The organism is Neobacillus citreus, assembly GCF_018343545.2.
GTDB lineage: Bacteria > Bacillota > Bacilli > Bacillales > Cytobacillaceae > Neobacillus > Neobacillus citreus.
On record NZ_JAGYPE020000024.1, the window covers coordinates 14,996 to 72,666 of the forward strand.

General features: G+C 42.5%; 57 protein-coding genes, 1 other RNA gene, 1 pseudogene and 2 other annotated features (1 of these 61 cut by a window edge). Of the genes and pseudogenes, 53 read left to right on the forward strand and 6 right to left on the reverse strand.

Translation table 11 applies throughout. The features are described from left to right. The 15 genes from mreB to pheA all read left to right on the forward strand — a co-directional run. The coding region (gene mreB / locus KHB02_RS14330; protein ID WP_241113863.1) for a rod shape-determining protein MreB at positions 1 to 586 on the forward strand (586 nt) is incomplete at its 5' end. 148 nt (positions 587 to 734) lie between these two features. Continuing rightward, positions 735 to 1,616, forward strand: coding sequence for a rod shape-determining protein MreC (gene mreC / locus KHB02_RS14335; RefSeq protein WP_213144710.1), 882 nt, complete (start codon positions 735 to 737; stop codon positions 1,614 to 1,616). After that, on the forward strand, positions 1,613 to 2,131 hold the full coding sequence (gene mreD, locus KHB02_RS14340) for a rod shape-determining protein MreD (protein WP_213144711.1): 519 nt from the start codon (positions 1,613 to 1,615) through the stop codon (positions 2,129 to 2,131). Before mreC ends, mreD begins: the two co-directional genes overlap by 4 nt. Before the next feature lie 198 nt (positions 2,132 to 2,329). Beyond that, a complete protein-coding gene (gene minC, locus KHB02_RS14345) occupies positions 2,330 to 3,010 on the forward strand; it encodes a septum site-determining protein MinC (protein ID WP_213144712.1) in 681 nt (226 codons plus the stop codon). A gap of 1 nt (position 3,011) precedes the next feature. Then, complete coding sequence (gene minD, locus KHB02_RS14350; RefSeq protein ID WP_213120020.1) at positions 3,012 to 3,815, forward strand: septum site-determining protein MinD; 804 nt, start codon at positions 3,012 to 3,014, stop codon at positions 3,813 to 3,815. Positions 3,816 to 3,924: 109 nt separating this feature from the next. Beyond that, the gene (locus tag KHB02_RS14355) at positions 3,925 to 4,710 is read left to right on the forward strand and encodes a M23 family metallopeptidase (RefSeq protein ID WP_241113864.1); all 786 of its coding nucleotides are present in this window, start codon (positions 3,925 to 3,927) and stop codon (positions 4,708 to 4,710) included. Beyond that, a complete protein-coding gene (locus KHB02_RS14360; protein ID WP_213144714.1) occupies positions 4,703 to 5,572 on the forward strand; it encodes a M50 family metallopeptidase in 870 nt (289 codons plus the stop codon). Before KHB02_RS14355 ends, KHB02_RS14360 begins: the two co-directional genes overlap by 8 nt. Positions 5,573 to 5,693: 121 nt before the next feature. Continuing rightward, a complete protein-coding gene (locus KHB02_RS14365; protein ID WP_213144715.1) occupies positions 5,694 to 7,139 on the forward strand; it encodes an Rne/Rng family ribonuclease in 1,446 nt (481 codons plus the stop codon). A 35-nt stretch (positions 7,140 to 7,174) separates the two neighbouring features. After that, positions 7,175 to 7,256: a sequence feature (ribosomal protein L21 leader region), on the forward strand. A gap of 13 nt (positions 7,257 to 7,269) precedes the next feature. Continuing rightward, positions 7,270 to 7,578: a 50S ribosomal protein L21 gene (rplU, locus tag KHB02_RS14370; protein ID WP_213120024.1), complete on the forward strand. Its 309-nt coding sequence runs from the start codon at positions 7,270 to 7,272 to the stop codon at positions 7,576 to 7,578. A 15-nt stretch (positions 7,579 to 7,593) separates the two neighbouring features. After that, entirely contained in the window at positions 7,594 to 7,926 is a 333-nt protein-coding gene (locus KHB02_RS14375; RefSeq protein WP_213144716.1) for a ribosomal-processing cysteine protease Prp, read from the forward strand. Positions 7,927 to 7,938: 12 nt separating this feature from the next. Then, positions 7,939 to 8,229, forward strand: a complete 291-nt coding sequence (gene rpmA / locus KHB02_RS14380) for a 50S ribosomal protein L27 (RefSeq protein ID WP_213144717.1) — start codon at positions 7,939 to 7,941, stop codon at positions 8,227 to 8,229. A 191-nt stretch (positions 8,230 to 8,420) separates the two neighbouring features. Further along, positions 8,421 to 8,948: a sporulation initiation phosphotransferase B gene (locus tag KHB02_RS14385; protein ID WP_213144718.1), complete on the forward strand. Its 528-nt coding sequence runs from the start codon at positions 8,421 to 8,423 to the stop codon at positions 8,946 to 8,948. Between the two features lie 69 nt (positions 8,949 to 9,017). Continuing rightward, positions 9,018 to 10,310, forward strand: coding sequence for a GTPase ObgE (gene obgE, locus KHB02_RS14390; protein ID WP_213144719.1), 1,293 nt, complete (start codon positions 9,018 to 9,020; stop codon positions 10,308 to 10,310). Positions 10,311 to 10,333: 23 nt separating this feature from the next. Then, positions 10,334 to 10,789: an ACT domain-containing protein gene (locus tag KHB02_RS14395; protein ID WP_378584168.1), complete on the forward strand. Its 456-nt coding sequence runs from the start codon at positions 10,334 to 10,336 to the stop codon at positions 10,787 to 10,789. 59 nt (positions 10,790 to 10,848) lie between these two features. After that, on the forward strand, positions 10,849 to 11,703 hold the full coding sequence (gene pheA, locus KHB02_RS14400; RefSeq protein WP_213144721.1) for a prephenate dehydratase: 855 nt from the start codon (positions 10,849 to 10,851) through the stop codon (positions 11,701 to 11,703). Between the two features lie 42 nt (positions 11,704 to 11,745). Here pheA and KHB02_RS14405 read toward each other — a convergent pair whose 3' ends face one another. Together KHB02_RS14405 and KHB02_RS14410 are read right to left on the reverse strand one after the other, a co-directional pair. Next, positions 11,746 to 12,285, reverse strand: a complete 540-nt coding sequence (locus tag KHB02_RS14405) for a transcription repressor NadR (RefSeq protein WP_213144722.1) — start codon at positions 12,283 to 12,285, stop codon at positions 11,746 to 11,748. 53 nt (positions 12,286 to 12,338) lie between these two features. Then, entirely contained in the window at positions 12,339 to 13,487 is a 1,149-nt protein-coding gene (locus tag KHB02_RS14410) for an IscS subfamily cysteine desulfurase (RefSeq protein ID WP_213144723.1), read from the reverse strand. A gap of 101 nt (positions 13,488 to 13,588) precedes the next feature. Here KHB02_RS14410 and nadB point away from each other — a divergent pair, with 101 nt between their 5' ends. The 13 genes and pseudogenes from nadB (at position 13,589) to yajC (ending at position 26,074) form a co-directional block, all read left to right on the forward strand. After that, positions 13,589 to 15,157 (forward strand): L-aspartate oxidase, encoded by a 1,569-nt coding sequence (gene nadB / locus KHB02_RS14415; protein ID WP_213144724.1) that lies wholly within the window; start codon positions 13,589 to 13,591, stop codon positions 15,155 to 15,157. Beyond that, on the forward strand, positions 15,126 to 15,974 hold the full coding sequence (gene nadC, locus KHB02_RS14420; protein ID WP_213144725.1) for a carboxylating nicotinate-nucleotide diphosphorylase: 849 nt from the start codon (positions 15,126 to 15,128) through the stop codon (positions 15,972 to 15,974). Before nadB ends, nadC begins: the two co-directional genes overlap by 32 nt. Position 15,975: 1 nt before the next feature. Beyond that, the gene (nadA, locus tag KHB02_RS14425) at positions 15,976 to 17,079 is read left to right on the forward strand and encodes a quinolinate synthase NadA (protein ID WP_213144726.1); all 1,104 of its coding nucleotides are present in this window, start codon (positions 15,976 to 15,978) and stop codon (positions 17,077 to 17,079) included. A gap of 152 nt (positions 17,080 to 17,231) precedes the next feature. Beyond that, a pseudogene (gene safA, locus KHB02_RS30040) lies at positions 17,232 to 17,379 on the forward strand (SafA/ExsA family spore coat assembly protein); the annotation flags it as partial. A 1,509-nt stretch (positions 17,380 to 18,888) separates the two neighbouring features. After that, positions 18,889 to 19,875 (forward strand): phosphotransferase, encoded by a 987-nt coding sequence (locus KHB02_RS14435; protein ID WP_213144729.1) that lies wholly within the window; start codon positions 18,889 to 18,891, stop codon positions 19,873 to 19,875. Positions 19,876 to 19,974: 99 nt separating this feature from the next. Beyond that, the gene (locus KHB02_RS14440; protein ID WP_213144730.1) at positions 19,975 to 20,661 is read left to right on the forward strand and encodes a YhcN/YlaJ family sporulation lipoprotein; all 687 of its coding nucleotides are present in this window, start codon (positions 19,975 to 19,977) and stop codon (positions 20,659 to 20,661) included. Between the two features lie 126 nt (positions 20,662 to 20,787). Further along, the gene (locus tag KHB02_RS14445) at positions 20,788 to 21,318 is read left to right on the forward strand and encodes an intercompartmental signaling factor BofC (protein WP_213144731.1); all 531 of its coding nucleotides are present in this window, start codon (positions 20,788 to 20,790) and stop codon (positions 21,316 to 21,318) included. Positions 21,319 to 21,625: 307 nt separating this feature from the next. Further along, positions 21,626 to 22,237 (forward strand): Holliday junction branch migration protein RuvA, encoded by a 612-nt coding sequence (ruvA, locus tag KHB02_RS14450; RefSeq protein WP_213144732.1) that lies wholly within the window; start codon positions 21,626 to 21,628, stop codon positions 22,235 to 22,237. 10 nt (positions 22,238 to 22,247) lie between these two features. Beyond that, a complete protein-coding gene (ruvB, locus tag KHB02_RS14455; protein ID WP_213144733.1) occupies positions 22,248 to 23,249 on the forward strand; it encodes a Holliday junction branch migration DNA helicase RuvB in 1,002 nt (333 codons plus the stop codon). Continuing rightward, entirely contained in the window at positions 23,249 to 23,452 is a 204-nt protein-coding gene (locus tag KHB02_RS14460) for a DUF2905 domain-containing protein (protein ID WP_213145286.1), read from the forward strand. Before ruvB ends, KHB02_RS14460 begins: the two co-directional genes overlap by 1 nt. Before the next feature lie 18 nt (positions 23,453 to 23,470). Beyond that, on the forward strand, positions 23,471 to 24,499 hold the full coding sequence (gene queA, locus KHB02_RS14465; RefSeq protein ID WP_213144734.1) for a tRNA preQ1(34) S-adenosylmethionine ribosyltransferase-isomerase QueA: 1,029 nt from the start codon (positions 23,471 to 23,473) through the stop codon (positions 24,497 to 24,499). A gap of 127 nt (positions 24,500 to 24,626) precedes the next feature. Next, the gene (gene tgt, locus KHB02_RS14470; protein ID WP_213144735.1) at positions 24,627 to 25,766 is read left to right on the forward strand and encodes a tRNA guanosine(34) transglycosylase Tgt; all 1,140 of its coding nucleotides are present in this window, start codon (positions 24,627 to 24,629) and stop codon (positions 25,764 to 25,766) included. Between the two features lie 29 nt (positions 25,767 to 25,795). Further along, positions 25,796 to 26,074 carry a preprotein translocase subunit YajC gene (gene yajC, locus KHB02_RS14475; protein WP_213144736.1) on the forward strand — a complete coding sequence of 93 codons (279 nt, stop codon included), beginning with the start codon at positions 25,796 to 25,798 and terminating at the stop codon, positions 26,072 to 26,074. 47 nt (positions 26,075 to 26,121) lie between these two features. On the opposite strand, the gene KHB02_RS14480 is transcribed toward yajC, so the two are convergent. Further along, on the reverse strand, positions 26,122 to 26,562 hold the full coding sequence (locus tag KHB02_RS14480; protein WP_338088292.1) for a TIGR04086 family membrane protein: 441 nt from the start codon (positions 26,560 to 26,562) through the stop codon (positions 26,122 to 26,124). Positions 26,563 to 26,744: 182 nt separating this feature from the next. Between KHB02_RS14480 and KHB02_RS14485 the strand changes: the two genes are divergently transcribed. Further along, a complete protein-coding gene (locus tag KHB02_RS14485) occupies positions 26,745 to 27,407 on the forward strand; it encodes a DUF421 domain-containing protein (RefSeq protein ID WP_213144737.1) in 663 nt (220 codons plus the stop codon). A gap of 96 nt (positions 27,408 to 27,503) precedes the next feature. Here the strand turns inward: KHB02_RS14485 and spoVB are convergent, their stop codons facing one another. After that, positions 27,504 to 29,057: a stage V sporulation protein B gene (gene spoVB / locus KHB02_RS14490; protein WP_213144738.1), complete on the reverse strand. Its 1,554-nt coding sequence runs from the start codon at positions 29,055 to 29,057 to the stop codon at positions 27,504 to 27,506. A 128-nt stretch (positions 29,058 to 29,185) separates the two neighbouring features. On the opposite strand from spoVB, the gene KHB02_RS14495 reads away from it, so the two are divergent. From KHB02_RS14495 to dtd, 6 genes are all read left to right on the forward strand, one after another. Beyond that, positions 29,186 to 29,470: a post-transcriptional regulator gene (locus KHB02_RS14495; protein WP_338088291.1), complete on the forward strand. Its 285-nt coding sequence runs from the start codon at positions 29,186 to 29,188 to the stop codon at positions 29,468 to 29,470. A gap of 130 nt (positions 29,471 to 29,600) precedes the next feature. After that, the gene (gene secDF / locus KHB02_RS14500; protein WP_213144740.1) at positions 29,601 to 31,862 is read left to right on the forward strand and encodes a protein translocase subunit SecDF; all 2,262 of its coding nucleotides are present in this window, start codon (positions 29,601 to 29,603) and stop codon (positions 31,860 to 31,862) included. Positions 31,863 to 31,975: 113 nt separating this feature from the next. Further along, complete coding sequence (gene recJ, locus KHB02_RS14505) at positions 31,976 to 34,339, forward strand: single-stranded-DNA-specific exonuclease RecJ (RefSeq protein ID WP_213144741.1); 2,364 nt, start codon at positions 31,976 to 31,978, stop codon at positions 34,337 to 34,339. Continuing rightward, positions 34,330 to 34,842, forward strand: a complete 513-nt coding sequence (locus KHB02_RS14510) for an adenine phosphoribosyltransferase (protein WP_213120050.1) — start codon at positions 34,330 to 34,332, stop codon at positions 34,840 to 34,842. Before recJ ends, KHB02_RS14510 begins: the two co-directional genes overlap by 10 nt. Before the next feature lie 257 nt (positions 34,843 to 35,099). Beyond that, positions 35,100 to 37,295, forward strand: a complete 2,196-nt coding sequence (locus tag KHB02_RS14515) for a RelA/SpoT family protein (protein ID WP_213144742.1) — start codon at positions 35,100 to 35,102, stop codon at positions 37,293 to 37,295. Between the two features lie 13 nt (positions 37,296 to 37,308). After that, positions 37,309 to 37,749, forward strand: coding sequence for a D-aminoacyl-tRNA deacylase (dtd, locus tag KHB02_RS14520; protein WP_213120052.1), 441 nt, complete (start codon positions 37,309 to 37,311; stop codon positions 37,747 to 37,749). Positions 37,750 to 37,792: 43 nt separating this feature from the next. Here the strand turns inward: dtd and KHB02_RS14525 are convergent, their stop codons facing one another. After that, a complete protein-coding gene (locus tag KHB02_RS14525; protein WP_213144743.1) occupies positions 37,793 to 39,580 on the reverse strand; it encodes an N-acetylmuramoyl-L-alanine amidase family protein in 1,788 nt (595 codons plus the stop codon). Positions 39,581 to 39,744: 164 nt separating this feature from the next. Here KHB02_RS14525 and KHB02_RS14530 point away from each other — a divergent pair, with 164 nt between their 5' ends. From KHB02_RS14530 to trhO, 16 genes are all read left to right on the forward strand, one after another. After that, positions 39,745 to 39,921, forward strand: a complete 177-nt coding sequence (locus KHB02_RS14530; protein WP_213120054.1) for a hypothetical protein — start codon at positions 39,745 to 39,747, stop codon at positions 39,919 to 39,921. Between the two features lie 63 nt (positions 39,922 to 39,984). Beyond that, positions 39,985 to 40,224, forward strand: a binding site (T-box leader). An 81-nt stretch (positions 40,225 to 40,305) separates the two neighbouring features. Then, positions 40,306 to 41,577, forward strand: coding sequence for a histidine--tRNA ligase (hisS, locus tag KHB02_RS14535; RefSeq protein ID WP_213144744.1), 1,272 nt, complete (start codon positions 40,306 to 40,308; stop codon positions 41,575 to 41,577). Positions 41,578 to 41,592: 15 nt separating this feature from the next. Next, entirely contained in the window at positions 41,593 to 43,362 is a 1,770-nt protein-coding gene (aspS, locus tag KHB02_RS14540) for an aspartate--tRNA ligase (RefSeq protein ID WP_213144745.1), read from the forward strand. Positions 43,363 to 43,429: 67 nt separating this feature from the next. After that, positions 43,430 to 43,626: non-coding RNA, 6S RNA (ssrS, locus tag KHB02_RS14545), on the forward strand. A 222-nt stretch (positions 43,627 to 43,848) separates the two neighbouring features. After that, complete coding sequence (gene larC, locus KHB02_RS14550; protein WP_213144746.1) at positions 43,849 to 45,024, forward strand: nickel pincer cofactor biosynthesis protein LarC; 1,176 nt, start codon at positions 43,849 to 43,851, stop codon at positions 45,022 to 45,024. 2 nt (positions 45,025 to 45,026) lie between these two features. After that, entirely contained in the window at positions 45,027 to 45,653 is a 627-nt protein-coding gene (locus KHB02_RS14555) for a nucleotidyltransferase family protein (protein ID WP_213144747.1), read from the forward strand. An 87-nt stretch (positions 45,654 to 45,740) separates the two neighbouring features. Further along, a complete protein-coding gene (locus KHB02_RS14560) occupies positions 45,741 to 46,508 on the forward strand; it encodes a tRNA threonylcarbamoyladenosine dehydratase (RefSeq protein WP_213144748.1) in 768 nt (255 codons plus the stop codon). A 103-nt stretch (positions 46,509 to 46,611) separates the two neighbouring features. Then, on the forward strand, positions 46,612 to 48,156 hold the full coding sequence (locus KHB02_RS14565) for a spore germination protein (protein ID WP_241113865.1): 1,545 nt from the start codon (positions 46,612 to 46,614) through the stop codon (positions 48,154 to 48,156). A gap of 7 nt (positions 48,157 to 48,163) precedes the next feature. After that, on the forward strand, positions 48,164 to 49,273 hold the full coding sequence (locus KHB02_RS14570; protein ID WP_213144749.1) for a GerAB/ArcD/ProY family transporter: 1,110 nt from the start codon (positions 48,164 to 48,166) through the stop codon (positions 49,271 to 49,273). Continuing rightward, positions 49,248 to 50,495, forward strand: coding sequence for a Ger(x)C family spore germination protein (locus KHB02_RS14575; RefSeq protein ID WP_213144750.1), 1,248 nt, complete (start codon positions 49,248 to 49,250; stop codon positions 50,493 to 50,495). The genes KHB02_RS14570 and KHB02_RS14575 overlap by 26 nt, the downstream gene beginning before the upstream one ends. A 1-nt stretch (position 50,496) precedes the next feature. Then, complete coding sequence (locus KHB02_RS14580; protein WP_241113866.1) at positions 50,497 to 50,652, forward strand: hypothetical protein; 156 nt, start codon at positions 50,497 to 50,499, stop codon at positions 50,650 to 50,652. Between the two features lie 148 nt (positions 50,653 to 50,800). Next, on the forward strand, positions 50,801 to 51,727 hold the full coding sequence (locus tag KHB02_RS14585) for an ABC transporter ATP-binding protein (protein ID WP_213144751.1): 927 nt from the start codon (positions 50,801 to 50,803) through the stop codon (positions 51,725 to 51,727). Next, positions 51,720 to 52,670, forward strand: coding sequence for an ABC transporter permease subunit (locus KHB02_RS14590; protein ID WP_213144752.1), 951 nt, complete (start codon positions 51,720 to 51,722; stop codon positions 52,668 to 52,670). The genes KHB02_RS14585 and KHB02_RS14590 overlap by 8 nt, the downstream gene beginning before the upstream one ends. Before the next feature lie 115 nt (positions 52,671 to 52,785). Further along, on the forward strand, positions 52,786 to 53,118 hold the full coding sequence (locus KHB02_RS14595; RefSeq protein WP_213144753.1) for a HesB/YadR/YfhF family protein: 333 nt from the start codon (positions 52,786 to 52,788) through the stop codon (positions 53,116 to 53,118). 104 nt (positions 53,119 to 53,222) lie between these two features. Next, entirely contained in the window at positions 53,223 to 54,062 is an 840-nt protein-coding gene (locus tag KHB02_RS14600) for a 2OG-Fe(II) oxygenase (RefSeq protein ID WP_213144754.1), read from the forward strand. A 21-nt stretch (positions 54,063 to 54,083) separates the two neighbouring features. Next, positions 54,084 to 55,058 (forward strand): oxygen-dependent tRNA uridine(34) hydroxylase TrhO, encoded by a 975-nt coding sequence (gene trhO, locus KHB02_RS14605; protein WP_213144755.1) that lies wholly within the window; start codon positions 54,084 to 54,086, stop codon positions 55,056 to 55,058. A gap of 57 nt (positions 55,059 to 55,115) precedes the next feature. On the opposite strand, the gene KHB02_RS14610 is transcribed toward trhO, so the two are convergent. Then, positions 55,116 to 56,387: a replication-associated recombination protein A gene (locus KHB02_RS14610; RefSeq protein WP_213144756.1), complete on the reverse strand. Its 1,272-nt coding sequence runs from the start codon at positions 56,385 to 56,387 to the stop codon at positions 55,116 to 55,118. Between the two features lie 155 nt (positions 56,388 to 56,542). On the opposite strand from KHB02_RS14610, the gene cymR reads away from it, so the two are divergent. Further along, a complete protein-coding gene (gene cymR, locus KHB02_RS14615; RefSeq protein WP_213144757.1) occupies positions 56,543 to 56,962 on the forward strand; it encodes a cysteine metabolism transcriptional regulator CymR in 420 nt (139 codons plus the stop codon). A 45-nt stretch (positions 56,963 to 57,007) separates the two neighbouring features. Next, on the forward strand, positions 57,008 to 57,671 hold the 5' portion of the coding sequence (locus KHB02_RS14620) for a cysteine desulfurase family protein (protein WP_213144758.1). 479 nt of this gene lie beyond the right edge of the window; only the first 664 of its 1,143 coding nucleotides appear in the window; the start codon lies at positions 57,008 to 57,010; its stop codon lies off the right edge, out of view.

Genomic DNA, 57,671 nt, shown 5'->3' on the forward strand with positions numbered 1-57,671 from the left:
TCCAGTCTGGGAACCGACGGGAAGCATGGTTGTTGACATCGGCGGCGGAACAACGGAAGTAGCGATTATCTCTTTAGGGGGAATTGTTACTTGCCAATCAATCCGTGTTGCTGGTGATGAGATGGATGAGGCGATTATTTCCTATATTAGAAAAACATATAATTTGATGATTGGTGACCGTACTGCGGAAACAATCAAAATGGAAATCGGTTCAGCAGGCACGCCAGAAGGTATCGATAACATGGAGATTCGCGGCCGTGACCTTCTGACTGGTCTGCCAAAAACAATTGAAATTTCCGCCAAGGAAATTGCCTCCGCTTTAAGTGATACTGTTTATGCCATTGTTGAAGCAGTGAAGAATACGCTTGAAAAAACACCACCGGAATTGGCTGCCGATATTATGGACCGGGGAATCGTCCTCACCGGCGGTGGAGCGTTGCTGCGCAATATTGACCGTGTCATTAGCGAAGAAACAAAAATGCCTGTCCTGATTGCAGAAAACCCTCTCGATTGCGTGGCAATCGGCACAGGAAAGGCTTTAGACCATATCCATTTGTTCAAAAACAAAGCTAAAGATTCAAGATAGATAGAAAAGCGGAAGCGCCTTGATCAGGGGCGACGGGCATAAGACGAGTCGGCGAGAAGGCTGTTTTTTAGCCTTCTTGACGGATTGGCTTATGACCCCGAGCCCCTAGGCGCTGGAGCTGGACAATGAAAAATAGAGGTGTAATATCATGCCACAGTTCTTTTTGAATAAGCGTTTGATCATTTTGCTCGTCAGCATCATTGTTCTCGTGGCATTGATTGGGTTTTCTTTAAGGGAGAGGAGTAAACTTACCTGGCCGGAGCAGTTCGTCAAGGACTCAACCGGCTGGGTTCAATCCCTGGTTTCAAGGCCTGCCCAGTATGTTGCAGGCTTTTTTGAGAATCTTCAGGATTTGCAAGATACATATGATGAGAATAAGGAATTAAAATCACGCGTTGAGAAAATTGCCAGCCTTGAAGCAGAAGTTCAAGAACTGAAAAAAGACAACAAAGAATTACGTGACGTTCTCGATGAAAAAAAGACCCTGAGAGATTTGGAACCAATGCCGGCAACAGTTATTGGCAGAAATCCTGATCGTTGGCATGAAATGATTATTATCAATAAAGGCAAGTTAGATGGAATTAAAAAAAATATGGCTGTTGTAACAGCAACAGGATTGATTGGAAAGGTGAAAAACGTCACCCAATTTAGCTCAACAGTGCAGCTATTGAGTGCGATGGACCCGAAAAACCGGATCTCCGCTGTGATTCAGGGGGAAACCGAGGTTTACGGATTCGTTCAGGGCTTTGATGATAAACAAAAAATGCTTCTCGTTAAAGCTATTCCATCAGGAGCTAAGGTGGAAAAAGGGCAGACGGTCATCACCTCAGGAATGGGCGGTGTCTTTCCTAAGGGGCTGATGATTGGCAAGGTAGAAGAGGTGAAACCGGATCAATATGGCTTAAATCAAACTGCACTAGTGAAGCCGGGAGCGGACTTTTACGATATTGAAAATGTCATGGTCATTAAAAGGTTAATGACGAGCCCTGAGGAAAGTGCGATGAAATCCGGGAAGGAGGAAGACTTGTGAGAAAATTCTTTCTCCCTCTTTTGTTTTTGCTCCTTTTTATTTTTGAAAGTCTGTTTGTTCAATTTTTGCCCGCTGATTCCTTTGGAAACCGTATACTAGTTCCGCGGTTCCTGTTTGCCACTCTGCTTTTTTTGACGATATATGTTGGGAAAAACCAGGGGATTATTTATGCGGCCATCTTTGGACTTCTATTTGATATCGTATATGTCGAAATTATCGGCATTTATTTTTTCTTGTTTCCATTTATCTGCTACCTAGCAGCAAAGGTTATGCAGGTGATCCAGTCCAATATCGTTGTCGCTTTCTTCGTTTCCCTTTTGGGAGTTGCGCTGTTAGAAGTGGGCGTGTATGAAATTAATTATTTAATCCATGTGACAAATCTTGATTTTATGAGCTTTGTCAATTTGCGTTTCTATCCTACTCTTATATTAAATGGAATTTTTCTCGTGTTAGCAGCCTATCCTTTAAAACGCTGCTTTGAAAAACATGCCGAGGCACTGCGGGAGGATTTATGAATCGGGTAAAAGTCTTGGTATGGCCGCTCCCTCATTCACAGATTGTTCCTGATGACAAAGTTTGGGGAATGTTTTTTTAAAAAAAGGAAAATGGAAAGTTCGTGTCGAACTCTTTAAAGATGGATGTTTATGATTTGGATTTGGGAAATAATGGCTAAAATCCGAAATTGTTTTTGTATTTTGAGGTGAAAATTCTCCATGAAAAATCGGCAAAATGTTACAATAAAAGGAACAAAGGACGGGCTTGTTCTTCATCTTGATGATACCTGTTCCTATGAGGAATTAAAGCAAGAACTCGACCAAAAGCTCTCCGCCAACTCCAGAACGCAGGAGGAACGCCACTTAATTTCTGTGAAAGTGGATATTGGCAATCGCTATTTAACGGACGATCAAAAGGAAGAACTAAAAGAATTAATCCGCCAAAAGAAAAACTTAATGGTGGATGATATTGAATCGAATGTGATTACGAAGGAAGAAGCCAATCGACTAAAGGAAGAAAACGAGGTCGTAACGGTTTCAAGAATCGTCCGTTCCGGGCAGGTATTAAGAGTATCAGGGGATTTACTGTTAATTGGAGATGTGAATCCAGGTGGAACCGTGATTGCAGGCGGGAATATTTTTATAATGGGTGTCCTCAAAGGAATTGCACATGCAGGGTGTTTTGGCAATGAACAGGCAGTTATTGCCGCTTCGAGCATGAAGCCATCGCAGCTAAGAATCGGCGAATATATAAATAGATCCCCAGATTCGAATCCTGCCAATGAGCACAGAGAAATGGAATGTGCTTACATAAATGAGAACCATTATATTATTATCGATAGATTACAAGCTTTAAATCATTTAAGGCCTAATTTAACGAGATTAGAAGGGGGACATTAAAGTGGGAGAAGCAATCGTAATTACATCTGGTAAGGGCGGCGTCGGCAAAACAACAACCTCTGCTAATATCGGCACTTCGCTGGCTCTTCAGGGAAAGAAAGTATGCTTAATAGATACGGACATCGGCCTTCGAAACTTAGATGTCGTAATGGGGTTAGAAAATAGAATTATCTATGATTTAGTCGATGTGGTTGAAAAAAGATGCAAAACCCATCAGGCACTCGTTAAGGATAAGCGATTTGACGGACTTTTGTACTTGCTTCCGGCAGCACAGACTGTCGATAAGTCAGCTGTTACACCCGAGCAGATGCAAGAGTTAATTACTGAGTTAAAGCAGGACTATGACTACATAATCATCGATTGTCCGGCCGGAATCGAGCAGGGCTATAAGAATGCCGTGGCCGGTGCGGATAAAGCCATTGTAGTTACAACGCCGGAGGTTTCTGCTGTCCGCGATGCCGACAGGATCATCGGCCTTTTAGAAAAAGAAAAAGACATGGAGCCGCCAAGGCTAATCGTCAACCGGATTCGCAATCATATGATGAAGACCGGTGATATGCTTGATATTGATGAAATTACCCAACATTTATCGATCGAACTGATTGGCATTGTCGCTGACGATGAAGAGGTTATCAAAGCATCGAATCATGGTGAGCCGATTGCACTAAACCCAAACAGCAAGGCATCGATTGCCTACCGAAATATCGCCAGAAGAATTCTCGGAGAGTCCATCCCACTTCAATCACTCGAAGACCAAAATAAAGGTGTATTTTCAAAACTGAAGAAATTCTTTGGAGTTCGATAAAATCAAAGCCTGTTCACAACATCTGTGGACAGGCTTTTTTATATGCTTGTCATACTCTATAAAAACTCTACATAAACTTGTACAAACTGTGTGAAAAGGGTTGATGGGTATGGCGCGGTCTACTCCGGATGAAATACGGCGGCGAATCGCAAAGAGAAAAAAAGAAATGGGCGGCAGCAAGGCAAATGCGCCAGATCGGAATTTGTTATGGCCAGGGGATGAGGAAAAATATGAATTTAATTATATACCCCCGTCTTCAGGCAGTGATGGTGATGATGGACACCCCTTATTTAAAAAGGAAGTATTCTTTTTCAAAATTCTAGCATCGATCCTCTTGTTCTTAGTAGTGGCGATTATGTTCCGCAATCAAACGGCCACTTTTCAGCCGGCGAGGGACGTCGTCCTAAAAACAATGGATCAAGATTTCAAGTTTGCCGTTGTTTCCAAGTGGTATGAAGATAAGTTTGGCAAGCCGCTTGCTTTGTTGCCTTTTTCTGAAAAAGACAAATCAGAAGCGAAAGAGCAGGTCCAAAAAGGGGCCGTTCCGGTAACAGGAAAAATTCTTGAGAACTTTGAGAAGAACGGCCAGGGAATCATGATTGAGACTGGCAAAGGAGCGGCAGTCCAAGCGATCAGTGACGGGTTTGTCATGGATGCTGGAGAAAAGGAAGGGATCGGGAAAACCGTCGTTATCCAGCATTCCGATGGAACAGAAACATGGTATGGGAATTTAAAAGATATCAAGGTCAAGCTCTATGAATATATCGATAAGAGAGCAGTGGTGGGGACAGTTTCCGATTCAGCGGGAGAAGACAAAGCAAAAGGCCAGTATTATTTTGCTGTTAAAAAAGGCGAAGAGTTCATCGACCCGATTCAGGTGATTCGTCTTGAATAAAGTGATTGAGTTACTCCGGCATGTTCATATCCACCCGCTGTTATGGTTAATCGTTGCACTCTCAATCGCCACGGCCCATTTTATGGAAGTCAGTTTACTCCTGGGCATCATTTTTGTTCATGAAATGGGGCATGCGGCGGCGGCTTCTTTTTTTTCCTGGAGAATCAAAAGGATCACCCTCCTGCCATTTGGCGGGGTCGCGGAGATGGATGAGCACGGGAATCGACCGTTAAAGGAAGAGGCCATTGTTGTCTTAGCAGGTCCGCTCCAGCATGTATGGATGGTGGGAGCGGCATTTGCTCTCCTTCATTTCAATCTGTTTCCCGAGGATTTATTTCCATTATTTATTGAATATAATCTGATGATTTTAATTTTTAACCTTTTTCCAGTTTGGCCGCTCGATGGTGGGAAACTGGTATTTTTACTGTTATCATTGAAAAATTCTTTTGCAAGCGCCCATCGCACCACGCTGATGATTTCCTTCGTCAGTTTATGCATTTTTTCATTTGTAATATTAGCCACAGCACCAGCCCATATCAATGTTTGGGTAGTAATCGGCTTCTTATTCTTTTCGCTTTATTACGAATGGAAGCAGCGGCGCTTTATTTTCATGCGCTTTTTACTTGAACGTTATTACGGGAAAAAATCATCAAGTCCAGACTCCTTGAAACCTATCCAGGCAGATGAGCAGGATCTTTTGATTAACGTCTTGGAAAAATTCCAGCGCGGCTGCAAGCACCCTATAATTGTCGAGGTCGACGGCAGGGAAAAAGGCACTCTCGATGAAAACGAATTGCTGCATGCCTATTTCACAGAAAAACGTTTAAACGACAAAATCAGCGACCTTCTCTTTTTGTATTAGTAAGGTATAATAGTATAGAAAGCAGAGAGCGCTCGTCTGGGTACGAGCGCTTTTTCATGTAACTTTGGGTAAAATAATGGTTAACCCAATAAGCTATTATAAAAAGGTGAGGAAACAAGGTTTGGAAACATTAATTATAAATTACATAGGACGGGAAAAGCGTTTCGCTTATCTTCGTGGAAATCGTATAGAAAAGATTATTTTTGATCGGCCAGAACATCGATCGCTGGTTGGTAATATTTATTATGGGACCGTGACAAAGGTTTTACCCGGGATGAATGCAGTTTTTATCGATATCGGGGAAGAGAAAAATGCTTATTTACATCGTGATCATCTTCCAGCATATGTGTTAGCATCAGAAAAACAAGGAAATGTCTCGTCCTACGTCCATCAAGGGGAAAAGTTGCTTGTACAGGTTGACAAGGATGCGACAGGTACCAAAGGTCCGAAAGTTACAGGTATTATCGAAATACAAGGCACAAACCTGATTTACATGCCAAAAGGGCGATATGTCGCAGTATCCAAAAAAATCGCGGACGAAAAACAAAAAGCACGGCTTCGACAAAAAGGTAACCACGTAAAAACCGAAGAAGAAGGCCTGATTTTTCGGACATCAAGCATTACCGCAACCGAAGATGAGCTATGCGATGAATTAAGCAGCCTGCGTGAGAAATATCAAGAATTTACCAAAAAAGTCGCTGCCTTAAAAAAGCCGGGACTAATTTTTCAAAAAGATACCTTTTTGGAAATGATTCAACATCAAGCTGAAAAAATGTCATCAGGTGAAATCATCGTAGATGACCTGGAACTAAAAAAACTACTCGGAGAAAAGCATGCCTGCATCTATTATAATGGAAAAGAAAATATCTTTTCCGCCCACCAAATTGAGCATGAAATTGATAAAGCTCTAAAGCGGGTTGTCTGGCTTGACCATGGTGCTTATCTCATCTTTGATGAAACAGAGGCCCTCACCATTATCGACGTAAATACCGGGAAATTTTCCGGCAAGCAAGATTACCAGGATACCGTGCTTAAAACCAATCAGCTGGCAGCGAAAGAAATCGTCAGACAGCTGCGTCTTCGTGATATTGGCGGGATTGTGCTCATTGATTTTATTGATATGAATCGTGACTCGGACAAGCAATCGATTCTAAATCTTTTTGAAAAAGAGCTGTCAAAGGATGAAAAAAGAACGAAAGTGATTGGCTTTACGCCGCTAGGGATTCTGCAGCTGACTAGAAAAAAAACGAAGGTTACCTTGTCGGAAACGTTGCAGGAAAAATGTCCGGTATGTGAGGGGACAGGAAAAATCTTAAGTGCAGAGACGGTTGCGTTCCGGCTAGAAAGGGAGCTATTGGAGCATCGCTATTCTGAATTTGAAGCAGTCCTGGTAGAAACGACAAAAGAGGTTAAAGAGCAGTTTCTTCCCCATTTAGAAATCTTAGAAGAAATGCTTCATTTTAAAATGTTTTTTACAACCACCATAGCTCCAGCACATTATTATTTATTGAAGCAATTCGGGACAGTGGATGAGATATCCCAAAAAGCTGTTGACACTTTCGTCTAAATTATGTATGATTTTAATGTTATGTTTGTAGCGCACCCGTGCTACAACCGCACATGACAGGTAGTAAGTCTTACGCTTTAGCATAAGCGCCTGTTTTTGGCGAGTCTGAGTTTATAAGGAGGTGCAGTTCATGTACGCAATTATCGAAACTGGCGGAAAGCAAGTGAAAGTTGAAGAAGGTCAAGCTATCTACATTGAAAAACTAAATGCAGAAGCTGGCGAAACAGTTACTTTTGACAAGGTTCTTTTTGTTGGCGGTGAAAATGTAAAAGTAGGAAGCCCTGTTGTTGCAGGCGCTACTGTTACAGCTAAAGTTGAAAAACAAGGCCGTCAAAAGAAAATCATTGTTTTCAAGTACAAGGCGAAGAAAAACAACCGTAAGAAGCAAGGTCATCGTCAACCTTATACTAAAGTAGTCATCGAAAAAATCAACGCGTAAGGTGTTGAGTAATAGATGATTCACATTACGATTAATCGTACTGAATCCGGACTCGTTCATTCCTTTACGATGAGCGGACATGCTGACTTTGCAAAACGTGGCCGAGATATTGTTTGTGCTGGTGCATCGGCTGTTTCATTTGGAACAGTGAATGCCATCGAGGCTCTTACGGGAGTCAAAGCACAGGTTAAACAAGGGAATGGCGGCTTTCTCCAATGTACGTTTCCAGAGAATATTTCAAACGAAACACAAGAGAAAGTTCAGTTGTTGCTTGAGGCGATGATTGTCTCACTTGAAGGGATTGAAAAGGAGTACGGAAAGCACATAAAATTAACCTTCAAACAGTAGGAGGTGGAACAAATGTTAAGATTAGATCTTCAGTTTTTCGCTTCTAAAAAGGGAGTAGGTTCAACAAAGAACGGACGTGACTCTATCGCAAAGCGCCTTGGTGCTAAGCGTGCGGACGGTCAATTTGTAACTGGCGGTTCTATCCTGTACCGTCAACGCGGTACTAAGATTTACCCAGGTGAAAACGTTGGCCGCGGTGGAGACGACACTCTATTTGCGAAAATCGACGGCGTTGTAAAATTCGAGCGCTTTGGTCGTGACCGCAAAAAAGTGAGCGTATATCCAGTAGCTCAAGAAGCTTAAAGTTACTAGAAAACTCTAACCATAACGGTTAGAGTTTTCTTTTTACCTTAACACCCTCACCTGTTTATTCATCATCATTGCACTTTTGCCTCTCCAAATCGTATCATTCAACATAAAAATTGCTTACTCATGGTTGTTTTTTTGATATACTAACAGAAAATAGTTTCCGATAAAGGATTGGGAGAGTACGCATGGAGAAAGAATGGGATATTATCGAAGTGCTGCGGCATTCACGACATGATTGGTTAAATAAGCTGCAGCTCATCAAAGGTAACCTCGACTTAAATCGAATTGACCGGGTTAAAGAGGTCATTACGGAAATTGTAGTGGAGGCACAGCATGAGACAAAACTGTCTAATCTGGGACTTCCGCAATTTGCCTCATTATTATTTACAGCTAATTGGGAAAGTCATGCCTTTCAGCTAGAATATGAGGTTTTTGAGGATTCTGAGTACATAAAGATTAATGACTTCAAATTAACTGAATGGACAAAATCCCTTTTTGCCCGTTTAAATCAGACGATTGAAGCATTTCAAGAAAACCATTTATCCATAACAATTGAACCGCAGTCAGATGGAATTCGTTTCTTTTTTGATTTTCGCGGGATAATAAATAATAAGGAACTGATTGAACAATTCCTGGCTGGTTCACAAGAGGTGACCATTAAGGAATTTACCGAAAGCGAATTCGCGTTAGAGGTGTTTATGCCTGCTGTTTAATTCTGTGTGCATACGCCCGCGATCTCGTCGCATTCATCAGTTATTTTAAAGAACGACGGGAGGATCAACATGTTTGTCGATCAAGTAAAAATTTATGTAAAAGGCGGCGATGGCGGTAACGGAATGGTTGCGTTTCGCCGTGAGAAATATGTACCTAATGGCGGTCCAGCTGGGGGTGACGGCGGTAAAGGTGCAAATGTAGTTTTTGAGGTGGAAGAAGGCTTGCGTACGCTGATGGATTTCCGTTATCAGCGTCATTTTAAGGCACCACGGGGTGAGCACGGCATGTCCAAGGGGCAGCATGGAAGAGGCGCCAAGGATATGATTGTTAAAGTGCCGCCGGGAACGGTTGTTATGGATGCGGCTACAAATGAGGTCATTGCCGATTTAGTTGAGCACGGTCAGCGCGCGGTTATTGCCAAAGGCGGCCGCGGAGGCCGTGGGAATACCAGATTTGCGACACCGGCAAACCCAGCTCCTGAGATTGCTGAAAACGGCGAACCGGGCCAAGAGCGCGACGTCATTCTAGAATTGAAGCTTCTTGCCGATGTAGGTCTTGTTGGGTTTCCAAGTGTCGGAAAATCAACATTATTATCAGTTGTTTCTTCAGCAAAGCCGAAAATTGCGGAATATCATTTTACGACCATCGTTCCTAATCTCGGAATGGTTGAAACCGAAGATGGCCGCAGCTTTGTTATGGCCGACCTTCCTGGGCTTATTGAAGGCGCACATGCCGGAGTTGGCTTGGGGCACCAATTCTTACGTCATATTGAACGGACAAGGGTCATCGTCCATGTTATCGATATGGCGGCGGCTGAGGGAAGAGATCCATATGAGGACTATCTAACGATTAACAAGGAATTGCAAGAATACAATCTCCGTTTGACCGAGCGGCCGCAGATTATTGTCGCGAACAAAATGGATATGCCTGATGCGGAAGAGAATTTGCAAATATTTAAAGAGAAGCTGCAGGAGGATTATCCGATTTTTCCAATTTCTGCGATATCACGAAAAGGTCTTCGTGAGCTGTTGTTTGCAGTTGCTGATAAAATTGAGGAAACACCGGAATTCCCGCTTCAGCATGAAGAAGAAGAGGAAACAGGCGTTCACCGCGTTGTCTATAAACACGAAGCCGATGCTGATGCGTTTAACATTACAAGAGATCCGGATGGAGCTTTTGTCCTTTCTGGTGATAAAATTGAAAGACTGTTTAAGATGACTGATTTTTCAAGGGATGAATCTGTGCGCCGTTTTTCACGCCAGCTCCGCGGCCTTGGGGTTGACGATGCCTTAAGAAAAAGAGGAGCCAAAGATGGGGATATCGTGAGGCTGCTGGAATTTGAATTTGAGTTTTTAGAATAAGTTGAGGTCCCTAAGAGGGAGAGATGAGCATGGCTAACTTTGATAAAAAATTTTATTTGGTCCGTGAGGATGTTCTGTCGGATGCGATGAAGAAAACCATCGAAGCGAAGGACATGCTGGAAAGAGGGAAGGCAGAATCCATTTGGGATGCAGTTCAAAAGGTGGATTTAAGCAGAAGTGCTTTTTATAAATATAGAGATACTGTCTTTCCTTTTTCTTCGGTTTCAAAGGACAGAATCATTTCGTTATTTTTCCATTTAGAGGACCGTTCCGGAACCCTGTCAAAACTGTTAAGTGTTGTTGCGGGTTCAGGCTGCAATGTTCTAACGATTCACCAAACGATTCCGCTTATGGGGCGAGCTAATGTTACACTTTCATTAAACACTGCCGGTATGTTACATGATATAGATTCTTTGCTGGCCGAACTGAGAAAGCTTGAATTTGTAGAAAAGGTTGAAGTGCTGGGAACAGGTGCATAGTGAACAAAAGTTCACTGGCCCGGCTCTCAGCTTTCTTTTTAGAAAGGGAGTAGAGAAAAGTGAAGGTAGGATACTTAGGACCGAAGGCGACATTTACAGAGATAGCCGTTAGAAGAGTTTTTTCGGGAATTGAACATATACCGTTTCAGACGATTCCGGGATGCATGGACGCTGTTGTTGAACAGGAAGTGGATTTCGCTGTTGTTCCGCTTGAGAATGCCCTCGAAGGATCCGTCAATATTACCCTTGATTATTTAACCCAGGAAGTCGATCTTCCGATTATTGGCGAAATTACGCTTCCTATTAAGCAGCATTTAATGGTTCATCCTGCAAATGCTTCGGACTGGCAGCAGGTTTCAAAAGTCTACAGCCATTCGCATGCGATTGCCCAGTGCCATAAATTTTTACATACGCAATTAAAAGGTGTTCCGTTTGAAAGTGTGTCATCCACAGCGGCGGCTGCAAAAATGGTGATGGAAGCACCTGAGGCTAATATTGCGGCCATCGCTAATGAACTTGCGGCGGAGGAATACGGCCTTTCAATTGTCCGCAGAAATATCCATGATTTTGATTATAACCATACTCGGTTTGTTGTTTTAGCAAAGGAACAAACCGAATTAAAGGGATTAAGCGGGTCAGCTCACCATAAAACGACCTTAATGGTTACTCTTCCATCAGACCAGGCAGGTGCGCTGCATCAGGTGCTGTCTGCATTTGCGTGGAGACGGATTAACCTCTCGAAAATAGAGTCTAGACCAATGAAAACCGGTATCGGCAATTACTTTTTCATTATTGATTTAGAAATGAAGCTTGATGAAGTGTTAATTCCAGGGGCCATGGCTGAGTTGGAAGCATTGGGCTGCGGCGTGAAGCTGTTAGGGAGTTATCCCTCGGTTATGGTTGAGATGAATTAGTACTATAAGGGAAAATCAGGACCCGTCAACCGACGAGTCCTTTTAATATTCCATCAAAAATCCTGCTTCCTTCATGGCTGCTTCCGTACGCGTTATTGCTTCCTCACTAGAGGCAGTAATTGTATGCAGATGGATGCCATCTGTCAGCTCCGATAAAAAAGCTGCTTTATTGCTGTGGATTCTTTCGATAAACTGCTTCACTTCCTGCCGGTTCGAAACCATAATCGAAGCTGTTAAGTCTCCGTAAACAGCATGCTCAATTCTAACATCCTTTACGGTCACGCCATGATCAACAAAAATATACAGCTCTTTTTCCGTGTCCTCTGGGTTATGGCGGCAGGCAATTGTTTTTTCATATACATGGGCGCCGGGAGTTTGGCTAAAATACAAGTACCCCTGACTTGTCGCAATTATCGGTTCATTTTTCGCTTTAAGGAGAGTGATATCGCCTACGATGACCTGCCTGCTTACATTAGTTCTGGCAGCAAGGTCGCTTCCAGTTAGTGGCGAAGCACTTTCCTTTAGCAGTTTTAATATCAGAGTCCTCCTTTCCTCCCCTAAGATTTTCTTTTGCTCCGTCATATAAACCCTCCCATTTGATATCTGTGAACCTATTCTAACATAATATCGGCTAATTAAATAACAGATGAGACCGCAAATTCATTGGCTATCTTCAATATCCCTGCGCCCAAACCTTCGACTTCATTCATCGTTGTGGGATGGCCGAAGGAGATCCGGATAAATTCCTTGGATTCATCAATTGTCAGCCCCAATGCCTGGGTAACCTTTGCAGGCGTCTGCATGCCAATCTGACAGGCGCTTCCGGTTGATATTGCAAAGCCCAACCGGTTGCATTCGAGCATCATCCATTGGCCCTCGATGCGGGTAATCCGCATGCCGATGATATTCGGCAGCTGTGAATCACCTTCAGCCTGATAGACGTGGACTCGTTCACTGATAGGTTGAAGGGCGTTAAGAAATGCGTGCCGGAGTTCAACAAATCTTCGCGCATTCTCCTGAATTCTGCCCGTAATTTTCTGGGCTGCGGTGGTCATCGCGGCAATTGCTGGCACATTCAACGTGCCGGGTCTAAATCCTTTTTCATGAGAAGTTCCCGGAAAAAACGGACTCCATCCAATTTTTGGATTAACATACGCTCCTCCAATTCCTTTTGGACCGTAAATTTTATGTCCGGAAAAAGAAAAGCTGCTTACCAAAGATGTAATGTTTCGTACATCGATTTTTCCAAACGACTGGACCATATCGGTATGAAAATGGATTTCGTGTCCAGTGCATATTTTAGCAAGCTGCTCAATAGGCTGGATGGTGCCTATTTCAGAATTAACATGCTGAATGGCAACAAGAATGGTATCATGCTTGATGGCATTTAATAGATTTCCAGGATCAATCACCCCGGATGAATTGAACGGTAAATAGGTAATAGAATACCCATCTTTTTCAAGCCGCTTCAAGATTCCATGGACAGACGAGTGCTCCGCCATTCCGGCAATGATATGTTTGCCTGGTTTTTTTGGAGCGGATAATAACGCCTCAATAGCCAAGAAATTTCCTTCAGAACCCCCGCTTGTAAAAAACAACCCCTGTTTATCCACGCCCAAAAGCTGGGCCATTTCTTCCCGGCAATGCTCAAGCAATGCGGCAGATTGTCCCCCGATATCATGGAGGCTGCTGGAATTACCAAAGAACTCGGTCGACGCCTTTACAAAAATCTCTGCAGCTTCCGGATCCAACGGGGTGGTGGCAGCATAATCAAAATATTTCATATCCGCTCTCCCTAAAGTTTAATAGAAAAATATCTTGTGTTTAGTGTAATTCTGTGTAAATATATATGTCAAGACACCTGTTAATCCAGGAGGGTCAAACAATGACAAAATCAGATGTTGTAATTATTGGAAGCGGGATAGCGGCTTTACAGCTGGCTGCCCACTTAAGTGAACATAAAAATGTGAGAGTTCTCACAAAGTCGAAATTACGAACAGCAAACTCTTACCTTGCCCAAGGCGGAATAGCCGCAGCCATCGGACCAGCAGACCATCCGGAAAAACATGTAGAGGACACCTTGGAGGCGGGGGCGTTTCATAATGACCCGGAAGCTGTTCGAGAAATCATTTATGAAGCACCTAACCTAATACAAGATATTTCCAAGGTATTTGACCGTGATTCGGAAGGGAAATTGCTGCTTGGAATGGAGGGTGCCCATAGTGAACACCGAATTGTCCATGCAGGCGGTGATGCGACGGGTAAGAACGTCGTGGAGCACCTTATTAGCACACTTAAAGCACATATCACGGTTGAAGAGGACGCCTTTGCATATGAGTTGGTCATCAACCCTGAAAACAACCGCTGTATTGGCGTAAAAGTTAAAGACTCAAAAGGTAACCTCAAAGAGCATTTTTCCAGCCACATCATTCTTGCATCTGGCGGCTGCGGGCAATTGTATCGCTATACCTCCAATGCCCAAACAGTCAATGGTGATGGGATAGCCCTTGCTTACCGGGCGGGTGCTGACATTATCGATATGGAATTTATTCAGTTTCATCCGACGCTTTTATATGTCAATGGTGAAACCAAAGGCCTTATTTCTGAGGCGGTGAGAGGAGAAGGGGCAAAGCTAATAACAGAGGAAGGCACTCCGATGATGGAAGGAGTTCATCCCTTCAAGGACCTTGCCCCAAGACATATTGTCTCGCAAACCATCTATGACTATTTGAAAAATGGCCATAAAGTATTTTTAGATATAACGAATGTAAGAGATTTTGAGACAAGATTCCCTACCATCACTGAGCTTTGTGAAAACAATGGAATTAACTTAACTGAAGGGAAAATTCCAGTTGTTCCCGGAAGCCATTTCTTAATGGGGGGAATAAAAACGGACCTTATCGGCCGCACATCCATCCAAGGATTGTATGCCATTGGGGAATCGGCTTGTACAGGACTGCACGGAGCCAACCGGCTGGCCAGCAACTCCTTGCTGGAAGGACTGTATCAAGGAAAGAAACTGGCGGAATGGATTAATAAAGCACCGACAGAGATTATTTCAGCAATCTCAGTTACAACTAAAAGCAGGCACACCCATAAAAAACTAAAGCTGCCTTCCATCCAGCAAATAAAAGATTCGATGATGGACCAAGTAGGAATCGTCCGCAATGAGCTTGCCTTAACAAATCAAAAAAAGTGGCTTGAGCAATTTAAGATCGATAAATTGCAAACGATTGATTCTTTTTCAAAACAAGAATTAACAAAAATCTTTATGCTGATTACCGCCAAATTGATAACAGAATCAGCCCTAAAACGGGCAGAAAGCCGCGGCGGGCACTTCCGAAGCGATTACCCAGCCGAGGATGATGAAAATTGGCTTCAGAAATCCATCATTCATACAAAAAAAGAAGTGGAGAGGAATCATGAACAAATTAAAACTGCGCTCACTACTTGAAAGCTTTTTTATCGAGGATATCGGCGAACAGGATATCACAACAGATTTAATTTTTTCGGATGATACGCAAGGCGAAATCGTTTTTCTTGCCAAGGATGAAGGAATTTTTTGTGGGGAAGAAATTATCAAAACGGGATTCGAATTATTAAATCAGGATCTTTTAACCCGGGTTCTTATAAAGGATGGGGAACCATTCGAAAAGGGACAGCAGCTGGCAACCGTTACCGGGAAAATTTCCGACTTGTTAAAAGGGGAACGGGTTGTGTTGAACTTGGTGCAGCGGATGAGCGGGATTGCAACGCTTACCAACAAAGCCGTGACAACTCTTAATAGCGATTTTACAAGGATTTGCGACACAAGGAAAACGACGCCGGGGCTCCGTATGCTGGAGAAATATGCAGTCCGCTCTGGAGGCGGCTATAATCACCGCTTTGGGTTGTATGATGCCGTGATGATTAAAGATAACCATATTTCGTTTGCGGGCTCCATCAGCAGGGCAGTGGAGGCAGTAAGAAAACAAGCCGGTCATATGGTGAAGGTGGAAGTAGAGGTTGAAACCAAGGAGCAGGTAAGAGAAGCCGTCCAATCCGGTGCGGATGTCATCATGTTTGACAACCGGACACCAGATGAAATAAAAGAGCTGATTAAATTGGTGCCGCCGGGAATTATCACTGAAGCTTCAGGCGGGATTCAATTGAGCAATCTTGCTTCCTATGGAGACACAGGTGTTCATTACATTTCCTTGGGATTTTTGACTCATTCCTATAAAGCGTTAGATATTAGTGTAAAAGTGCTATGGAGCAAAGGAGAGGAATAAGATGAGCATTTTGGCAGCCTTCCAGGCAAATAAAATGATTCCTGATAAATACAAGCAGATGTCCCGCGACGAGCTCGAAGCGCGTGTTAAGGAAGTAAAAGAAAAATACGGCTCCCGTCTGTTTATACCGGGACACCATTATCAAAAGGATGAAGTAATTCAATTTGCCGATGCAACTGGGGATTCCCTGAAATTAGCGCAGTTATCGGCTGAAAATACCGAAGCAGAGTTCATTATTTTCTGCGGAGTCCATTTTATGGCGGAAACAGCAGATATTTTAACCAGCAAAAGTCAAAAGGTATTTTTGCCTGACATGAGGGCAGGCTGCTCAATGGCTGATATGGCCGACCTAAACCAAACTGAAAGAGCGTGGGATAAACTCCAAAGTTTATTTGGAGACACCATTCTGCCATTAACCTATGTCAATTCTACTGCAGCCATTAAAGCCTTTGTCGGTGCAAACGGAGGTGCAACCGTTACTTCTTCCAATGCTGAAACAATGGTCAAATGGGCCTTTGAACAAAAGGAGCGGATTCTATTCCTGCCGGATCAGCATTTGGGCCGAAATACCGCCGTACAACTCGGTGTAGGGTTGGATGAAATGGCGATTTGGAATCCTATCAGCGACAGCCTCGAATACGAGGGTGATTTTTCAAAAATTAAAGTCATCCTATGGAAGGGGCATTGCTCCGTCCATGAAAACTTTACGGTGCAAAATGTGATTGACACACGAGAACAATATCCAGACATGAAAATCATCGTCCATCCGGAATGCTGTCGTGAGGTTGTAGAAATTTCCGATTTGGCCGGGTCAACAAGCTTTATCATTAATACGATTGAAAAGGCGGAACCAGGCTCTTCATGGGCCATTGGTACGGAAATGAACCTTGTCAACCGCATAATCCAGAATCATCCGGATAAGCAGATTATTTCTCTAAATCCTCATATGTGCCCATGCCTGACGATGAACCGGATTGACCTTCCGCATCTTGTATGGAGCCTCGATACCATTGAAGACGAAAATAACAATAATATCATTAAAGTGAGTTCAGAGATCGCGGAAAACGCTAAATTAGCTTTAAAGAGAATGCTATACCATTCATGACATAGATGCTGTGACTGCATCTATTTTTTTTGCCCTGCAATGGTCCTATTCATAATTTTTCAATAAATAGCATAAGTTTTTGTGAAGAATATTAGCATTTTGCCTATTTCCACATACACTATATGGACTTATGCCATAGGAGGGAAATCAGAGTGAAGATCCATATCGTACAGAAAGGGGATACTCTTTGGAAGATCGCCAAGAAGTACGGCGTGAATTTTGAAGAGCTGAAGAAGTTGAATTCGCAGCTCAGCAACCCTGATATGATTATGCCCGGTATGAAAATAAAGGTTCCGACAGCTGGCGGATCCATAAAAAAAGAAGGCGCAATCAATTTAGGAGCGAAAAAAGAGGTTCCGCTGAAAGAACACCCATTTGCCAAGGAGAAACCAATACCCATTAAAGAAATGCCAGTAAAAGAAATGCCAGTAAAGGAAGTGCCGATTAAAGAGCAGCCTATCGTTAAAGAAGTACCAAAGGTACCATATACTCCAAAAATGCCTCTACAAGTCGTCCCTGAAATTGACATCAATAACTACTACCAAGTGAACATGCAAAAAATGACGGTTAAAGAACAACCGAATCTCCCGCCAAAACCAGTAAATATTCTTCCAGAAGTAAAAGAAGTTCCAAAGAAAGAAATTCCTTTTCCAGCACCTGTTGCTCCTGTACAAGAAATGCCGCAGGATTATTGTGTACCGATGACTCCAGTCATGCCTGGACCGGGATTCTGTCCGCCATACGATGGTTTCCCTGCAGGGCCGTATATGCCGTACGCAGGTGGTCCTGGAATGCCGATGGCCCCGGGTATGGCAGGTGGTCCTGGAATGCCGATGGATCCGGGTATGGTAGGTGGCGCTGGAATGCCAATGGCACCAGGAATGGCTGGTGTTCCAGGAATGGCCGGCGTACCGGGTGCGGTGGGCCCAGCCGGATATCCTGCAGCTGCAGGCCCGGGCTATATGCCATATCATTATGATGATGAATCGTCAGCTTTCATGCCGCATATGCCGGCTGTAAATCCGGGTTATAACCCAGGTGCTGTTATGGGCGCTCAAAACCCAGGATTCAATCCGGCTATGCAAACAACTTACATGGACCCGGCAGCCTTTGGACAGATGCCTGCGGGATACAGCCAGGCTCCGGTTGGATACGGTCAAGTCCCGGCAGGATACAGCCAGGCCCCGGTTGGATACGGTCAAGTTCCGGCAGGATATGGCCAGGCGCCAGTTGGTTATGGCCAAATGCCAATGGAATATGGCCACGTGCCTGGAGGGTATGGTCAAATGCCAATGGAATACGGCCAAATGCCGGCAGGATATGGGCAGATGCCAGTCGGATATGGCCCTACTCCAGCAGGAGTTCCTCAACAAGGAGGTTATCCGGCAGGAATGGAATTTGGTCCATCCATGCCAGCTGGGCCTGAAGCATCATTTGGCGGCCAGGCACCGGGCGTTCCTTACGGAGCGGGAGCACCATATGGACAATTGCCCTACGGTTATCCGCAAATGTCTGGGCCGGCCCCTCAGGTAATGGGGGCAATGGATTTCCCATCGTCAGACGATATGGTGCAAGGAGCTGCAGCACCATTCATGCAAAATCCTGCACAGGGTCTGCCAGTAGGAACAGGAGCAATGGTTGACTGCGGCTGCGGAGCGCCCGCTCAAGCACCAGCACCACAAGCTTTTGTTCCACCGACCCCGCCAATTTACAGTGCGCCATATACAGCACCATTAAATGTTGCCCAGCCGCCATTTATGAACCCTTATGGAATGGGGCCGGCAGGCTATGGCATGACGGGTTTTCCTGATGAGAGCAGTTAATATAAGAAGTGGAAACGGAGACGATGCATATTTTGATCGTCTCTTCTCTTATTTTCAGTCACAGTTTCAGGGTGAAATAAGCAAATTTGTTCCAATTCGTGGGAATGTTTTTTTAATCAAGACGAAAAAACAAAGCTATATCCTTAAAGGGTATTCGAACCATCGAAAGCTGAAATTGCAGGAGGCTTTTACTGCAACGCTGAGAAAAGAGGGATTCAAGAAAACCTATCGTTTTTTAGAACCTCCCTCAAAGGAACAGTTATATTTTGAAGGAACCCATTATGGCTGTCTCGAATATCTTTCCGCAAATAAATCCGCCTTTTCTTTTCATACCCGCAGTAACCGCCAAGAAGGATTGGACCTAATTGAACAATTTCACGATACGACTAAGTCTTTTGAAAAAAGGTATCGCACATTGATGCCGAATGGAGATATTCTGGCAAAATGGACGGAAAGGTATCATTTATTTTTAAATAATCTTCCCTTCCTTCGCCATTTTATAAAGGAGCCTTTTGTCTCGGAAATGGTGTCGTGGGCGTATTGGTCTTTAACAGGAATGGAACAGCAACAAACTTTTTTTCATAACGAAGCCGATGTGATATTGCATGGTGATGTTGCCCATCATAATTTTTTACGGGACAAAACAGGTAAACTGCATTTAATTGATTTTGATTTGATTAATATTGGACCGCCGGTTTTTGATTATTTACAATATGCAAATCGAATTCTTCCTTTTATCGATTGGTCCTACGACAATTTGCTAACCTATACTCAAATGAAGAAATACAAAAGAGAGCCAGCTTTTTTATATGCTTTAGCATATCCTGCAGATATTTTTCGGGAATGGAATCGGATTATCAGGGAAAAATCTTATTCTGATGAGACGAAATTAAAGCAGGTTATTGATTTATCCGTCGGCCAGTTTGCTGACAGAAAAAACTTTGTGGAGCAATTAAAGGACCTTTTGGAATAATCATGTAGCTGTTCTACGAGAATGAAACTCCCTTGAAATTAACACCCTAATAAAGAGCATGCTTCATATGCTCAGGATGTTTAGAAGGGGGTTTTTCGCTTGAACAAGAAACAGTGGATGATTCCTTTTTCTGCCCTAATGCTAATGGGTGCAGCTGGCTGTGCAAACGACAACAAAAGCTCCGACCAAAATAATAATCTGATGCGGCCGGTTGGTTATTATTCCAATGAAAACCATTCCGATAATAATTATGGGTACTTAAGGGATAATGACGGTGCCTTGCCGGAAGTATTGGATCACACAATTGGCGACGAGGACAACGTAATTAATGAAAACAGACGTAATGCGCTGCAAACAAAAGATGAAAATGGAAATCCGAAAAATCCTACAACACCTTTAGCCAAAACTGACCGGAATTTTTTCCAGCGAGATAACCGTTTCAGTACGGCGGATATGAATTACCACGGCCACTTGAATAAACCTATAGGGTCTGGAACAGTGACTGATCCAGGGTTTCAAGAGCAAGTGACAGATCAAATTAGAGACAGGGTAGCCGATATCGATAATGTTCGCAGCATAAGGTCGGTTTCTTTCGGTGATCAGGTGATTATCTCGGTAAAACTAAACAACCAAGACCGTGCGGCTGAAACTAAGCGGGCAATCAAGAATGCGGTAAAGAAATATGCTGAAGGAAGAAGCATAAACGTTATCACCGATGAAGGTTCTCTAGGACGGGACCGCAATCATAACAACGAACTTCCACAGCCAGAGCCTAATGGCCGATAGAACTGAGGGGCAAAGCAAAAATATGCTTTGCCCTTTTGTATTGTTTGAGTTCGGATAAAAAAGGAAAAAAAGGCTAAACTAGAATTGTAAACATGTTCAATTCTTAACATTTAAGAGGTGATTAGCATGAGGTTCAAACAAAAAATGCTGTCGTGGTCATGGTTTGCTATTCTCTTAATAGGAGGAGAAGTCTTTGGTGGAACAAGCACTGTCACAGCAGCCCAGCTCAATGACCAAAGAAATACCGAACCTCTGCAAATGACAGTGACTTTAGAACGAGTCTACCTTGATGGTGAAATCAGTCAAGAAACATTCCAGGAAACAGTCTGGTCCATGGAAAACTTTTGGGCAAAATATGACCAATGGCAGGTTTTGAGTATTGATGAATCTACTGTAGTATTTAAACAGCAGGTCGATGATATTTCCCCGTTATTAAAGGGAAACGGCTATTTTGGAATTACTGATGACGGCGTCTTAACTATTTTTAATGGAAGACCTGACCGCTCGCGAATTATTCAATCGTTTTTTCAAATAGACATCAAAAAGCTCGAAAGTAAGGCGCAAAAAGAACTGCTTCAAGGAATTCCTATTAAAAACAAAGATCGATATGTCGAGGTTTTGGAGACATTTAAGCCATATTCGATAAAAAAAGAATAAAAAGAAATCAAATCAGTCTGAAATTAAGTTATCAGCCTGATTTTTTTTCGTTAACTCTGAAATATTTACCTGTTTTTTAAAAGAGTAAACTTCTATCGGCGAATTTTAAGTTTCTATCAGCGAATTAAGTCACTTTATCGGCGAATCTAAGGGGTCTATCAGCGAATTTTGCCATTCTATCGGCTAATCGCAATCACGACTTGAATTTTATTTTTCCGGCACCGATTTTCTTCAACTCACCCAAAATTGTATGATAGAATGGAATACAGTGTGTAAGCACAGCAGGAAACTAGGGGAGAGAACCAGATTGTTTGAATTTATAAAAGGTACCGTTGAGTTTGTCGGTCCAGAATATATCGTTATCGAAAACAATGACATCGGCTACCAGATTGCCACGCCAAATCCGTTCGTTTATTCGCGAAAAATCGAAACCAAAGTGACGGTCTATACGTATCACTATGTACGGGAAGATGTCATGGCGTTATACGGTTTTGAATCTCGTGAGGAAAAAAGGCTTTTTACAAAGCTGTTAAATGTATCAGGTATCGGGCCGAAAGGGGCTCTGGCGATCCTGGCATCAGGCGAGGTCCAGCAGGTGGTCAACGCGATTGAAAATGAGGACGAAGGCTTTTTAATTAAATTCCCTGGGGTCGGCAAAAAAACTGCGCGGCAAATGATCCTTGATTTAAAAGGGAAATTACAGGATATCGTTCCGGATTATTTTCCGAATCTTTTCAATGCGGATACACTTCCAGTACATACACAGGACGGCGGCGAGGCATTTGAGGAAGCAGTGCTTGCTTTAAAAGCTTTGGGCTACTCTGATAAAGAAATTAAAAAGATTTCCCCTGAATTAAGAAAGGAACAGCTGACAACTGACCAATATATCAAAAAGGCCCTTCAACGGCTTTTGAAATAGGTGATGGTTTATGGAAGAACGGATTATTTCCGGTGAAGTAAACGAGCAGGAAATAAGCTTGGAACAAAGTCTTAGGCCGCAGACATTAAAGCAATACATCGGGCAGAATCAGGTGAAGGGGAATCTGGAGGTTTTTATCAAGGCTGCAAAGCTGCGGAGAGAAACCTTGGATCATGTCCTCCTTTACGGACCGCCCGGACTAGGTAAGACGACGCTTGCTGTCATCATCGCGAATGAAATGGGCGTCAATATCAGGACCACGTCCGGGCCGGCAATTGAACGTCCGGGTGATCTAGCTGCGATTTTGACTGCTCTTGAACCGGGAGATGTATTGTTTATTGATGAAATACATCGGCTCCCAAGGTCCATTGAAGAAGTTTTATATCCGGCGATGGAGGATTTTTGTCTGGATATCGTCATCGGGAAGGGGCCGACCGCTCGATCGGTGCGCCTCGACCTTCCGCCGTTTACCCTCGTCGGTGCCACTACAAGGGCTGGGGCACTTTCCGCCCCGCTTCGTGACCGATTTGGAGTTTTGGGCAGGCTCGAGTATTATAAAGAGGATGAGCTTAAAAATATCGTTAAACGAACGGCTGAATTGTTCGATACGGAAATCGATGACCAATCGGCCGGAGAAATTGCCAGACGTGCTCGTGGAACCCCAAGGATTGCCAACCGCCTTCTTAGACGCGTCCGTGATTTTGCCCAGGTAAAAGGGGACGGTTCCATCAATCTTGACCTGGCCAAGGAAGCATTGGAACTTTTGCAGGTCGACCGGCTTGGCCTTGACCATATTGACCATAAACTCTTAAAGGGAATTATCGAAAAATTTCGCGGCGGCCCTGTCGGACTGGACACAATTGCTGCTTCCATCGGAGAAGAGGCAGAAACAATTGAAGATGTATATGAGCCTTATTTGCTGCAAATTGGTTTTCTTCAGAGAACTCCAAGGGGCCGGATGGTCACCCCTAAAGTTTATCATCATTTCGGCATGGAGGTACCTTCACCGTGATGGGGCTATCGAAAACAATTATGATCATAGGCGGAGTCCTTTTTCTAATCGGTTTTTTAATGCAGTTTTTGCATCTCGGAAAGCTTCCGGGGGATATTGTTTTTAAAAAGGGGAATACTACCTTTTATTTCCCTGTGGTTACCTCCATTTTGGTTAGTATTGTGTTATCCCTGATTTTTTACATCATGGGAAGATTTCGTTAAGAGTAGGGATGTTTAAATATGAAAGTTGATATTTTTGATTTCCATTTGCCTGAGGAATTAATCGCGCAGGTACCGCTTAAAAACAGGACGGATAGCCGATTAATGGTCCTAAATAAAGAAACAGGCGACATAAAGCATGAAGTGTTTAAAAATATTACCGAATACTTGCGTGAGGGAGACTGCCTTGTCCTTAATGATACCAAGGTACTTCCTGCACGCCTTTTTGGTGTCAAAAATGATACTGGCGCCAAAATTGAAGTGCTTCTCCTAAAGCAGACCGAAGGTGACCGATGGGAGACCTTAGTAAAGCCTGCAAAACGTGTGAAGGAAGGGACCGAAATCGAGTTCGGCGATGGTCTTTTAAAAGCTGTTTGCACTGGAACTTCGGACCATGGCGGACGTATTTTGGAATTTAGCTACGAGGGAATTTTTTACGAGGTGCTCGACCAGCTCGGCGAAATGCCGCTTCCGCCATACATAAAAGAGCAGTTGGAAGACCGCGATCGCTATCAGACAGTCTATGCCCGCGAACCGGGGTCGGCAGCGGCGCCGACGGCCGGCCTCCATTTCACGGAAGAACTGCTGGAAAAGATTAAAGCAAAAGGGGTCCATGTTACCTTTATCACCTTACATGTTGGTCTCGGTACCTTCAGGCCGGTAAGTGTGGATGATGTTGAAGGGCATGACATGCATTCTGAGTTTTATATAATGACCGAAGGAACGGCTGAGCTTCTTAATGAGGTAAGAAGGAACGGCGGCAGGATCATTACGGTCGGAACCACTTCAACACGGACGTTGGAAACAATTGCTTCCGCAAACGATGGCAATTTCAAGGCAGGCAGCGGCTGGACAAGTATTTTCATTTACCCAGGTTACGAATTTAAAGCCATCGATGGCATGATTACAAACTTTCATTTACCAAAATCCACACTAATTATGCTGGTCAGTGCCTTGGCTGGCCGGGAAAATATTTTGCGAGCTTATCATACAGCCGTTGAGGAACGTTACCGCTTCTTCAGCTTTGGCGATGCGATGTTTATCATTTAGTGGAAAAGGGGCGGAGCGACGCATAAATGAATTACTTTAGCAAAGCTTGGTATAAAAAATACATTCTTCACTTAAATAAGTTTTTGCTTAGCACTAATCACACCGCCTTTTGGAAGGAGAAAACAATTTGACTGCAATTCGCTATGAATTAATCAAAACGTGTAAGCAGACGGGGGCCCGCCTTGGCCGGGTTCACACCCCGCATGGTTCTTTCGACACCCCGGCCTTTATGCCGGTAGGAACGCTTGCAACCGTTAAAACAATGTCACCGGAAGACCTTAAAGAAATGGGTGCCGGCATTATTTTAAGTAATACTTATCATCTATGGCTCCGTCCCGGCCATGAAATCATTAAAGAGGCGGGTGGACTGCATAAATTTATGAACTGGGACCGGGCGATTTTGACCGATTCGGGCGGCTTCCAGGTGTTCAGTTTAAGTGAATTCCGAAAAATTGAAGAAGAAGGAGTTCATTTCCGCAACCATCTTAGCGGCGAGAAATTATTTTTATCGCCGGAAAAAGCGATGGAAATTCAAAATGCCCTTGGTTCGGATATCATGATGGCTTTTGACGAATGCCCGCCCTTCCCGGCAACCTTTGAATATATGAAAAAATCGGTGGAGCGGACTTCAAGATGGGCCGAACGCTGCTTAAATGCCCACCAGCGCCCTGAGGATCAAGGATTATTTGGAATTGTTCAAGGCGGGGAATATGAGGAACTGCGCAAGATGAGTGCCCAGGATCTCGTGTCGCTGGATTTCCCAGGGTATGCTGTTGGCGGTTTGTCTGTCGGCGAACCTAAGGATGTTATGAATCGTGTGCTTGAATTTACCACGCCGCTGCTGCCAGCCAATAAACCTCGCTATTTAATGGGGGTTGGTTCACCAGACTCACTTATCGACGGGGCTATTCGCGGGATTGACATGTTTGACTGCGTCCTGCCGACTAGAATTGCCCGGAACGGGACTCTGATGACAAGCTCTGGCCGGCTTGTTGTAAAAAATGCCCAATATGCAAGAGATTTTGGCCCGCTTGACCCTGAGTGTGATTGCTATACATGCCGAAATTACAGCAGGGCGTATATCCGCCACTTAATTCGCTGTAATGAAACGTTTGGAATTCGTCTAACGTCTTACCATAATCTATATTTTCTGTTAAGATTAATGGAGAAGGTCAGACAAGCCATCATGGAAGACCGGCTTGGTGATTTCCGCGAAGAATTTTTTGAGCGTTACGGGTTTAATCAGCCAAACGCGAAGAATTTCTGATAGATATTTTTTGAAAGGAGGGAAACAGTATGGGAAATCTGGGATCCATTATTCCATTAATTTTAATGTTTGTCTTGTTTTATTTCCTGTTAATTCGCCCGCAGCAGAAGCGCCAAAAGGCGGTTCAGAACATGCAAAGTGAATTGAAAAAGGGTGACAAGATTGTCACGATTGGCGGCTTACATGGTTTTGTCGATTCAATCGATGAAAATAAGGTTGTCATCAAATGTGGCGATGGAAGCCGTCTTACATATGACCGCTCTGCCATTCGTGAAGTGACTGAGTCAAGTAAGGAAGCACAAGTATAAGACAGGAAAGGAAGCTGTTTCGATAACAGCTTCCTTTTTTTGCTCTTTTACGCAGTTCTTGAATTATTAGTTGCAATATTAACTCCTAAAATTCCGCCCATCATTGAAATTAATGTATAGCAGGTATGATAGATTACTTGCTCAGCAGAAAACAGCCGGTCATAGCCGAGGTATTGAAATAAAAAGACGATTAGTGAGTAAATCAGACCAGTAACGCCGCCGATCAGCCAGCCCTTTTCTTTCCGCTTGCCCCCGGACAGAAACCCTCCCCCAAACAAGCCAATAAATGATAGGGCCGTTACCACATATTGAAGTGTTGACTCCTGGGCGGACGTGAATCTTAACACAAAGGAAAAAATAAGGCTGGCAATGCTTGCAAAAGCGAAAATAAAAATTAATCCGTACAGTATGGCTGTACCAAAGCTCTTTGATTCGATGACTCTCTCCCCCTTTTGTTCCTGCCGGGCTAAATTTAATCTATTTTGGATATTTTATTCACGAAGGCCCGGAATACAGTTTTCTTCCTAGTACAAGCGTATTCAGAAGGGCGGCAAAGTAGAATTAAATTTTCGTTTATTCCTAAAATCACATCTGGGATATTATACCTTTCATGATTTTTTCTTTAGGAGCAAACAATATAATGGAATGCAATTAAAGGAGCGACAATAGGGTGGAAGATTTTCTAACGATACTTTTTAGGACTCTTTTTTTATATGCTGTTATTCTTGTCATTTTTCGCTCTATGGGAAAACGGGAAATTGGGGAACTTAGTATTCTTGATCTTGTTGTCTTTATCATGATTGGTGAATTGGCCGTTGTCGCAATCGAAAGACCAAACGTTAAATTATTTCATGCTGTTTTGCCGATGTTCTTGCTCATGATTATCCAAATTGTAATGGCGCTTCTTTCCTTAAAAAGTAAAAGGTTCCGCGATATGGTCGATGGAAAGCCGACTGTTATCATTAACAGAGGGAAGGTAGACGAGGATGCAATGCGGAAGCAGCGCTATAATTTTGATGATTTATTGACCCAATTAAGAGAGAAGGACATTCGCAGCATTGCAGATGTTGAGTTTGCTATTTTAGAGTCATCTGGAAGCCTGTCTGTAATTGAAAGACAGAAGGGAAGTCAGAACGAGCCGAAAAATGGCGATATCACCATTCCATTAATTATGGATGGGACGATTGATGAGGAGAACCTAAAAAAAATAAACAAAACAAATCTCTGGCTTCGTCAGGAATTAAAGAAAAAGGGATATCGTGACATTAAAAAAATCTCCTTCTGCAGTTATGAAAACGGAAAGTTTTTTATCGATTTATTAGACGAAGAATAAAAGACACGCCAAGAAATGTGCGTGTCTTCTTAACGCGTAAATTCAACTACGCCTCATGAACCGCCCTATTGGACCCGCCAATCGGCGAGGTTTCATTTATTTTGCTATAAAAAATTTTTTAATCCATGGGATTCTTTGCAGTTCATCTTTTTTAATTAGACCTAATAATAAAAGCATCAAACAATAGGATATACTCATCGCGAATAAAGCGGCCAGAACTCTCACAGCTAAAGGTTCTGATAAAAGCATGTTATCAAATAGCCAGAACCCCATCCAGCCTGATGCCCCCATTACCAAAAATCCTTTTAAGTAGTCGCGGATATAAAAGGGAAAGGAAATCCTTTTTAAGACCGTCGCAAAGTGAAGGAGGGTAACAGCGACAAAGCCTACGATAATCCCTAGCGCAGCACCGGTAATTCCGAAGGCAGGCTGGGCAGCAAGGATAAAGATGACGGCCGTTTTCACAATCGCCCCGATTAAACTATTAATCATTGCCGCTCTTGCTAAGTTCAATGCTTGAAGGACGGCCTGAAGCGGGCCTTGATAATAATAAAACAAAAAGAATGGCGCCATCAGCCGGATAAAATAAGCCCCCTTTGTGGAACCATACATCAATTGCATCAGAGGATCAGCTAACACATAAAGCACGATGACAGCAAGTCCGCCTGTCAAAAAAGTCAATCTTAATGCCTGCTGGAGCCTGTACTCTATTAATTTATAGTTTTTCTGCGAATTTGCTTCGCTGATGGCTGGCACAAGGGAGGTAGCCAGCGAGAAAGTCACAAAAGAAGGAAGCATCAACAGCGGCATTGCATAACCTGTCAGGGCGCCGTATTGTTTTGTCGCATCAACCGCCATCACACCCGCAATTGCCAAGCTGTGAACGACCACAATTGGCTCAAAGAACCACGAAACCGACCCAATCATTCGGCTTCCCATTGTCGGAATCGCGATCTCCATCAAATCTTTAAAGGTTTGTTTCCCCTTATGGACAAACTGGAAAAAATTCTTGCGCAGCCTAAAGCGTTTTTTAAATTTAAAGGTTGTCATTAAGTAAATAAGAGAAACTACCTCACCTAAAACGGAAGCCGCCATCGCCGCCGCAGCCGCGTATTCGACTCCGTAAGGGAGAAAAGCTTTGGTCATAACGGCAATTAAGGTAATCCGTACAAGCTGTTCTAAAATTTGCGATACGGCTGATGGCCGCATGTTCTGTCTTCCTTGGAAGTATCCTCTTAACACGGAAGAAATAGCGATAATGGGAACCGCCGGTGCAATCGCCATCAAAGGATAATAGGTTCTTGGGTCGGTAAAAAGTGTTGTTGACAAAACAGGTGCCAGCAATAATAATGCAGGTGTTATAATGATAGATAGCGAAATCGTTGTGGCAAGGGAAACGACAAGAATTTTTTTAATCCCGGCATGATCACCTTTTGCCTCCGCCTCAGCAATATTTTTCGAAATCGCCACCGGCAGCCCAAGCTGCACAATTGTCACCACAAGGATAAATGTAGGATATGCCATCATATATAAGCCGACGCCTTCTTCACCAATGCTGCGCGCCAGGACAATCCGATAAATGAAACCAAGGACTCTTGTAATCAATCCAGCAACTAATAGGATAAAAGTCCCCTTTAAAAACTTTGACATACTCTTCCCACCTTCTCAAAATAGGCGATATCATATACAATTATCTATATGCGATATGGTGGACAAAGCATGACAAGCATTTATACGGCAGTTTAATTTATGAATACTTCTTTCGGGGGGCAATGAAGATGGATTATGGTCAATTTCGTACTCAAGTAAAACCTGCTATGGTGAGCAAGCTGGAAGAATTTCGTTTGCTGGGTTATGATTCAGTCAGCGAAAAAGAGCTTTGGGAATACCTGACCAAGAAAAAGTGGAGAAAGGTAACGGACGAAAAGAAGCTTTACGAAATCATCCAGGATATTCTCTCCATTAAGGTAAGTGATTTCATCAGCTTTGCAACGATTGAAACATATAAAACTGCCGAATTCTCTCTTGAAGATGAAGAGGAATGGAAAGAGCTTTTAAAATAGTCTTAACTATCTTTTTCTAAATTGACAGTGCTGTTGACATATTCCATAATGAAGGAAGTGATTTTGGGCAGTATTGGACTAAGAAAAAGCAAACGGTGCTTTTGTTTTATTTAAGGAGGAACAATACATAATGGTGAAACGCAGTCGAATTTTGGCCTTCCTTCTAATAGTTGTGTTATTAGGAAGTACGATGGGAGTAACAGCAAAAGGAATTTTGAACAACATTAAGCTTGGCTTGGACCTGCAAGGTGGTTTTGAGGTTTTATATGAGGTGCAGCCGGCAAAAAAAGGCCAGAAAATTGACAAAGATATCCTGGCCAGTACGGCTAAAGCGCTCGATAGGCGGATTAACGTCCTCGGGGTCAGCGAGCCAAACATTCAAATTGAAGGGACAAATCGAATCCGCGTTCAGCTTGCCGGTGTCGAAGATCAAAATCAAGCGCGGGAAATTTTGTCTACCCAAGCAAATCTTTCCTTCCGTGATGCCAATGACCGCCTAATGATGGACGGTACTGATTTAAAAGAAGGCGGAGCGAAGCAAACTTTTGACGAAAATGGTAAACCAAGTGTTTCGTTAACGTTAAAAAGCGCTGATAAGTTCAAAACAGTGACGCAGCAAATTGTCAATTCGTCTCCAAATGTTTTAGTCATTTGGCTTGATTTTAACGAAGGAAAAGATTCCTTTAAAGCAGAAGCAGCAAAGCAAGACCCTAAATATTTATCTGCTCCAACAGTAAACCAAGTCTTTAACCAGAATACTGTTTCTATCGTCGGTAACTTTACTGCTGAGGAAGCACAAACATTAGCCTCACTTTTAAATGCTGGTGCTCTACCTGTTAAACTGAAGGAAGTTTATTCTACATCTGTCGGAGCTAGTTTTGGTGAGCAGGCATTAAATGAAACAATTCTGGCCGGTATTATCGGTATCGCCATTATTTATCTTTTCATGCTTGTGTATTATCGCTTCCCTGGATTCATTGCAACAATTACATTATCTCTATATATTTATCTCGTTTTACTCATCTTTGACTGGATGAACGGAGTGTTGACGCTGCCGGGTATTGCCGCCTTAATCCTCGGGGTGGGGATGGCTGTTGACGCCAACATCATCACCTATGAGAGGATACGGGAAGAAATTAAGGTTGGTAAATCCATTAAATCCGCGTTCCAAGCAGGAAGTAAGAATTCCTTTTCATCGATTCTTGATGCCAACCTGACAACGATTTTGGCCGCCGGCGTGCTGTTCTTCTATGGTACAAGCTCGGTTAAAGGCTTTGCTACGATGTTATTGGTGAGTATCCTGCTAAGCTTTGTGACAGCCGTTTTCGCGTCCCGTTTATTCTTAGGATTCTGGGTAAACAGCGGTTTCTTGAATAAAAAGCCGGGCTGGTTTGCTGTTAAGAAGTCTGCGATTAAGGATATTGCCGAAAACTTTGATACATTAGATTTGCCAACACGATTTGATAAGCTGGATTTTGTTAAAGGCAGAAGGGTGTTCTTCATTATTTCCGGAGTCTTGCTAGCCGCCGGTTTAGTGCTGCTGCTGGTGTTCCGTTTGAATTTGTCCATTGATTTTTCAAAGGGAACCAGGATTGAAGTCCTATCTAATAACCCTTTAACAACCCAAACAGTCGAAACGGCATTAAATAAGCATCATATTACACCGGATGATGTTGTGATTTCCGGTGATAAAAAGGAAATTGCCTCCGCTCGTACTAAGGATGTTTTATCCAAAGATGAAATTGCTAAGTTAAAATCAGACTTCAAGCAAAAATTCGGGTCAGAGCCAAACGTCAGCACCGTTTCGCCGACTGTTGGTAAAGAACTGGCGAAAAATGCGTTTATTTCCTTGATTATCGCATCGATTGGGATTATTCTTTACGTTACGATTCGCTTTGAATGGGCGATGGCAATCTCCGCCATTGTTTCCTTATTGCATGATGCCTTCTTCATGGTTGCCTTCTTCAGTATTACAAGGCTGGAGGTTGACTTAACGTTCATCGCAGCCGTGTTAACGATTGTCGGATATTCCATTAACGATACAATCGTTACGTTCGACCGGATGCGTGAAAACATGCATAAGAAGAAGCGTCTTAAAACGAATGCAGATATTGCTGAAGTATTGAATATAAGTATCAGACAGACATTGACGCGCTCTGTTAATACAGTCTTTACCGTATTGGTAACGGTTGTTGCGATGATTATCTTCGGCAGTCCGTCAATCCAGAACTTCTCGATCGCCTTGTTTGTCGGCTTACTCACTGGTGTATATTCATCCATTTGTATCGCCGGTCCATTATGGTACGTCTTTAAGACACGTGAGCTTAAAAAGAAGGGCGTCATTAAAACCGTTAAAGAAAAGAGAAAATACTCAGATCAGCCGCAAGTATAATAAAAAATAAAACCGCAGCCCATGCTGCGGTTTTATTTTGGCTAATATATCCATCATTGAAAGGGACCTCATGCTCCTGTATAATAAGAAGGTCTAAAGGGGTGAACTTCTACATGTTAAAGTCTAAAACGAGATGGATTGTTCGTGAATCAGATCCGTCCCTTGTGAAAAAACTGGAAAACGAGTTGAAAATTACACCTCTAGTGGCTTCGCTGCTTGTCAACCGTGGATTAGATACCGTTGATTCTGCACGGTATTTTTTATTTGGAAAAGGTGACTTCCACGACCCCTATTTGTTAAAAGGGATGGATATTGCCGTTAAAAGAATTAGTGAAGCAATCAAACGGAAGGAACCGATTCTTATATTTGGCGATTATGATGCGGATGGTGTCAGTAGTACATCCGTGTTAATGATTACACTCAGAGATCTAGGGGCAGACGTCCAATTCTATATTCCAAACCGTTTTACAGAAGGCTATGGCCCTAATGAGCCTGCATTTCGCCATGCGGCGGAAGCAGGAATAAAATTGATTATTACCGTAGATACCGGAATTGCCGCTATTCATGAAGCGGCGGTGGCAAAGGAATTGGGTGTGGATTTAATCATTACGGACCACCATGAACCAGGGCCTGTTTTGCCGGAAGCTTTGGCGATTATTCATCCAAAGCTGCCTGACAGCATTTACCCGTTTCGCGAACTTGCTGGTGTGGGGGTTGCCTTTAAATTAGCCCATGCTTTATATGGAAAAGTGCCTGAGCATTTGTTTGAAATTGCGGTGATTGGTACAATCGCCGATTTAGTCTCTTTAAAAGACGAAAACCGGCTGATTGCCAAAAAGGGCCTTGAAAAATTGAAGGTTACTGAGAACATTGGTTTGAAGGCCATTTTTAAAATCGCTGGTGTTGATTTGCAATCAATAAATGAAGAAACCATTGGTTTTACACTCGCCCCTCGTATCAATGCCGTAGGCAGGCTAGAGGATGCGGATTTGGCAGTCCGTCTCCTCCTTACCGATGACCCTATGGAGGCAGAGGAATTAGCGGCTGAGATGGATGCCCTCAATAAAACGCGGCAATCTATCGTTAACACAATAACGGAAGAGGCAATTGCGGAAGTTGAAAAGAATTTCCCGATTGAGGCGGGTAAGGTTCTGGTGATTGGGAAGGAAGGCTGGAATGCCGGTGTCATTGGTATCGTCTCCTCGAGACTGGTTGAAAAATATTACCGCCCGACGATCGTGCTAAGTTTTGACCATGAAAAAGGGCTGGCAAAGGGCTCGGCACGAAGTATTCCCGGTTTCGATCTTTTTCATAATTTATCAACTTGCAGGGAAATCCTGCCGCATTTTGGCGGACATCCAATGGCTGCAGGAATGACCCTGAAAATTGATGACGTACCAATCCTAAGGGCGCGCTTAAATAAGTTAGCCGATGACCTCCTAACGGATGAGGATTTTATTCCGGTAACCTTTCTTGATGAAGAGGTTCATCTAGAGGATATTCATTTAACCTCCTTGGAAGAAATGAACCTGCTGTCACCATTTGGAATGGATAACTCCAAACCAAAGGTGTTAATCAATCAGGTGGATGTTGCCAGTATTAGAAAAATCGGCAGCGAGCAAAATCATCTGAAACTATCGCTTAGTGAAAATGACGCCAATCTTGATGGAGTAGGCTTCGGTTTGGGTTCCATTGTTGATGAGATTTCTCCATCGGCTAAAATTTCGTTAATTGGTGAATTATCGATTAATGAATGGAACAATATACGTAAACCGCAAATCATGGTACAGGACATTGCTGTAGAGTCGTGGCAGTTGTTTGATTTTCGCGGCCAAAAGCGGCTGAATAGCATTGCTGCTACGGTGCCGGCAGAAAATAGGAAGATTATCTTTTTTAATCAATCCCATCTTGAAAAACTTGCTCCAAACCTTCATCAGGAAAGCATTATAATCCGGGACACAATGGAAGCGAGTGCATTTAATGGCTATGAAGGTAACATTATACTAGCAGATTTTCCATCTTCAAAAGAGCTTTTAACGGAATTGTTAAAGGGGAATAAGCCTGGTAGGATTTACGCTTATTTTTATAAAGAATCCAGCGATTTTTTCAGCACTTTACCGACAAGAGAACATTTTAAATGGTATTATGCTTTTCTTTTGAAAAATGGACCTATTGATTTGAAAAGGTATGGCGACGATATCGCCAAGCGCCGCGGCTGGTCAAAGGAAACGATTAATTTTATGTCAAAGGTGTTTTATGAATTGGATTTTGTTACAATAAATAATGGTTTTATTACTTTAAATCGGTCAGCGCAAAAGCGCGATTTAACTTATTCGCCAACCTATCAATTGAAAAAGAACCAATATGATCTTGAAAGGGAATTATTGTTTTCATCCTATCAAGAATTAAAAGGCTGGTTTGATGGGATTATTGGTGAGTCAGTTGTAATTGAGGAGGCAGTAAAGGAATGGATTTAACAAAGTTTGTGGCAATTGTACCGGATTACCCAAAACAAGGTATTGTTTTTAAAGATATTACTCCTTTAATGGGGGATGGCGAAGCCTATAAATATGCGACGGACCAAATCGTCGCCTATGCCAAGGATAAGGACATCGATATTATAGTTGGACCTGAAGCGCGCGGCTTCATTATAGGCTGCCCGGTTGCGTATTCTCTTGGAGTGGGCTTTGCTCCAGTTCGTAAAGAAGGAAAGCTTCCTCGCGAAACAGTTAAAGTCAGTTATGGACTGGAATATGGGACAGATGTATTAACCATTCATAAAGATGCGATAAAACCTGGCCAGCGTGTCTTGATTACGGACGATTTGCTGGCAACAGGCGGAACGATTGATGCAACGATTAAGCTGGTTGAGCAGCTTGGCGGTGTAGTGGCTGGAATCGCCTTTATCATCGAATTGACTTACCTAAACGGCAGAAGCAAGCTTGATGATTATGATATACTAACATTAATGCAGTATTAACGTTTCATGAGGGCACTCGAAAGCATGAGTGCTCTCTTTATATAATGAAAAAAAGATTAAACTCTTTACATCTTGGTTATTTTTTTCGATAATAGTAACAATCATTCTAATTTAGGAACAATTTTTCCTAGATTGAATTTATATAAAAATACAAATTCCGTTTTTTGGCATATAGAGAAACAACAAGCTCATCAAATTCTATAAAAAGAATGCTGATTGGCTCATAAAACGAGATGGAAAATAAAAAAGGTGATTTCATGGCGAATGATCAAGTGTTAACATCCGACCAAGTCATCGACAAGACAAGAAAATATTTAAACGAAGAGCATGTGGAATTAGTCAAGAAGGCATATGATTTTGCTAAGCATGCTCATCGTGATCAATATCGTAAATCAGGTGAGCCATATATTATCCATCCAATTCAGGTCGCCGGCATTTTGGCTGATTTGGAAATGGATCCATCAACGGTGGCGGCAGGTTTTCTTCACGACGTCGTTGAGGATACGAATGTTTCCTTGAAGGATATTGAATATACTTTTAATGCCGAAGTGGCTATGCTTGTCGATGGGGTTACGAAACTGGGGAAAATTAAATATAAATCTCATGAGGAACAGCAGGCGGAGAACCATCGGAAAATGTTCGTGGCCATGGCACAGGACATCAGGGTTATCCTTATTAAGCTTGCCGACCGTTTGCATAATATGCGGACGTTAAAGCATCTTCCGTTGGAAAAGCAGCGTCGGATTGCCAATGAGACACTTGAAATATTTGCCCCTTTAGCCCATCGTCTTGGTATTTCAACAATTAAGTGGGAGCTTGAGGATACTGCATTACGATATTTAAATCCGCAGCAATATTACCGGATCGTTAACTTAATGAAGAAGAAGCGGGCGGAGCGGGAGCAATATCTTGACGATGTTATTGACGAAGTGAAGGCGCGCCTTTCTGATGTCTCCATTAAAGCGGATCTTTCTGGACGTCCCAAGCATATCTACAGTATTTATCGGAAAATGGCCTTGCAGAATAAGCAATTCAGTGAAATTTATGATTTGCTCGCTGTTCGTATTGTCGTCAATAGCATAAAGGATTGCTACGCCGTTTTAGGGATTATTCATACATGCTGGAAGCCGATGCCGGGGCGTTTCAAGGATTATATTGCGATGCCAAAGCCGAATATGTATCAGTCCCTTCATACCACGGTTATCGGTCCAAAAGGCGATCCGCTTGAGGTGCAGATTCGTACGTCTGAAATGCACCGCATCGCCGAGTTCGGGGTTGCCGCCCACTGGGCCTATAAAGAGGGAAAATCCCTCAGCGATAGTTCTTCCTTTGAACAAAAGCTAACCTGGTTTAGAGAAATTCTTGAGTTCCAGAACGATACAGCTAATGCTGAAGAGTTTATGGAATCATTAAAAATTGATCTCTTCTCGGATATGGTGTTCGTTTTTACACCGAAGGGCGATGTAATTGAATTGCCGTCCGGTTCTGTTCCGATTGACTTCGCTTACCGGATCCACTCAGAAATCGGCAATAAGACGATTGGAGCCAAAGTGAACGGCAAAATGGTTACGCTTGATTACAGGCTGAAAACGGGCGACATCATTGAAATTCTAACCTCCAAGCATTCCTATGGACCGAGTCAGGACTGGTTAAAGCTGGCGCAAACATCTCAGGCGAAAAATAAGATTCGCGCTTTCTTTAAGAAGCAGCGCCGCGATGAAAATGTCGTCAAGGGTAAAGAGCTGGTTGAAAAGGAAATCCGGAATTTGGAGTTTGATATTAAAGAAATTTTAACACCAGACAATCTTAAAAAAGTAGCCGAAAAATTTAATTTTACCAATGAAGAGGATATGTATGCGGCTGTCGGCTATAATGGGGTAACTGCCCTTCAGGTGGCCAACCGCTTAACGGAAAAATGGCGCAAAAAACGAGATCAGGAGCAGTCAGCAAGCCTTGCCAATGCGATTACTGATTTAAAGGCGTTCCCGCAGTCTAAAAAGCGCGAATCCGGAGTCCGTGTCCAAGGTATTGATAATCTGCTAATCCGCCTGTCCAGGTGCTGTAATCCTGTTCCAGGGGACGAAATTGTCGGCTATATTACGAAAGGGCGCGGCGTTTCCGTTCACCGTTCGGATTGTACGAATATTGACACCGGTGATGCCCAGTCGAGACTTATTCAGGTAGAATGGGAATCGGCCTTAAATGACCGGAAAGAATACAATGTTGATATCGAAATCAGCGGCTATGACCGGAGAGGGCTGTTAAATGAGGTTCTGCAGGCTGTGAACGAGACGAAAACAAATATCTCCGCCGTATCCGGTAAAACGGACCGCAATAAGATGGCGATGATTAACATGTCCATTGCAATTCATAATGTTGCTCATTTACAAAAGGTCGTTGAGCGAATTAAACAGATTTCCGATATTTACTCGGTTCGCCGGATGATGAATTAAAGGAGTTTTTGTGATGCGAATAGTAGTTCAACGTAGCAAGGCGGCCAAAGTAACGGTGGGTGGCGAGGTGATTGGGCAGATTGAGAAAGGTCTTGTCCTGCTGGTTGGAGTCACCCATGACGATAAGATAGAGGATGCTGCTTATCTTGCAGATAAAATCGTCAATTTAAGAATTTTTGAGGATGCGAACGAAAAAATGAACATGTCCTTGCTGGATGTTGGCGGGGAGATTTTGTCCGTTTCGCAATTTACCCTTTACGGGGATTGCAGCAACGGAAGACGGCCAAGCTTCATCAAAGCGGCGAGACCCGAATATGCGGTGGAAATTTATGAAACCTTCAATCGCTTATTACGTGAAAAAGGAGTCCATGTCGAAACCGGTCAATTCGGGGCTATGATGGATGTGCAGTTAACTAACGATGGCCCGGTAACATTAATTGTCGAAAGTAAATAACTGCTTTAATGCGTTAAAAAGAGACTGACCTGGTCAGTCTCTTTTAATTTGCCTTGAAATATCTTGCAAGTCCCTCGTATAAGCCTGATGCGGCATTTTCTTGGTAAGTGCTGGAGTTCAAAGTCATTTCTTCTTCCGGGTTGCTTAAATAACCTAACTCCATAAGTACAGCTTTTTGATTATTTTCCCGAATGACATGATAATCGCCAATGCGAACTCCGCGATTTCTCAGTTTAGCTTGTCCTACCGCAGCGTTGTATAGGGTGTCAGCCAGATTTCTTTGATAGACGTGATAATAATAGCCTGTCATTCCGCGCACACTTCGATCTAAGTCACTGTCATAATGGAGACTGACGAACGCATCCGCATTATATGAATGGGCCATTCCAACCCGAGACTGCAAGGAAATAAAGGAATCATTGTTTCTTGTAAGATAGACATTTGCTCCGGCTGCCTTCAATTTATCATATAAAAGACGGGCAGTCCGAAGTGTCAAATCCTTTTCTAATGTCCCGTTCGCTCCCGTTGTTCCATTGTCGCCGCCGCCGTGACCTGGGTCAAGGACAATCGTTTTATTTTTCAAATAGCCTTCTGCTCCTGCTTTCTCAATCTGCGGTGCAGAGCCGTTAGACGAGACGACCCAGCCGGCTACATAAGCAGTACTTCCATCTTTCAGTTTAATTTCATACCAATCATTCTGCACGCTGTTGACAGAAAAAGTTTCTCCTTCATTTGCCCGTACCACTACATCTGATTGTACGCTAGGCGATTTACGGATGTTAGTTCCATTTTGCAGAATGGTGATGGCACTTTCCTTTACAGTTTGTCCAGCATCCGAAGAGGTCTTTGTACCGCTCTTATCCAGATAAAACCCGGATACCCAGCCGAAGCTGCCGGATTTTAAGTCTATTTTTGCCCAGTTATTGTTCTCTTCAACGATGGTAAAGCGCTGTCCTCTTGTTACAGTTCCAATCACTGAGGAATTTAAAGTAGCCTCGGAGCGAACACTTAAACTATCGGCGGTAACAAAACCGGACATTCCGGTTGTTTGCTTGCTTTTCACTGTATCTTTTGAGTCCTCCGAATCAAGGTTAATAAATTCAGCGCTGACCCAGCCCTTCACATTTAAATAGCTAACCTGTACCCATTTATTTTGCTGGGATAAAATCGCCACACTTGTCCCTTTTGTCAGTTTCCCGATAACCGGACTTGCTGCATCTGGTGACTGCCTTACATTTAACGTGTCGCCAATTACATTGCCCGTATCGGCACCGGCACGTGTACTTGTTTTACTACCCGCATTAGTAGTTGACCCATTTTCCTGCTGACCCGCTGTTTTTAAATCAATAAATTCCTTCGCAACCCAGCCCTCCCCGAACATTGAGGAGATTTTGTACCAATTTTCATTTTGGTCAATTACCTTAACTGCTTGACCTTCAGTTAAAGAACCAATGACGCGGAAGCTTGTCCCTGGGCCGGTTCGGATTCTTAATTGACTGGAATTGGCAGTTGCAGCAGATTGACCGGAAGAGGAGACGGCCTTGGCTGTTTGTTCATTATCCTTTGTTACGAGCCAATTGACTACCCAGCCTGTTTTGGCAAAGGAAACTTGAATTTGTATCCATTCTCCTTGTTCTTTTACGATTGGAAATGTTTCGCCGCGGTTCACTTGCTTCAATAATGGATAGCTTAAACCGGGTCCGGTGCGAACATTAAGCGAATCCACGGCAATCGATACGCTGCCGCTTGCGGCGCTGCTTTTTCCTTCAGGCAGGAAGGCCCCCAAAAAAAGAATGATAGATAATAATAGCAGACTAAACTTTTTGTGCATATCTTCCTCCTTTACCATTTTATTTTAACGTAAAATATACTGAAAATCATTCCTTAAATGGTCATTTTTGGACAAGCTTTATTAAAAAATAAAAAGTGATGAAATTTTTTCTCCCGAGATGGAAAGAATAAACACAAAAGGAAGTTTAACAGGGGGGATTTGCGATGCGGTCAAGTGACAAGGGAATGAACATTCAATCGATGAATGGCCGGCTGTTCGGTATGGATTTCCATGATTTTATTGAAAAAGAACAGCATTCTGGTTCCTATGAGCTTGCATCTGAATTTGGATTAACAATGAGGGATGTTAGAAAGCTAAAAAAACGTTTGGAGCGATCTTAAAACTTGCTTGACAAAAGTTGCTGTTGCTCCGTATTATTATTAAATAATCTAAATATTATTTGCATAAAACCAATGATGGAGCATAGTAGTTAAGACAATCCATGAAAAGAGAGAAAATGCCCTGGGCTGAAAGCATTTTTGCATGAATCTTAACGAATGAACACTCCGGAGGTTTCTCTCTGAAAAAGGGTATTCCTCTATTAGGAGAAGAACGTGACAGGCGTTAACTGTTTGAGAGGAAGCCGCTAAACTTCAGCGCGCTTCAACTAGGGTGGCACCGCGGAATAAACTTCCGTCCCTTGTTTTTATACAAGGGATGGGAGTTTTTTATTTTGTCTAAAAACATCCATACATAAAAAATCATTACAAAGGAGGTCTTCGACTATGTCGATTAATATACCAAGAGGAACGCAAGATATATTGCCTGGCGAAGTGGAGCTGTGGCAAAGGATTGAGAAAAAGGCTAGAGAACTTTGTGAAAAGTATCAATACCAGGAAATCCGAACCCCTATTTTTGAACATACGGATCTTTTTTCCAGAGGTGTCGGTGACACGACCGATATCGTTCAAAAGGAGATGTATACTTTTGAAGATCGTGGCGGCCGCAGCATTACCCTAAGACCGGAAGGAACGGCATCTACGGTGCGGGCATTTGTGGAGAAAAAAATGTTCGGTCTTCCCGGCCAGCCAGTCAAGCTTTATTATATGGGGCCAATGTTCCGCTATGAACGTCCCCAATCTGGCCGTTTCCGCCAATTTGTCCAATTTGGGGTTGAAGCATTAGGCAGCAACGATCCGGCGATTGATGCAGAAGTTATTTCACTTGCGATGAATCTATATAAAGAAATGGGCTTATCAAAGCTGAAGCTGATTATTAACAGCCTTGGTGACAAGGAGAGCCGAAATACGCACCGTGAGGCGTTAATCAATCATTTCAAACCAAGAATCGGTGAGTTTTGTTCGGACTGTCAAAACCGTTTGGAAAAAAATCCGCTTCGAATTTTGGATTGCAAGCAGGACCGCGACCATGAGCTAATGAAGACGGCTCCGTCCATCATTGATTATCTTAATGAAGAATCCAAAGCTTATTTTGGAAAAGTCCAGCAGTATTTAACCCAACTTGATATTGAATTTGAGGTAGATCCAAACCTTGTCCGTGGTCTGGATTATTACAACCACACCGCCTTTGAAATTATGAGTAATGCCGAGGGCTTTGGTGCCATTACGACACTCTGCGGGGGCGGCCGCTATAACGGGTTGGTCGAGGAAATCGGCGGTCCGGAAACGCCGGGCATCGGTTTTGCTTTAAGTATTGAGCGTTTTATTGCCGCTCTTAAAGCCGAAGGCATTGAAATGGAAATCAATCAAGGGATTGACTGCTACCTTGCCGCACTTGGAGAGGAAGCAAAGGATTATACAGTCGGCCTCCTGCAGCAGCTTCGTTTGGCTGGTTTTTCCGCAGAGCGGGATTATTTATATCGAAAAATTAAAGCCCAATTCAAGGCTGCTGACCGTTTACAAGCTCGTTATGTAGCAGTACTTGGCGATGATGAATTACAAAACAATAAAATTAATGTAAAAAATATGGAGACAGGTGAACAGGTAGAGGTTGAATTGGATTCCCTCGTCAACTATTTTCAAGGTTTAAAAGGATAAAGGAGGATTTTTAGTATGTTTGGGAGATCGTATTTTTGCGGTGAAGTTCCAGAGACCGCAGTTGGGGAAAAAGTAACGTTAAAGGGCTGGGTTCAAAGAAGACGCGACCTTGGCGGATTAATTTTTATCGATTTGCGCGACAGATCCGGCATTGTTCAGATTGTTTTCAATCCGGATGTTTCAAAAGAAGCTTTAGAGACAGCGGAAAAAATCCGTAATGAATATGTTCTTGATATAGTCGGCGCAGTCATTGCCCGCGAACCTGGAACCATTAATGAGAATCTTAAAACAGGTAAAATTGAAGTTCAAGCAGAACAGGTAACGATCATTAACGAGGCAAAAACACCTCCATTTACCATTTCTGACAGGACTGACGCTTCGGAGGATGTCCGCCTGAAATACCGTTATTTGGACTTCCGCCGTCCGGTCATTTTTGAAACATTAAAGATGCGTCACCAAGTGACAAAAGAAATCAGGAACTTCCTTGATGAGGAAGGTTTTTTGGATATTGAAACACCGATTTTGACCAAAAGTACACCAGAAGGAGCCCGTGACTATTTAGTTCCAAGCCGCGTGCATCCTGGTGAATTCTACGCACTGCCGCAATCACCGCAGCTGTTTAAGCAATTATTGATGGTTGGCGGCGTAGAACGCTACTATCAAATTGCCCGCTGCTTCCGCGACGAAGACCTGCGTGCAGACCGCCAGCCGGAATTCACACAAGTCGATATTGAAACAAGCTTTTTAAGTCAAGAGGACATTATGGCCTTGATGGAAAAAATGATGTCCAAACTGATGAAGGAAGTAAAAGGTGTAGAGGTGGCAGCGCCATTCCCGCGTATGGGCTATGACGAGGCGATGAGCCGTTACGGTTCAGATAAGCCTGATACCCGCTTTGGATTGGAGCTAGTCGATGTTTCTGAAATTGTAAAGGAGTCTGGCTTTAAGGTATTTGCTTCTGCCGTTTCTAGCGGCGGACAAGTGAAGGCGATTAATGTAAAAGGCGCAGCGGCTCGATACTCCCGAAAAGATATCGATGCGCTGACTGAATTTGTGGCTGTTTATGGTGCGAAAGGTCTGGCTTGGCTAAAAGCAGAAGCAGATGGACTAAAAGGGCCGATTGCAAAGTTCTTCTCTGAAGAAGATGCTGCAGCCCTGAAAGCTACACTGGAGGCTTCTGAAGGCGACCTGCTGTTGTTTGTTGCTGATAAAAAGAGTGTAGTAGCTGACGCGCTGGGAGCTTTACGGTTAAAGCTTGGCAAGGAATTAGAGCTAATCGACCAAAGCCGTTTCAATTTCTTATGGGTGACAGACTGGCCGCTGCTTGAATTCTCAGAAGAAGATGGCCGTTATTATGCTGCCCATCATCCGTTCACGATGCCTGTCAGAGAAGATCTGGAGTACTTAGATACTGATCCTTCCAAGGTCCGCGCCCAAGCCTATGACCTTGTGCTAAACGGCTATGAGTTAGGCGGCGGGTCGTTAAGAATATTTGAACGGGATATTCAGGAGAAAATGTTCAGTGTTCTTGGTTTTACGCCTGAACAGGCCAAAGAACAATTTGGCTTCCTGCTGAATGCTTTTGAATACGGTACACCACCGCATGGGGGAATCGCTCTTGGGCTCGACAGATTGGTTATGCTGTTAGCTGGCAGCACCAACCTTCGCGATACGATTGCCTTCCCTAAGACAGCGAGCGCAAGCGACTTGTTAATGGCAGCACCAAGCGAGGTTTCCGAGGCCCAATTACAGGAACTAAATTTGTCACTAAAAATTAATAAATAGCAGGCATTAGCTCACATGGTCACCTTGAAGGTGCTTTGAAAATATGCTATGATTAAGTCAATCAAGAAGAGTCCTGAAATGTACGTTGTGTTACCTGAAGTTTTGACCGAACATTGTTTATTTGGGAGTCCGGAGTTTTCTGAATGCGTAAATGCCCCACTCCATTGCGAGTAAGGGGACTTACAATAACAGGAATAGGACACCCCCCTGCTGAGTGCGGGATCAAAACGAAGGATCAAAAGCGACGGCACTATTGGGACTCTTCGTTTTTTTCGCAAACACACCTTCTGTCAGTGATGGCAGAAGGTTTTTATTTTAAAAAATGGTATATTGCTATATGTAATCGATCAATCCAATGGGAATTTCGACTACCCGGTCGCAAAAAGGGGTTATATGAGCCCGAACATATGGAAAACGCGCAGCGGGTAGCATAGAGGGATTTTATGAACTCGACCACATGGAAAAATAAGATAGGAGGGATCAGCCATGAAGACGCTCTTTCTTGATTGTACTTTTGGCATTGCCGGGGACAGGGCTTTGGCCGCACTAATCGATTTAGGAGCCGACATCTCTTACATAGTTGATCAATTGAGAAAGTTACCAATAGAGCCGTTTGGAATCGAAGTACATAACATTACGAATCAGGGCATTGCTGCAAAGAAAATAAGCATCTTTTACCAATCGGAAAAAAATCAACATCAGAGTACGCATGAGATATCTAAAATAATTGCAGAAAATGAGCTCCCAGTTAAAACTAAGGAACGCAGTTTGGCAATATTTCATGAATTCGCAAATGCCAAAGGAAAGCTAAATGGTATTGACTCCAATGAGGTTTATTTTGAAATAGCTTCTATAATCGAAATCATTGGCTTCTGCCTAGCGCTTGAAAGCCTCAAAATCGAAGAAATATTCGCATCACCCGTTCCAGCAGGTTTTGGCCACAAAATGACAGCTCACGGGCTTTATCCAATACCGTCTCCAGTCACGCTTGAGCTGCTAAAAGGGATTCCGCTTGCAGAACTAAACGTCCAAAGGGAATTGACCACACCAACTGGGGCAGCGATATTACGGTCACTCGTGAAAAAATTCATACCTATTGGCGGACACGTGGTGGACAAGATTGGGTATGGGGCAGGTGAAACGGATTTTGACCACCCGAATGTTCTAAGGGCATTATTCATCTCCCCTATTAAGCAAGACCCAAATCAAGAACGGGAATCAATCTATATATTGGAAGCCCAGCTTGATGATATGACTGGTGAGGGTCTTGGGTTTGCGATGGAACGTCTGCTGGCTGAAGGAGCTCTTGATGTTTTTTATACCCCTGTTTACATGAAGAAAAATCGGCCAGGCACCCTTGTAACCGTTTTGGTTTCCTTAAACCTGGCAGACCGCTGTGAACAAATTTTATTGGAAGAGACTACTACCCTGGGGGTCCGAAGAAGCATGTGGAGCCGCAATATTCTTGACAGAAGATTTATTGAGGTTGAAACTCCCTATGGGCATATTAAGGTAAAGCAGGCCTGCAAGAGGAATAAAATCCTCCACCAAGCTCCGGAATATGAGGATGTTGCAAGAGCAGCAAGGGAGCACAAGGTACCGTTTCAAACGGTTTACCAATATGCCATGAAATTAGCAATGAATGAGCAGATGGGGGATTAAATATGGTCCCTTTGATTCCCATTACAGCAGTAGTGTTAGCGGCAGGCAACTCCTCAAGGATGGGAGATTTTAAACCTTTGCTGCCTATCCAAGGGATTCCTATGCTTGAGTTGGTGCTAAGGAATGTTTTAGCCTTTCCATTTGAAAATGTGATGGCAATAATCGGCCATAATGAAAATAAAATTAAAGATGCCATACATATTTCTGATCAGCGCTTTAAATGGGTAAGCAACATCCATTTTAATCAAGGTTTAAGCAGTTCAATAAAAACTGCTGTTCAGCGATGCAATGTTGAAACCTGCGGTCTAATTGTCTTTTTGGGCGATCAGCCTTTACTTAAGAAGTCAACAATACAACAAATAATCCAGACAATCCTGAAAACGAACGTAAATCAATCAAAGTACATTCTTCAGCCAACCTACAACAGTGTTCCAGGACATCCGGTTTATATATCTTCACAGCTGTTTCCATATGTTGGTGAAATAACCGGAGATCAGGGGGCAAAAGCGATATTTAAGTTTGCCGATCAACATTTCCAAATTCCCATAGCCGATGAAGGGACCATTTTAGATGCCGACACCTATGAGGATTATCAAGATATTATCCAAAAGATAAAAAAATCCTTCTAGGTGCTTCTGTTTTTAGGAAAGTATGATATATTTTTTAAGGTGAAAACATAATAAAATAAATCGAATTTAATTTCTGGAGTGAACACTATGCTGCATCAATTTTCTCGTAATGAGCTTGCAATTGGTAAAGAAGGCCTTGATATAATGAAAAACAGCACGGTTGCCGTGTTAGGGATTGGCGGTGTCGGTTCTTTTGCCGCGGAGGCGCTTGCCCGTTCTGGAGTCGGCCGGCTAGTGTTGATAGATAAAGACGATGTTGACATTACTAACGTTAATCGCCAATTAATTGCATTGCTATCTACTGTAGGCAGACCAAAGGTTGAAATTATGGATGAGCGGATTAAGGATATTAATCCCGATTGTGAAGTTATTTCCCTAAAGATGTTTTATACAGAGGAAACATATGAAGAAATCTTCAGCCACAAGTTAGATTTTGTTGTTGATGCTTCAGATACGATCATGTATAAAATCCATCTGATGAAGGAATGTTTAAAGCGAAATATCCCAATTATATCAAGTATGGGTGCCGCTAACAAAATGGATCCCACCCGCTTCAAAATTGCGGATATTTCAAAGACGCATACAGACCCAATTGCTAAGGTAATTAGAACAAAATTGCGTAAAGAACGAATTCACAAAGGCATTCCGGTTGTCTTCTCCGATGAAAGCCCGATTGTTATTCGTGAAGATGTTAGAAAAGTTGTTGGAAATGAAAAAGCCGAGATTCGGAAGGCGAAAATGCCGCCATCTTCTAATGCATTCGTGCCATCTGCATGCGGGTTAATTATGGCAAGCTATGTGGTTAGCCAATTACTAAAAGATATCAAAATTATGCGCGTAGCAGATGAGAAATAGTTTACCAGGCTCTAAGCAAAAAATGCTTAGGGCTTTTTTTTGCTGAAAAATCATAAATACCCCTAAAATTGGAAAGCTATAAAAAAATTGGGTGGGGTGGTTTATGATGAAAAAAAGCTTTTTAAAGCCGCTTCGCAATTTGTTTAAAACGGAACCTCAATTTTACGAACAATCAAACCAACAAAGAATTCATTTAAAAGAACAGGATATAAGCAGTCATTATGAACAAAATTTAGAAACTTTTAAGTCCATTTTTTCCATACCAAGAAACTTCGATGTCAAGATTCACGAGTTCAACATCCGTGCTCTTAATCGCCGTGCATTTGTTCTGTATATCTGTACCATGGTCGACTTAGAACAAATTCGAAAGAATATTTTCGGACCTCTAATTGAAAGCAATCAGCCGATAAGAGAGATTCAAGATATTGTTACCGCCCCAATTGAGCGGATAAGCACCCAAATAGGGGATATTACTGAAATCGTCACCAGTGGTTTTACCGCGTTATTTATCGATGGTGATGATCAATGCTATTTATTTGGAACAACGGAAGTTCAAGGGCGCAGTATCGAAAAATCCGATAATGAAGTCATCGTCAGAGGAGCAAAAGAGGCCTTTAATGAAAAGTTGGTCGATAATATTGCGTTAATCCGGAAAAAAGTTAAAAACGAAAACCTTATTTTTGAGGCGCTTGTTGTTTCAAAGCGCTCCAGAAATGACGTTTTGATTGTTTATGAACAAGACCTAGTGAATGATGAATTGCTGAAGACGATAAAGGATAAGCTTGAATCTTTGAATACTGACAGTATTATCGATTTAAGCATATTGGAGCAGTACCTTGAGGAACGGCCAAGATCGTTGTTTCCGACCATTTTAAACACGGAACGCCCAGACCGGGCAGTATCTTTTATAGAAGAAGGACACATTGTTTTGTTAATGTCCAACTCGCCTAACTGCCTTGTTCTTCCCGCAACTTTTTGGGCCCTGTTCCATTCACCGGAAGACCATTACCTGCGGACACCGTATGGTAATTTCATTCGGCTTTTGCGATTTATGGCATTTTTTATCTCAATTTTTTCCTCGGCCTTTTATATTGCGATAACAAACTATCATGTCGGGATGATTCCGCCCGATTTGTTGATGGCCATGGCGGGTACAAGAGAACGAGTCCCTTTCCCTTCCATCATTGAAATTCTTATGATGGAACTGGCCTTTGAACTGATTCGGGAAGCGGGGCTGCGCGTGCCCTCTCCGATTGGGCCAACGATTGGGATTGTCGGTGCTTTGATTTTGGGCCAGGCAGCCGTTCAAGCCAACATCATCAGTCCAATTGTCATCATCGTTATCGCCTTAAGCGGGTTAAGTTCCTTTATTATCAGCGATACCAGTATGAATTTTGCGATTCGTTTAAGCCGCTTTTTGTTTATTTTTGCTGCAGGTTTTATGGGGATTTATGGTATGGGGGCATTAATGGTTTTGGGTCTCTTTTATTTAGTTTCAATAAAGTCATTCGGTGTTCCTTACTTTGCACCGATGACCCCGCATTTCTCCTCGGGAAAAGATTTGATTATCCGGCCAGTACCTATGAGGCATAGGTTACGCCCGGGTTATCTAAAGCCGAAAGATATGGTTAAACAAGGAAAGGATTAAGATTAAAATGAATCAGAAGCCAGGAAAACTTGGTATTCGAGAATATGTATCAATTGCGATACTGATGGTCGGTTTAAAAGCGACTGAAGAAACACCAGCCGGTTTATATCATATGGTCCAAAATGCAGCGTGGATGATTCCACTTTTATCGGCTGTATTCTTCTTCATCCCGCTCTTTTTGTTGATTAAAACAATGTCTTTATTTCAGGGGGAAAACTTGTTTTACGTGATTCAAAAATTACTTGGCCGCTATTTCGGTTTTTTTGTTTGCCTTGTTGTTTTTGTCCTCAGTTCATTTGCCATTTCATTTGATTCTCGAGATTATACCAATATCATACGGGCATTTTATTTTAATACGACACCCTTGTTGGTCCTTTATGCCATTTTAATAACGATTTGTGCTTACGGAGCGAAGAAAGGAATTCAGCATATCGGTTCGGTTTCTTATTTGATTATTTTTTATGTTATTCTCTCTTTCATTGTTGCGTTATTATTAAGTACTCAAGATAGTAATATTCAAGCCATGCTGCCAATTTGGGGGGCGGGAAAACTCGCTATTTTAGAGCATAGCTCGCAAAGAATTTCGATGTTTGCTGAATTTTTTATGCTTACCATGCTCGTTCCTTACTTAAAGACAAATAATGAATTTCGAAAAGGCACTTGGATTGCTTATTTTAGTGTCAGTATTCAAACAAGTGTTTCAACACTATTTTTCATTTGTTTAATGGATCAATCTTTAGGGGAAATGGGTTATCCATTTCATACGACGATTCGCTATATTTCACTGGGAAGTTATATTCCCAATATCGAAATCTTCTTTTTTGTCATCTGGATTATGGGAGTCTTTATCCGCTTCGCTGCTTTTTTGTATATAATTGCCCTGATGTTCGGTCATATTTTCAAAATCAAGGACTTTGAATACTTGATTCCACTGCTTGCAACCCTTTATTTATTGATTGGTAATATGCCAAACAATCCAATTGAGGTGGCGCTGGAAATAAAACCGTTGATTGGGGTGATATCCGGTCCCGTGTTTTCTGCCATTGCCCTGCTATTATGGCTGACTGCCTTGTTAAAAGGAGAATTTAAACATGCAAAAAACAAAAAAAGTATGTAAATTTTTGTTGATAGCCGTGATTGTTTTTTCCTTAACAGGCTGCTGGGATCGTGAGGAAATGGAGGATAAATCCTATGTGATTGGACTTGGCATTGACCGTTCTCACCATAAAGGGAAAATCAAAGTGACCATGTTGCTTGCTAACCCGGAAGTAGGGAGTCAGCAAGGCGGCGGCGGTTCAACGGAAAAGCCCAGAGAGATTGTTTCCTTTGATGCCAACGATATCATTGCCGCAAAAGTGACGGCAAATTCGGTTGTCTCGCGAATTATAAGTTATGATTTATTAAAGATTATTGTGGTTTCCGAGGAATTTGCGAAGGATCCAAAATTTTATAATATCCTTAATGACGTAGTCTTTGATAAAGAAATTCGCATGAACGCCTATTTGGCAGTTTCAAAAGAAAAGGCCGCTAAGTATTTTTTGAAAAATAAACCAAAAATGGAGACCAGGCCGCATAAGTACTTTCAATACATGATTGACCATGGTATAGAAAACGGTCTGATTCCTGATTCTAATCTTTTTCGCTTTTTTAAGACAACAGATAGAGGAACCGACCTTTTTTTAGCGATGAACACATCAGCTGTTAGGGAAAAGCATCCTAAATTTAAAGGGGAAGATGAATATTTTGCCGGGCAGCTGAATGCATCCGGGGAGTTCGATGATACTCAATTTATCGGTTCGGCAGTGTTTAGAAACGGAGTAATGATTGGAAAGTTAACTGGTCAGGAAACAAGTATGGTCAATATTCTTGATGATACAACAAACATGAGTGATTTTTTTCTTGATATACCTAATCCCTTTCCAGGCAAACGAAAATCATTTGCCGTTAGAGTGATAAAAAAAGAAAACAATAAAATCAAAATGGACCTAAAGGGGTCTCGTCCAAAGATTTTTATCACCATACCCTTAAAATTTGAAATCATGTCAAATCCCTCGAGGATTGACTTTGCTAAAAGGAAAAATCAAGAAGTCTTAAAAAAGCAAATCGCCAGCCATTTTAAAACGGAATTTGAGAAGTTTTTGAAAAAAACACAAAAGGAATTAAAAGGTGCCCCATATCCGTTGTCCTTTTACGCTCGGAAATATTTTGGAACAAATCAGGAATTTGAAAAATTCAATTGGACGAAATCATATTTAAAAGCAGAAATATCCGTATACCCCGAAGTTGAAATAATAGATTTCGGTAAAAGGCAAAAGAAAAACTTAAAGGTGGAGAAATAACGTGAGAATCCTATCAATCGTTGTGTTGTTTGTTATTATCTTTTATTCCCTTGGCTTTGGCATCACCTTGTGGAAGGATAAACAAAGATTGGGGGCGATAGCCGTTTTTTTCCTTTGTCTAGCTATTGTTGTCCTTCCGTTTTTTTCGATCTTTTAATCATTCTCAGTCTCCAGCCCTAGTTTCTTTCCATCTTCAGCCGCTTAATTCCCTCCTAAAATTAAGTTAAGATCATTAGTGAATTAGTAGGAAAATTTTAACTGATGGGTTAAAATGTAAAGGCACTCGAAGAGAGGGGAGAAAATTTTTGGAATCAATCGTAGAATTAAAAAATGTAACGAAAGTGATTAAAGGCAGAACGATTATTGACGATATCAGCTTTCAGGTATATAAAGGCGAGGTTTTTGGTTTTTTGGGTCCGAATGGTGCTGGGAAAACGACGACTATTAGGATGATTGTCGGCTTAATGGGAATTACTTCAGGGGACATCATTATTGGCGGTTCAAGCATTAAAACACAATTTGAAGACGCCGTTCGTCATGTTGGGGCCATTGTGGAAAATCCGGAAATGTACAAGTTTTTAACAGGTTATCAAAACCTGATACATTATGCGAGAATGGCCAAGGGAATAACGAAGGAAAAAATTGCTGAAGTAGTCGAACTGGTAGGGCTGTCTGACAGAATTCACGATAAAGTAAAAACCTATTCACTTGGGATGCGGCAGAGATTAGGGCTTGCACAATGTCTACTACATGACCCCGAGGTATTGATTCTTGATGAACCGACAAACGGTCTTGACCCTGCTGGCATTAGGGAAATCCGCGACTATGTCCGCCTGCTTGCCCGTGAAAAAAATATGGCTGTTATTGTTTCCAGTCACCTCTTGTCCGAAATGGAAATGATGTGTGACCGAATCGGCATTATACAAAATGGGCAATTGATTGATGTCCAGCAGGTGAAGGAATTCATTCAAGGCAATGAAACGGTCCATGAATTAGAAGTAATTCCGAGCGAAACTGCACTATCAATCGTACACGCTTACTTCCCGGATGCAGAGGCAAATCTGTCACGAAACGGAATATCTGTCAGTCTTTCAAAAAAAGAAATCCCTCATCTGGTTAAAATCCTCGTCCAAGAAGAAATCAAAATTTTTGCCATTAAGGAAACAGCGAAAACTTTAGAGGACCGCTTCCTTGAAGTGACGAAAAAGGAGGCGGAGGAAGCCCATGCTTAATTTAATTAAAAATGAATGGATGAAAATCTTTCGGCGTCCCGGCACCTATTTCATGATTGCGCTGCTGATTGTTATAACCTGCATCGTTGGTGCCTTTTTTAAATATCAAGAAACTGGCTCTAATGCTGGTCCGGATAAGAATTGGCAGCAAACGTTGCAGGAAGAAAACGATGCCTTAAAAAAGCAGATGGAACAGAGCAGGGCCAAAATAGAAAAGGATTTTTTCAAAGAGGAAATCGCCATCAATGACTATCGAATTAAACATAATCTTCCGGAAAAGGAAAAATTTAATGTTTGGTCGTTTGTCAAAGAAGCATCCGAACTCATCACGCTGGCTGGCTTGTTTACGATTATCATTTCCGCCGGAATTGTAGCGAGTGAATTTAATTGGGGGACCATTAAACTGCTGTTGATTCGGCCAATCAATCGAAGCAAAATATTAATATCAAAATATCTGACTGTTTTATTGTTTGCACTGACCTTGCTGGGAATTTTATTTGTGTTTTCGACGGTCCTTGGCGCACTGTTATTCGGAATGCCCGAGCATGCCGCACCATATTTAAACTACCATAACGGTACGGTTACTGAGCAAAATATCGTGGTCCATTTATTAATCTATTATGGTTTAAGCTCCATTGATATGATTATGCTTGCGACGATGGCGTTCATGATTTCTTCTGTCTTCCGAAACAGTTCACTTGCCATCGGATTATCTATTTTCTTATTATTTACTGGAGCACAATTTACCGCGCTGCTGTCTCTTAAGTTTTCCTGGGCAAAATATATTCTATTTGCCAATACAAATTTAATGCAGTACTTTGAAGGAACCCCGATGGTCGAGGGGATGACGATGAATTTTTCAATCTTTATTCTAGTTATTTACTTTGTTATTTTTCAATTCTTGGCATTCTTTGTGTTCAAAAAACGGGATGTTGCTGCATAATCAGATGAAATGGGGCTGTCTCATCTTAGCTGTTGAGACAGCCTTCTTTTTTCCAATTATAGTGAAATGATATGGGTAAACTATTTTGTAGAAAAATTATCTGGAGGACTTTTTTATGGAAATTAAAATCAGCAATCAGGCATTAAAATGGTTTAAAGAAGATATTGGCCTTAAGAAGGGTGATAAACTGCGATTTTATACGCAAGTTTATGGAAATAGTCCAATTCAGAAGGGGTACTCTTTGGCGTTTACTCAAGAGGAGCCCTTAAAAATAGCAGCCAGTACTGATCTGGATGGGATCCTTTTCTTTGTTGAAGACGGTGATGTCTGGTATTTCGACGGGCATGATTTACATGTTGATTATGATGCAAAAGAAGATGAATTGAGATATGAGTATGTTAAATCACTCCACGGGGCAAGCCCGCTTGGTTTTACGGGCTATTTATAACCTAATAGGATAATTCGGGCAGGAACAAGGATATCCATCGCTGGTATTTTTTTTGTCGTTAAGAGATAATTGTTTGGTACTCGTTCTAAAAGGAGAAATATAGAGTGGAAAAAATCAAGCATATCTCCAGCGAATTTAAAGATTGGATCATACAGACATTAAATAGCGGTGCAAGCCCGGAGAAAATCGTCGATGCGATGATTAGTAAGGGATTCGATGAAACATTTGCATTAAGGACTTTATTGCGTATTGGTGGAAACCAATCGATTGTAACAGCTAATAAGCAAAGCCCTTATTATTATGAAATTCCTGAAATTGGCCATAAGGGCAATAAACTATATGCAGGGGACCGGGAAATTAAGGTGCTTTCTAGAGTGGAGCATCCATTTATTCTGCATTTAGATAATGTGTTAAGCGACGAAGAATGTGACAAACTGATCAGCCTTTCAAGCGACAGATTACAGCCTTCTCATATTATTGATAAAAACACTGGGGAGAACCGTGCAGCTTCTGGCAGAACGAGCAAAGGAATGTATTTTACAATCAATGAAAATGGACACGTCTCCACAATTGAGAAAAGAATTGCTGAATTAACTGGCTATCCGATTGAAAATGGTGAAGGGCTGCAGGTCTTGAACTATAAAATAGGCGAGGAATATAAACCCCACTTCGATTATTTCCCGGCAAACCAGGTTAAAGAAGATAAAGGGGGACAGCGGATCGGCACCTTTTTAATCTATTTAAATGATGTCGCTTCAGGAGGAGAAACCGTATTCCCAAAGTTAGGAGTATCGATTGTTCCGAAGAAAGGAACAGCTGTTTACTTTCATTATGGGAATAGTAAGGGACAAGTCGATCGACTTTCCTTACACACCAGTGTGCCGGTATCCGAAGGTGAAAAATGGGTTGCCACCAAGTGGATCAGGCAAGGGAGAATTTACTAACAAAGATAGGGGCAGTAACAAATGACAGAAAATAAACCATATAGAGTATTACTATATTATATGTATGTACCAATCGAGAATCCGGAGGAATTTGCCGCTCTGCATTTGCAGTTCTGTAAGGAACTAGGACTTAAAGGACGAATTTTAGTGGCTGCCGAAGGGATTAATGGTACGGTATCGGGAACGGTCGAGCAGACTGAAAAGTATATGGAAAGCATGCATCAAGACGAACGTTTTGCTGATATGGTTTTTAAAATTGATGAAGAGGATGAACATGCCTTTAAAAAGATGCATGTCCGCCATCGGTCGGAGCTTGTCACCCTTCGCTTAGAAGACGATATCAATCCTAATGAAACGACCGGTAAACATTTGAGTCCGAAAGAATTCTATGAGGCAATGCAGGATCCAAAGACCGTTGTCATTGATGCCCGAAATGACTATGAATTTGATTTAGGTCACTTTAGAGGAGCTGTTCGGCCAGACATAACAGCCTTTCGCGAGCTTCCGGACTGGATTCGGGAAAATAAACAGCAGTTTGAAGGGAAAAAAATCTTGACCTATTGTACTGGCGGAATTCGCTGCGAGAAGTTTTCAGGCTGGCTTGTAAAAGAAGGCTTTCAAGATGTTGGACAACTACATGGCGGTATCGTGACCTACGGGAAGGACCCTGAAGTGCAAGGACAGCTGTGGGACGGACAATGCTATGTATTTGACGGAAGGATCAGTGTGCCGGTTAATCAGGTTGAACATGTTATCGTCGGAAAAGATTATTTCACGGGTGAACCTTGTGAACGATATGTAAATTGTGCAAACCCAGAATGCAATAAACAAATTATTTGCTCAGAGGAAAGTGAGCACAAATACCTTAGGGGATGCACACATGAATGCCGAGTGCACCCAAGGAACTTGTATGTGAAGGAACATGAGTTAACGGAAGAAGACGTTGAATTGAGATTACAGCAGATTGGCGAAGAGTTTTCAGTTAAAAACAGCTAATCTTATTTATATAAAAAAATGACGTGTGAATGGTACACGTCATTTTTTAATACATGTTTAATTTTTTCGTGTAAGCTTTTCATAGACAGATGCAAGTGCCTGTTCGAATTTCCCTGTCTTTTTCGGCAGATAGTATTGTTTGTTCTTGATCCGGTCCGGCAGATATTGCTGCGGTACCCACCCGTTCTCATAGTCATGCGGATACTTGTAGCCAATGCCTCTGCCAAGCTCTTTCGCCCCTTTGTAATGGGCGTCTTTTAAATGGTCCGGGACATCGCCGGTTATTCCTCTTTGAATATCGGATAGGGCCGCATCAATCGCCAAAATAGCAGAATTGGATTTGGGCGACAGGCATAATTCAATCACCGCATTGGCAAGTGGAATACGTGCTTCGGGAAAGCCTAGCCTTTCTGCCGTTTCAATGGCTGCCAATGTCCGTGCTCCCGCCTGCGGGTTGGCAAGTCCGATATCCTCATAGGCAATTACAATTAACCGGCGGCTAATGCTTACTAAGTCCCCGGCTTCAATTAATCTGCCAAGATAATGAAGGGCGGCGTTTACGTCACTGCCGCGTATTGATTTTTGGAAGCCTGACAATACATCGTAATGAGCGTCCCCGTCTTTATCCGCGGCAATGCTTTTCTTCTGCAGGCATTCTTCAGCTGTTTGAACATCGACATGGATAACGTTATTTTCATCTGGATCTGATGAAAGAATGGCTAATTCCAAGGCATTTAAAGAGCTGCGGACATCTCCTCCTGAGCCTTGGGCAAAATGCTGAAGCGCATCCTCGGTTATATCAACTTTTAATCTGCCGTAACCCCGTTCCTCATCTTCTAATGCCCGAACTAATGTTTGCGTAACTTCATTAGGTGTTAATGGTTTAAGTTCAAAAATTTGACAGCGGCTGCGAATGGCTGGATTAATGGCATGATAAGGGTTGCTGGTTGTTGCCCCGATCAATACAATCATTCCGTTTTCCAAATAGGGCAATAGGAAATCCTGTTTGGCCTTATCTAACCGGTGGACCTCGTCCAACAGCAGGATTACTTTTCCGGACATTTTCGCCTCGGCAGCGACAATTTCCATATCTTTTTTATTATTTGTAACGGCGTTTAATGTTCGAAAGGCATATTTGGTACTGCCGGCAATGGCGCTCGCTATCGAGGTTTTTCCTATCCCGGGAGGACCATACAGAATCATTGAAGTCAGCTGCTTGGCTTTTACCATTCTAGCAATGATCTTGCCCTCACCGACAAGATGCTGCTGGCCGGCAACTTCTTCAATTGTTCGCGGCCGCATTCGAAATGCCAACGGTTTTTGCTGCATAGTAATCTCTCCAATAAATATTTTGCTATATCTTAACAATACCATTTCCTCGTGGAAAAGCATATTAAAGAAGAATATGTTATAATTCTAATGCCTACCAAAATACTACGGATTTTTTTGAATATAGATTTTTTAAAAAATAGAGGTGTTATTTTATGAAAATATCTACAAAGGGCCGTTACGGCCTGACAATTATGATTGAATTAGCAAAAAATTACGGAGAAGGGCCAACTTCTTTAAAAACAATAGCCCAAGCGAATGACCTATCTGAGCATTATTTGGAGCAATTGATTGCACCGTTACGAAATGCTGGATTGGTGAAAAGTATCAGAGGCGCATACGGGGGTTATATATTAACTGATGTACCTGCTAAAATTACCGCTGGCGATGTAATTCGTGTGCTTGAGGGCCCGATTACACCGGTTGAAGGAATTGAAGATGAAGAACCGGCTAAACGGGAGTTGTGGATTCGCATTCGCGATGCAATTAAGGGTGTATTAGACAACACGACTCTTGAGGACTTAGCAAGCCACAGTGAAGATGGCGAAATGGAAGGTTATATGTTTTATATTTAATGACGAAGCTAATAATAGAGAATTATGTTGATTTGAGGTGTCATAATGGAACGAATTTATCTCGACCATGCCGCAACCTCTCCGATGCATCCAAAAGTGATTGAAAAAATGCATGAGACGATGAAATCCGTTTTCGGAAATCCATCAAGCATCCATGCTTTTGGCAGGGAAGCGCGACATTATATTGATGTGGCGCGGGCAACACTCGCGGGGAGCATTGGGGCAAAGGAAAACGAGATTATTTTTACAAGCGGCGGTACCGAAGCGGACAATATGGCCTTATTTGGCGTCGCGGAAAGCTATCAGCATTTAGGAAAGCATATTATCACTACCCAGGTAGAACATCATGCTGTTCTTCATGCTTGCCAGAAGCTTGAAAAAATGGGCTTTGAGGTCACCTATTTGCCAGTTGATGAAACAGGCAGGATTTCCGTTACTGACCTTCAGGAGGCTTTAAGGGACGATACCATATTAGTTTCCGTCATGTATGGAAACAACGAGGTTGGCACCATCCAGCCGATTGCAGAAATTGGCCGGCTTGTGAAGGATCATCAGGCAAAATTTCATACAGATGCTGTCCAGGCCTATGGGATGGAAAAAATAAATGTCGATGAAAGCTATATTGATTTGCTATCGGTTTCTGCTCATAAAATAAATGGACCAAAAGGGATCGGTTTTCTTTATGTAAAGTCAAATGTTAAAATTTCAC

Excerpts from the sequence above, each read along its gene's own strand:
- mreC (WP_213144710.1), top strand. The coding sequence starts at position 735 with ATGCCACAGTTCTTTTTGAATAAGCGTTTGATCATTTTGCTCGTCAGC.
- minC (WP_213144712.1), top strand. The coding sequence starts at position 2,330 with ATGAAAAATCGGCAAAATGTTACAATAAAAGGAACAAAGGACGGGCTT.
- KHB02_RS14355 (WP_241113864.1), top strand. The coding sequence starts at position 3,925 with ATGGCGCGGTCTACTCCGGATGAAATACGGCGGCGAATCGCAAAGAGA.
- rplU (WP_213120024.1), top strand. The coding sequence starts at position 7,270 with ATGTACGCAATTATCGAAACTGGCGGAAAGCAAGTGAAAGTTGAAGAA.
- KHB02_RS14375 (WP_213144716.1), top strand. The coding sequence starts at position 7,594 with ATGATTCACATTACGATTAATCGTACTGAATCCGGACTCGTTCATTCC.
- rpmA (WP_213144717.1), top strand. The coding sequence starts at position 7,939 with ATGTTAAGATTAGATCTTCAGTTTTTCGCTTCTAAAAAGGGAGTAGGT.
- KHB02_RS14385 (WP_213144718.1), top strand. The coding sequence starts at position 8,421 with ATGGAGAAAGAATGGGATATTATCGAAGTGCTGCGGCATTCACGACAT.
- obgE (WP_213144719.1), top strand. The coding sequence starts at position 9,018 with ATGTTTGTCGATCAAGTAAAAATTTATGTAAAAGGCGGCGATGGCGGT.
- KHB02_RS14395 (WP_378584168.1), top strand. The coding sequence starts at position 10,334 with ATGAGCATGGCTAACTTTGATAAAAAATTTTATTTGGTCCGTGAGGAT.
- KHB02_RS14405 (WP_213144722.1), bottom strand. The coding sequence starts at position 12,285 with ATGACGGAGCAAAAGAAAATCTTAGGGGAGGAAAGGAGGACTCTGATA.
- KHB02_RS14410 (WP_213144723.1), bottom strand. The coding sequence starts at position 13,487 with ATGAAATATTTTGATTATGCTGCCACCACCCCGTTGGATCCGGAAGCT.
- nadB (WP_213144724.1), top strand. The coding sequence starts at position 13,589 with ATGACAAAATCAGATGTTGTAATTATTGGAAGCGGGATAGCGGCTTTA.
- nadC (WP_213144725.1), top strand. The coding sequence starts at position 15,126 with ATGAACAAATTAAAACTGCGCTCACTACTTGAAAGCTTTTTTATCGAG.
- nadA (WP_213144726.1), top strand. The coding sequence starts at position 15,976 with ATGAGCATTTTGGCAGCCTTCCAGGCAAATAAAATGATTCCTGATAAA.
- KHB02_RS14435 (WP_213144729.1), top strand. The coding sequence starts at position 18,889 with ATGAGAGCAGTTAATATAAGAAGTGGAAACGGAGACGATGCATATTTT.
- KHB02_RS14445 (WP_213144731.1), top strand. The coding sequence starts at position 20,788 with ATGAGGTTCAAACAAAAAATGCTGTCGTGGTCATGGTTTGCTATTCTC.
- ruvB (WP_213144733.1), top strand. The coding sequence starts at position 22,248 with ATGGAAGAACGGATTATTTCCGGTGAAGTAAACGAGCAGGAAATAAGC.
- KHB02_RS14460 (WP_213145286.1), top strand. The coding sequence starts at position 23,249 with ATGGGGCTATCGAAAACAATTATGATCATAGGCGGAGTCCTTTTTCTA.
- queA (WP_213144734.1), top strand. The coding sequence starts at position 23,471 with ATGAAAGTTGATATTTTTGATTTCCATTTGCCTGAGGAATTAATCGCG.
- yajC (WP_213144736.1), top strand. The coding sequence starts at position 25,796 with ATGGGAAATCTGGGATCCATTATTCCATTAATTTTAATGTTTGTCTTG.
- spoVB (WP_213144738.1), bottom strand. The coding sequence starts at position 29,057 with ATGTCAAAGTTTTTAAAGGGGACTTTTATCCTATTAGTTGCTGGATTG.
- KHB02_RS14495 (WP_338088291.1), top strand. The coding sequence starts at position 29,186 with ATGGATTATGGTCAATTTCGTACTCAAGTAAAACCTGCTATGGTGAGC.
- secDF (WP_213144740.1), top strand. The coding sequence starts at position 29,601 with ATGGTGAAACGCAGTCGAATTTTGGCCTTCCTTCTAATAGTTGTGTTA.
- recJ (WP_213144741.1), top strand. The coding sequence starts at position 31,976 with ATGTTAAAGTCTAAAACGAGATGGATTGTTCGTGAATCAGATCCGTCC.
- KHB02_RS14510 (WP_213120050.1), top strand. The coding sequence starts at position 34,330 with ATGGATTTAACAAAGTTTGTGGCAATTGTACCGGATTACCCAAAACAA.
- KHB02_RS14515 (WP_213144742.1), top strand. The coding sequence starts at position 35,100 with ATGGCGAATGATCAAGTGTTAACATCCGACCAAGTCATCGACAAGACA.
- dtd (WP_213120052.1), top strand. The coding sequence starts at position 37,309 with ATGCGAATAGTAGTTCAACGTAGCAAGGCGGCCAAAGTAACGGTGGGT.
- KHB02_RS14525 (WP_213144743.1), bottom strand. The coding sequence starts at position 39,580 with ATGCACAAAAAGTTTAGTCTGCTATTATTATCTATCATTCTTTTTTTG.
- KHB02_RS14530 (WP_213120054.1), top strand. The coding sequence starts at position 39,745 with ATGCGGTCAAGTGACAAGGGAATGAACATTCAATCGATGAATGGCCGG.
- hisS (WP_213144744.1), top strand. The coding sequence starts at position 40,306 with ATGTCGATTAATATACCAAGAGGAACGCAAGATATATTGCCTGGCGAA.
- aspS (WP_213144745.1), top strand. The coding sequence starts at position 41,593 with ATGTTTGGGAGATCGTATTTTTGCGGTGAAGTTCCAGAGACCGCAGTT.
- larC (WP_213144746.1), top strand. The coding sequence starts at position 43,849 with ATGAAGACGCTCTTTCTTGATTGTACTTTTGGCATTGCCGGGGACAGG.
- KHB02_RS14555 (WP_213144747.1), top strand. The coding sequence starts at position 45,027 with ATGGTCCCTTTGATTCCCATTACAGCAGTAGTGTTAGCGGCAGGCAAC.
- KHB02_RS14560 (WP_213144748.1), top strand. The coding sequence starts at position 45,741 with ATGCTGCATCAATTTTCTCGTAATGAGCTTGCAATTGGTAAAGAAGGC.
- KHB02_RS14565 (WP_241113865.1), top strand. The coding sequence starts at position 46,612 with ATGATGAAAAAAAGCTTTTTAAAGCCGCTTCGCAATTTGTTTAAAACG.
- KHB02_RS14570 (WP_213144749.1), top strand. The coding sequence starts at position 48,164 with ATGAATCAGAAGCCAGGAAAACTTGGTATTCGAGAATATGTATCAATT.
- KHB02_RS14575 (WP_213144750.1), top strand. The coding sequence starts at position 49,248 with ATGCAAAAAACAAAAAAAGTATGTAAATTTTTGTTGATAGCCGTGATT.
- KHB02_RS14590 (WP_213144752.1), top strand. The coding sequence starts at position 51,720 with ATGCTTAATTTAATTAAAAATGAATGGATGAAAATCTTTCGGCGTCCC.
- KHB02_RS14595 (WP_213144753.1), top strand. The coding sequence starts at position 52,786 with ATGGAAATTAAAATCAGCAATCAGGCATTAAAATGGTTTAAAGAAGAT.
- trhO (WP_213144755.1), top strand. The coding sequence starts at position 54,084 with ATGACAGAAAATAAACCATATAGAGTATTACTATATTATATGTATGTA.
- KHB02_RS14610 (WP_213144756.1), bottom strand. The coding sequence starts at position 56,387 with ATGCAGCAAAAACCGTTGGCATTTCGAATGCGGCCGCGAACAATTGAA.
- cymR (WP_213144757.1), top strand. The coding sequence starts at position 56,543 with ATGAAAATATCTACAAAGGGCCGTTACGGCCTGACAATTATGATTGAA.